At 72.9% G+C, this 56,739-nt stretch carries 52 protein-coding genes and 3 pseudogenes (2 of these 55 cut by a window edge); 36 read left to right on the top strand and 19 right to left on the bottom strand.

Going from position 1 to position 56,739, the window contains the following annotated elements:
• Window positions 1-111: the 5' end (the start) of a hypothetical protein gene (locus tag OO52_RS07085; protein ID WP_030642079.1), read on the bottom strand. The gene continues 1,467 nt to the left of window position 1, outside the view; the window shows 111 of its 1,578 coding nt (coding positions 1-111); its start codon is at window positions 109-111; its stop codon lies beyond the left edge, outside the window.
• A 233-nt stretch (window positions 112-344) separates the two neighbouring features.
• Here OO52_RS07085 and hisD point away from each other — a divergent pair, with 233 nt between their 5' ends.
• The 10 genes from hisD to OO52_RS07135 all read left to right on the top strand — a co-directional run bounded on the left by hisD (window position 345) and on the right by OO52_RS07135 (window position 8,044).
• Complete coding sequence (hisD, locus tag OO52_RS07090; RefSeq protein WP_030642081.1) at window positions 345-1,670, top strand: histidinol dehydrogenase; 1,326 nt, start codon at window positions 345-347, stop codon at window positions 1,668-1,670.
• Complete coding sequence (locus OO52_RS07095) at window positions 1,667-2,782, top strand: histidinol-phosphate transaminase (protein WP_030642082.1); 1,116 nt, start codon at window positions 1,667-1,669, stop codon at window positions 2,780-2,782. The genes hisD and OO52_RS07095 overlap by 4 nt, the downstream gene beginning before the upstream one ends.
• A complete protein-coding gene (hisB, locus tag OO52_RS07100) occupies window positions 2,779-3,372 on the top strand; it encodes an imidazoleglycerol-phosphate dehydratase HisB (RefSeq protein ID WP_030605410.1) in 594 nt (197 codons plus the stop codon). The genes OO52_RS07095 and hisB overlap by 4 nt, the downstream gene beginning before the upstream one ends.
• 3 nt (window positions 3,373-3,375) lie before the next feature.
• Window positions 3,376-3,540 (top strand): hypothetical protein, encoded by a 165-nt coding sequence (locus OO52_RS51390; protein ID WP_014672133.1) that lies wholly within the window; start codon window positions 3,376-3,378, stop codon window positions 3,538-3,540.
• Entirely contained in the window at window positions 3,531-4,187 is a 657-nt protein-coding gene (gene hisH / locus OO52_RS07110) for an imidazole glycerol phosphate synthase subunit HisH (protein ID WP_078629998.1), read from the top strand. The genes OO52_RS51390 and hisH overlap by 10 nt, the downstream gene beginning before the upstream one ends.
• 3 nt (window positions 4,188-4,190) lie before the next feature.
• Window positions 4,191-4,916 carry a bifunctional 1-(5-phosphoribosyl)-5-((5-phosphoribosylamino)methylideneamino)imidazole-4-carboxamide isomerase/phosphoribosylanthranilate isomerase PriA gene (priA, locus tag OO52_RS07115; protein ID WP_030642095.1) on the top strand — a complete coding sequence of 242 codons (726 nt, stop codon included), beginning with the start codon at window positions 4,191-4,193 and terminating at the stop codon, window positions 4,914-4,916.
• Window positions 4,913-5,302: a RidA family protein gene (locus tag OO52_RS07120; RefSeq protein WP_030642097.1), complete on the top strand. Its 390-nt coding sequence runs from the start codon at window positions 4,913-4,915 to the stop codon at window positions 5,300-5,302. Before priA ends, OO52_RS07120 begins: the two co-directional genes overlap by 4 nt.
• A gap of 23 nt (window positions 5,303-5,325) precedes the next feature.
• Window positions 5,326-6,081 carry an imidazole glycerol phosphate synthase subunit HisF gene (hisF, locus tag OO52_RS07125; protein ID WP_030642099.1) on the top strand — a complete coding sequence of 252 codons (756 nt, stop codon included), beginning with the start codon at window positions 5,326-5,328 and terminating at the stop codon, window positions 6,079-6,081.
• A gap of 114 nt (window positions 6,082-6,195) precedes the next feature.
• Window positions 6,196-6,783 (top strand): ArsR/SmtB family transcription factor, encoded by a 588-nt coding sequence (locus OO52_RS07130; RefSeq protein ID WP_030642101.1) that lies wholly within the window; start codon window positions 6,196-6,198, stop codon window positions 6,781-6,783.
• Window positions 6,784-6,805: 22 nt separating this feature from the next.
• Entirely contained in the window at window positions 6,806-8,044 is a 1,239-nt protein-coding gene (locus OO52_RS07135) for an MFS transporter (protein ID WP_030642103.1), read from the top strand.
• Window positions 8,045-8,051: 7 nt separating this feature from the next.
• Here the strand turns inward: OO52_RS07135 and OO52_RS07140 are convergent, their stop codons facing one another.
• Both OO52_RS07140 and OO52_RS07145 read right to left on the bottom strand, forming a co-directional pair.
• Window positions 8,052-8,450 carry a VOC family protein gene (locus tag OO52_RS07140; RefSeq protein WP_030642105.1) on the bottom strand — a complete coding sequence of 133 codons (399 nt, stop codon included), beginning with the start codon at window positions 8,448-8,450 and terminating at the stop codon, window positions 8,052-8,054.
• Between the two features lie 12 nt (window positions 8,451-8,462).
• Window positions 8,463-9,098, bottom strand: coding sequence for a TIGR03085 family metal-binding protein (locus OO52_RS07145; protein WP_030642107.1), 636 nt, complete (start codon window positions 9,096-9,098; stop codon window positions 8,463-8,465).
• A 140-nt stretch (window positions 9,099-9,238) separates the two neighbouring features.
• Between OO52_RS07145 and hisI the strand changes: the two genes are divergently transcribed.
• The 11 genes from hisI to lgt all read left to right on the top strand — a co-directional run bounded on the left by hisI (window position 9,239) and on the right by lgt (window position 18,113).
• A complete protein-coding gene (gene hisI / locus OO52_RS07150) occupies window positions 9,239-9,640 on the top strand; it encodes a phosphoribosyl-AMP cyclohydrolase (protein WP_030642109.1) in 402 nt (133 codons plus the stop codon).
• An 11-nt stretch (window positions 9,641-9,651) separates the two neighbouring features.
• The gene (locus OO52_RS07155) at window positions 9,652-11,130 is read left to right on the top strand and encodes an anthranilate synthase component I (protein ID WP_030642111.1); all 1,479 of its coding nucleotides are present in this window, start codon (window positions 9,652-9,654) and stop codon (window positions 11,128-11,130) included.
• Between the two features lie 52 nt (window positions 11,131-11,182).
• Window positions 11,183-11,821, top strand: coding sequence for a TIGR02234 family membrane protein (locus OO52_RS07160; RefSeq protein WP_030642112.1), 639 nt, complete (start codon window positions 11,183-11,185; stop codon window positions 11,819-11,821).
• A 160-nt stretch (window positions 11,822-11,981) separates the two neighbouring features.
• Entirely contained in the window at window positions 11,982-12,242 is a 261-nt protein-coding gene (locus OO52_RS07165) for an HGxxPAAW family protein (protein ID WP_030642114.1), read from the top strand.
• A 179-nt stretch (window positions 12,243-12,421) separates the two neighbouring features.
• Window positions 12,422-12,826: a DUF2752 domain-containing protein gene (locus OO52_RS07170; protein ID WP_234317311.1), complete on the top strand. Its 405-nt coding sequence runs from the start codon at window positions 12,422-12,424 to the stop codon at window positions 12,824-12,826.
• A 134-nt stretch (window positions 12,827-12,960) separates the two neighbouring features.
• The gene (gene trpC / locus OO52_RS07175) at window positions 12,961-13,770 is read left to right on the top strand and encodes an indole-3-glycerol phosphate synthase TrpC (protein WP_030642119.1); all 810 of its coding nucleotides are present in this window, start codon (window positions 12,961-12,963) and stop codon (window positions 13,768-13,770) included.
• A gap of 19 nt (window positions 13,771-13,789) precedes the next feature.
• Window positions 13,790-13,978, top strand: coding sequence for a tryptophan biosynthesis modulator TrpM (trpM, locus tag OO52_RS46945; protein WP_078629997.1), 189 nt, complete (start codon window positions 13,790-13,792; stop codon window positions 13,976-13,978).
• Window positions 13,979-14,093: 115 nt separating this feature from the next.
• Complete coding sequence (trpB, locus tag OO52_RS07180; RefSeq protein WP_030642121.1) at window positions 14,094-15,377, top strand: tryptophan synthase subunit beta; 1,284 nt, start codon at window positions 14,094-14,096, stop codon at window positions 15,375-15,377.
• Complete coding sequence (gene trpA / locus OO52_RS07185; RefSeq protein ID WP_030642123.1) at window positions 15,374-16,210, top strand: tryptophan synthase subunit alpha; 837 nt, start codon at window positions 15,374-15,376, stop codon at window positions 16,208-16,210. Before trpB ends, trpA begins: the two co-directional genes overlap by 4 nt.
• 111 nt (window positions 16,211-16,321) lie before the next feature.
• Complete coding sequence (locus OO52_RS07190) at window positions 16,322-17,095, top strand: DsbA family protein (protein WP_030642125.1); 774 nt, start codon at window positions 16,322-16,324, stop codon at window positions 17,093-17,095.
• A gap of 85 nt (window positions 17,096-17,180) precedes the next feature.
• On the top strand, window positions 17,181-18,113 hold the full coding sequence (gene lgt, locus OO52_RS07195; protein ID WP_030642127.1) for a prolipoprotein diacylglyceryl transferase: 933 nt from the start codon (window positions 17,181-17,183) through the stop codon (window positions 18,111-18,113).
• Window positions 18,114-18,178: 65 nt separating this feature from the next.
• Here the strand turns inward: lgt and OO52_RS07200 are convergent, their stop codons facing one another.
• From OO52_RS07200 to OO52_RS07230, 7 genes and pseudogenes are all read right to left on the bottom strand, one after another.
• Window positions 18,179-18,991, bottom strand: a complete 813-nt coding sequence (locus tag OO52_RS07200) for an HpcH/HpaI aldolase/citrate lyase family protein (protein WP_030642128.1) — start codon at window positions 18,989-18,991, stop codon at window positions 18,179-18,181.
• On the bottom strand, window positions 18,988-20,220 hold the full coding sequence (locus OO52_RS07205; protein ID WP_234329069.1) for a CaiB/BaiF CoA transferase family protein: 1,233 nt from the start codon (window positions 20,218-20,220) through the stop codon (window positions 18,988-18,990). Before OO52_RS07205 ends, OO52_RS07200 begins: the two co-directional genes overlap by 4 nt.
• On the bottom strand, window positions 20,217-21,110 hold the full coding sequence (gene rbsK, locus OO52_RS07210) for a ribokinase (RefSeq protein WP_030642133.1): 894 nt from the start codon (window positions 21,108-21,110) through the stop codon (window positions 20,217-20,219). Before rbsK ends, OO52_RS07205 begins: the two co-directional genes overlap by 4 nt.
• Window positions 21,107-22,468 (bottom strand): ADP-ribosylglycohydrolase family protein, encoded by a 1,362-nt coding sequence (locus tag OO52_RS07215; protein ID WP_030642135.1) that lies wholly within the window; start codon window positions 22,466-22,468, stop codon window positions 21,107-21,109. Before OO52_RS07215 ends, rbsK begins: the two co-directional genes overlap by 4 nt.
• Entirely contained in the window at window positions 22,456-23,640 is a 1,185-nt protein-coding gene (locus OO52_RS07220; protein WP_030642137.1) for an ADP-ribosylglycohydrolase family protein, read from the bottom strand. Before OO52_RS07220 ends, OO52_RS07215 begins: the two co-directional genes overlap by 13 nt.
• A gap of 8 nt (window positions 23,641-23,648) precedes the next feature.
• Complete coding sequence (locus tag OO52_RS07225; protein ID WP_030642139.1) at window positions 23,649-24,767, bottom strand: ADP-ribosylglycohydrolase family protein; 1,119 nt, start codon at window positions 24,765-24,767, stop codon at window positions 23,649-23,651.
• A gap of 493 nt (window positions 24,768-25,260) precedes the next feature.
• Window positions 25,261-26,263: pseudogene (locus OO52_RS07230) on the bottom strand (ADP-ribosylglycohydrolase family protein); the annotation flags it as partial.
• 264 nt (window positions 26,264-26,527) lie between these two features.
• On the opposite strand from OO52_RS07230, the gene OO52_RS07235 reads away from it, so the two are divergent.
• The 4 genes from OO52_RS07235 (at window position 26,528) to OO52_RS07250 (ending at window position 34,716) form a co-directional block, all read left to right on the top strand.
• Window positions 26,528-27,259 carry a VIT1/CCC1 transporter family protein gene (locus OO52_RS07235; RefSeq protein ID WP_030642142.1) on the top strand — a complete coding sequence of 244 codons (732 nt, stop codon included), beginning with the start codon at window positions 26,528-26,530 and terminating at the stop codon, window positions 27,257-27,259.
• Window positions 27,260-27,736: 477 nt separating this feature from the next.
• A complete protein-coding gene (gene gltB, locus OO52_RS07240) occupies window positions 27,737-32,335 on the top strand; it encodes a glutamate synthase large subunit (protein WP_199819924.1) in 4,599 nt (1,532 codons plus the stop codon).
• Window positions 32,328-33,791 (top strand): glutamate synthase subunit beta, encoded by a 1,464-nt coding sequence (locus OO52_RS07245; RefSeq protein ID WP_030642146.1) that lies wholly within the window; start codon window positions 32,328-32,330, stop codon window positions 33,789-33,791. Before gltB ends, OO52_RS07245 begins: the two co-directional genes overlap by 8 nt.
• A 163-nt stretch (window positions 33,792-33,954) precedes the next feature.
• Entirely contained in the window at window positions 33,955-34,716 is a 762-nt protein-coding gene (locus OO52_RS07250) for a vWA domain-containing protein (protein ID WP_030937327.1), read from the top strand.
• Here OO52_RS07250 and OO52_RS07255 read toward each other — a convergent pair.
• Together OO52_RS07255 and OO52_RS07260 are read right to left on the bottom strand one after the other, a co-directional pair.
• Window positions 34,713-35,567, bottom strand: a pseudogene (locus OO52_RS07255) (acyl-CoA dehydrogenase family protein); the annotation flags it as partial. The gene OO52_RS07250 and the pseudogene OO52_RS07255 overlap by 4 nt on opposite strands.
• Window positions 35,568-35,569: 2 nt before the next feature.
• A pseudogene (locus OO52_RS07260) lies at window positions 35,570-36,685 on the bottom strand (acyl-CoA dehydrogenase family protein); the annotation flags it as partial.
• Window positions 36,686-36,751: 66 nt separating this feature from the next.
• Here OO52_RS07260 and OO52_RS07265 point away from each other — a divergent pair.
• From OO52_RS07265 to OO52_RS07275, 3 genes are read left to right on the top strand one after another with little or no spacing between them, the layout of a single operon-like run.
• Window positions 36,752-37,534: an SDR family oxidoreductase gene (locus tag OO52_RS07265; RefSeq protein WP_030642152.1), complete on the top strand. Its 783-nt coding sequence runs from the start codon at window positions 36,752-36,754 to the stop codon at window positions 37,532-37,534.
• Window positions 37,535-37,559: 25 nt separating this feature from the next.
• Complete coding sequence (locus tag OO52_RS07270) at window positions 37,560-38,171, top strand: TetR/AcrR family transcriptional regulator (protein ID WP_030642154.1); 612 nt, start codon at window positions 37,560-37,562, stop codon at window positions 38,169-38,171.
• 25 nt (window positions 38,172-38,196) lie between these two features.
• Window positions 38,197-39,354 (top strand): acetyl-CoA C-acetyltransferase, encoded by a 1,158-nt coding sequence (locus tag OO52_RS07275; RefSeq protein WP_030642156.1) that lies wholly within the window; start codon window positions 38,197-38,199, stop codon window positions 39,352-39,354.
• A 175-nt stretch (window positions 39,355-39,529) separates the two neighbouring features.
• Here OO52_RS07275 and OO52_RS07280 read toward each other — a convergent pair whose 3' ends face one another.
• From OO52_RS07280 to OO52_RS07295, 4 genes are read right to left on the bottom strand one after another with little or no spacing between them, the layout of a single operon-like run.
• Entirely contained in the window at window positions 39,530-40,588 is a 1,059-nt protein-coding gene (locus OO52_RS07280; protein WP_030642158.1) for an NAD(P)H-dependent flavin oxidoreductase, read from the bottom strand.
• Window positions 40,588-41,328 (bottom strand): CoA-transferase subunit beta, encoded by a 741-nt coding sequence (locus tag OO52_RS07285; protein WP_037628786.1) that lies wholly within the window; start codon window positions 41,326-41,328, stop codon window positions 40,588-40,590. The genes OO52_RS07280 and OO52_RS07285 overlap by 1 nt, the downstream gene beginning before the upstream one ends.
• Window positions 41,325-42,176 carry a CoA transferase subunit A gene (locus tag OO52_RS07290; protein ID WP_030642160.1) on the bottom strand — a complete coding sequence of 284 codons (852 nt, stop codon included), beginning with the start codon at window positions 42,174-42,176 and terminating at the stop codon, window positions 41,325-41,327. The genes OO52_RS07285 and OO52_RS07290 overlap by 4 nt, the downstream gene beginning before the upstream one ends.
• The gene (locus OO52_RS07295; RefSeq protein WP_030642162.1) at window positions 42,177-42,938 is read right to left on the bottom strand and encodes an enoyl-CoA hydratase family protein; all 762 of its coding nucleotides are present in this window, start codon (window positions 42,936-42,938) and stop codon (window positions 42,177-42,179) included.
• Window positions 42,939-43,128: 190 nt separating this feature from the next.
• Between OO52_RS07295 and OO52_RS07300 the strand changes: the two genes are divergently transcribed.
• Both OO52_RS07300 and OO52_RS07305 read left to right on the top strand, forming a co-directional pair.
• Window positions 43,129-43,893 carry an SDR family oxidoreductase gene (locus OO52_RS07300; protein ID WP_030937324.1) on the top strand — a complete coding sequence of 255 codons (765 nt, stop codon included), beginning with the start codon at window positions 43,129-43,131 and terminating at the stop codon, window positions 43,891-43,893.
• Window positions 43,890-44,795 carry an SDR family oxidoreductase gene (locus tag OO52_RS07305; RefSeq protein ID WP_030642166.1) on the top strand — a complete coding sequence of 302 codons (906 nt, stop codon included), beginning with the start codon at window positions 43,890-43,892 and terminating at the stop codon, window positions 44,793-44,795. The genes OO52_RS07300 and OO52_RS07305 overlap by 4 nt, the downstream gene beginning before the upstream one ends.
• A 54-nt stretch (window positions 44,796-44,849) precedes the next feature.
• Here OO52_RS07305 and OO52_RS07310 read toward each other — a convergent pair whose 3' ends face one another.
• Entirely contained in the window at window positions 44,850-45,341 is a 492-nt protein-coding gene (locus OO52_RS07310; RefSeq protein WP_030642168.1) for a MarR family winged helix-turn-helix transcriptional regulator, read from the bottom strand.
• A 115-nt stretch (window positions 45,342-45,456) separates the two neighbouring features.
• Between OO52_RS07310 and OO52_RS07315 the strand changes: the two genes are divergently transcribed.
• The gene (locus OO52_RS07315; RefSeq protein WP_030642169.1) at window positions 45,457-46,896 is read left to right on the top strand and encodes an MFS transporter; all 1,440 of its coding nucleotides are present in this window, start codon (window positions 45,457-45,459) and stop codon (window positions 46,894-46,896) included.
• Window positions 46,897-46,943: 47 nt separating this feature from the next.
• On the opposite strand, the gene OO52_RS07320 is transcribed toward OO52_RS07315, so the two are convergent.
• The gene (locus tag OO52_RS07320) at window positions 46,944-47,825 is read right to left on the bottom strand and encodes a hypothetical protein (protein ID WP_030642171.1); all 882 of its coding nucleotides are present in this window, start codon (window positions 47,823-47,825) and stop codon (window positions 46,944-46,946) included.
• A 241-nt stretch (window positions 47,826-48,066) separates the two neighbouring features.
• On the bottom strand, window positions 48,067-49,824 hold the full coding sequence (locus tag OO52_RS07325) for a glycoside hydrolase family 35 protein (RefSeq protein ID WP_030642174.1): 1,758 nt from the start codon (window positions 49,822-49,824) through the stop codon (window positions 48,067-48,069).
• Between the two features lie 152 nt (window positions 49,825-49,976).
• Between OO52_RS07325 and OO52_RS07330 the strand changes: the two genes are divergently transcribed.
• The 5 genes from OO52_RS07330 to OO52_RS07350 all read left to right on the top strand — a co-directional run.
• A complete protein-coding gene (locus tag OO52_RS07330) occupies window positions 49,977-50,867 on the top strand; it encodes a helix-turn-helix domain-containing protein (protein WP_030642176.1) in 891 nt (296 codons plus the stop codon).
• Between the two features lie 34 nt (window positions 50,868-50,901).
• Window positions 50,902-51,252, top strand: coding sequence for a chorismate mutase (locus OO52_RS07335; RefSeq protein WP_030642178.1), 351 nt, complete (start codon window positions 50,902-50,904; stop codon window positions 51,250-51,252).
• A gap of 127 nt (window positions 51,253-51,379) precedes the next feature.
• Window positions 51,380-53,872, top strand: a complete 2,493-nt coding sequence (gene pepN / locus OO52_RS07340) for an aminopeptidase N (protein WP_030642180.1) — start codon at window positions 51,380-51,382, stop codon at window positions 53,870-53,872.
• Between the two features lie 541 nt (window positions 53,873-54,413).
• Window positions 54,414-55,778: a pyridoxal phosphate-dependent decarboxylase family protein gene (locus tag OO52_RS07345; RefSeq protein ID WP_030642183.1), complete on the top strand. Its 1,365-nt coding sequence runs from the start codon at window positions 54,414-54,416 to the stop codon at window positions 55,776-55,778.
• Window positions 55,775-56,739: the 5' portion of a lysine N(6)-hydroxylase/L-ornithine N(5)-oxygenase family protein gene (locus tag OO52_RS07350; RefSeq protein ID WP_030642185.1), read on the top strand. It continues 448 nt past the right edge of the window; the window shows 965 of its 1,413 coding nt (coding positions 1-965); the start codon lies at window positions 55,775-55,777; its stop codon lies off the right edge, out of view. Before OO52_RS07345 ends, OO52_RS07350 begins: the two co-directional genes overlap by 4 nt.

Below are 56,739 nucleotides of genomic sequence, written 5' to 3' on the forward strand. Positions count from 1 at the left end.
GCTGCTCAGGTCGTACACGCTGCCGTTGCGGAAGGCCTGCCACATGCCCGCCTCGGTCGCGGTCAGGTCGTCCGGCAGGTCCCCCGTGCGGATGCCGGCACCCTCGCTCACCGTTCTCCTCTTCCGGTTCGCTGGTTTTCGTACAGCCGTTCATGCCCTGTGTGACCGCCCGGACACCACCCGTGAAGGTGATCTTCCGGGTTCCGGCCACCCTCTGTACCAGCCATTGGCGCACGTATGTACCAGCCATTGGCCCACATCTGTACCAGTCATTGGTCCATGTTCTGTATCAGCCATTGATACGCGCGGACGGCTCCCGACGGCGGTCTGAGAGAATTGGGACTGTGATTTCCCGAATCGATCTGCGCGGCGACGCCCTTCCCGAGGGCCCCGCCCTGCGCGACCTGCTGCCCCGAGCCGACTTCGACGTTCAGGCCGCCCTGGAGAAGGTGCGCCCGATCTGCGAGGCCGTGCATCATCGTGGCGACGCGGCGCTGATCGACTTCGCCGAGAAGTTCGACGGAGTACGGCTGGAAACCGTCCGTGTCCCTGCCCAGGCGCTCGCCGACGCGCTCGCCGGCCTCGACCCGGCCGTGCGCGCCGCCCTGGAGGAGTCCATCCGCCGCGCCCGGCTGGTCCACCGCGAGCAGCGCCGTACGACCCACACCACGCAGGTCGTGCCCGGCGGCTCGGTGACCGAGAAGTGGGTTCCGGTCGAGCGTGTCGGGCTGTACGCGCCCGGCGGCCGCTCGGTCTACCCGTCCTCCGTGGTGATGAACGTGGTGCCCGCCCAGGAGGCCGGCGTCGAGTCCATCGCACTCGCCTCACCGGCCCAGGCCGAGTTCGGCGGGCTGCCGCACCCGACGATCCTCGCCGCCTGCGCCCTGCTCGGCGTGGACGAGGTGTACGCGGCCGGCGGCGCCACCGCCGTCGCGATGTTCGCGTACGGCACGGAGTCCTGCCCGCCCGCCAACATGGTCACCGGGCCCGGCAACATCTGGGTCGCCGCCGCCAAGCGCTACTTCACCGGCAAGATCGGCATCGACGCCGAGGCCGGTCCGACCGAGATCGCGATCCTCGCGGACGCCGGCGCCGACCCGGTTCACGTCGCCTCCGACCTGATCAGCCAGGCCGAGCACGACCCGCTGGCGGCGGCCGTGCTGGTCACCGACTCCGTCGAGCTGGCGGACGCGGTCGAGAAGGAGCTGGAGCCGCAGGTCGCGGCCACCAAGCACGTCGAGGACCGGATCGTGCCCGCGCTGAAGGGCAAGCAGTCCGCCATCGTGCTGGTCGACGGCATCGACGAGGGCCTGCGGGTCGTCGACGCGTACGGCGCCGAGCACCTGGAGATCCAGACCGCCGACGCCGCGGCGGTGGCCGACCGGGTCCGCAACGCCGGCGCGATCTTCATCGGCCCCTGGGCCCCCGTCTCGCTCGGCGACTACGCGGCGGGGTCCAACCACGTGCTGCCCACCGGCGGCTGCGCCTGCCACTCCTCGGGCCTGTCCGTCCAGTCCTTCCTCCGGGGCATCCACATCGTGGACTACACGAGGGACGCGCTCGCCGAGGTCGCCCACCACGTGGTGACACTGGCGGAGGCCGAGGACCTGCCGGCGCACGGCGCGGCCGTCAAGGCCAGGTTCGGCTGGAAGGTACCCGAGAGCAAGTGAGCGACGTGCGGATCGACGATCTCCCCGTACGGGACGAGCTGCGAGGCAAGTCCCCTTACGGCGCGCCCCAGTTGGACGTACCCGTACGGCTGAACACCAACGAGAACCCCTACCCGCTGCCCGAGCCGCTGGTCGAGCGGATCGCGGAGCGGGTGCGGGAGGCCGCCCGTGGCCTGAACCGCTACCCCGACCGGGACGCCGTTCAGCTGCGCACCGAGCTGGCCAAGTACCTCACCAGGACCGGCAAGTACCCGCTCGGCGTCGAGAACGTGTGGGCCGCCAACGGCTCCAACGAGGTCATCCAGCAGCTGCTGCAGACCTTCGGCGGACCGGGCCGTACGGCGATCGGCTTCGAGCCGTCGTACTCGATGCACGCGCTCATCGCGCGCGGGACCGGCACCGGCTGGATCTCCGGCCCGCGAAGCGAGGACTTCACGATCGACCTCGCCGCCGCCCAGAGCGCCATCGCCGAGCACAAGCCGGACGTCGTCTTCATCACCACCCCCAACAACCCCACCGGCAACGCGGTCCCGCCGGAGACGGTCCTCGCCCTGTACGAGGCGGCGCAGGCGGCCAAGCCGTCCATGGTCGTCGTGGACGAGGCGTACATCGAGTTCAGCCACGGCGACTCGCTGCTGCCGCTGCTGGAGGGTCGCCCGCACCTGGTGGTCTCCCGGACGATGTCCAAGGCGTTCGGCGCGGCCGGCCTGCGCCTCGGCTACCTGGCCGCGCACCCGGCCGTCGTGGACGCCGTCCAGCTCGTCCGGCTGCCGTACCACCTGTCGGCGATCACCCAGGCGACCGCCCTGGCCGCGCTGGAGCACACCGACACGCTGCTCGGGTACGTCGAGCAGCTCAAGGCCGAGCGGGACCGGCTGGTCGCCGAGCTGCGCGCGATCGGCTACGAGGTCATCGAGTCCGACGCGAACTTCGTGCAGTTCGGCCGGTTCGCCAGCGCCCACGAGGCCTGGCGGAAGATCCTCGACCGGGGCGTGCTGGTCCGGGACAACGGCGTACCGGGATGGCTGCGGGTGTCCGCCGGCACCCCGGAGGAGAACGACGCGTTCCTCGACGCGGTCCGTGAGTTGAAGAAGGAGCAGGGTTTTTCATGAGCCGCACAGGACGCGTGGAGCGCACCACCAAGGAGACGTCGGTGCTGGTCGAGATAGACCTCGACGGCACCGGCCGGACCGACATCGCCACCGGCGTCGGCTTCTACGACCACATGCTCGACCAGCTCGGCCGCCACGGTCTGTTCGACCTGACCGTCAAGACCGACGGCGACCTGCACATCGACTCCCACCACACCATCGAGGACACCGCCCTCGCGCTCGGCGCCGCCTTCAAGCAGGCCCTCGGCGACAAGGTGGGCATCTACCGCTTCGGCAACTGCACGGTCCCGCTGGACGAGTCCCTCGCCCAGGTCACCGTCGACCTGTCCGGCCGCCCGTACCTCGTGCACACCGAGCCCGAGAACATGGCGCCGATGATCGGCGAGTACGACACGACGATGACCCGGCACATCCTGGAGTCCTTCGTCGCCCAGGCGCAGATCGCGCTGCACGTGCACGTTCCGTACGGGCGCAACGCGCACCACATCGTGGAGTGCCAGTTCAAGGCGCTGGCCCGGGCGCTGCGTTACGCCTCCGAGCGCGACCCGCGCGCGGCCGGCATCCTCCCGTCGACGAAGGGCGCGCTGTAACCCATGACCGGTCTGTCGACCCTCCTGATCGTCGTCGGCCTCTTCCTGGTCGGCGGCATCATCTCCTTCGTCAAGCAGAAGATGCCCACCAGCCTGATCGTGCTGCTCTCGATCGGCGCGGGCCTGTGCCTGGTGGCGGGCGTCATGCGGCTGGAGGTGTGGAATTGAGCACCACGTCCGGGAAGAAGAAGGTCGTCGTCTTCGACTACGGCTTCGGCAACGTCCGCTCCGCCGAGCGGGCCCTCGCGCGCGTGGGCGCCGACGTCGAGATAACGCGCGACTTCGACAAGGCGATGAACGCCGACGGCCTGCTCGTGCCGGGCGTCGGCGCCTTCGCCGCCTGCATGCAGGGCCTGCGCGCCGCCCGGGGCGACTGGGTCGTGGACCGTCGGCTGTCCGGCGGGCGCCCGGTCATGGGCATCTGCGTGGGCATGCAGATCCTCTTCGCGCGCGGCATCGAGCACGGCGTGGAGGCCGAGGGCCTGGACGAGTGGCCGGGCACGGTCGCACCGCTCCAGGCCGACGTCGTGCCGCACATGGGCTGGAACACCGTGGACGCCCCGGCGGACTCGGAGCTGTTCGCCGGCCTGGACGCCGACGCGCGTTTCTACTTCGTGCACTCCTACGCCGTCCACGACTGGGCCCTGGAGAGCCACAACCCGGTGATCGAGGCCCCCAAGGTCACCTGGTCGACGCACGGCAAGCCGTTCGTGGCCGCCGTGGAGAACGGCGCCCTGTGGGCCACCCAGTTCCACCCCGAGAAGTCCGGCGACGCCGGCGCCCAGCTCCTCACCAACTGGATCGGAACCCTGTAGACCATGGCCAAGCTCGAACTCCTCCCCGCCGTCGACGTCCGCGACGGCCAGGCCGTCCGCCTCGTGCACGGCGAGTCCGGGACCGAGACCTCCTACGGCTCCCCGCTGGAGGCCGCTCTCGCCTGGCAGCGGTCCGGCGCCGAGTGGCTGCACCTGGTCGACCTGGACGCCGCGTTCGGCACCGGGGACAACCGCGCCCTGATCGCCGAGGTCGCGGGGGCGATGGACATCAAGGTGGAGCTGTCCGGCGGCATCCGCGACGACGACACCCTCGCCGCCGCCCTCGCCACCGGCTGCACCCGGGTGAACCTCGGCACGGCCGCCCTGGAGACCCCGGAGTGGGTCGCCAAGGTCATCGCCGAGCACGGCGACAAGATCGCCGTCGGCCTGGACGTGCGCGGCACCACCCTGCGCGGCCGGGGCTGGACCCGCGACGGCGGCGACCTCTACGAGACGCTGGAGCGCCTCGACAAGGAGGGCTGCGCCCGCTACGTCGTCACCGACATCGCCAAGGACGGCACCCTCCAGGGCCCCAACCTGGAGCTGCTGAAGAACGTGTGCGGCGCCACGGACCGCCCGGTCGTGGCCTCCGGCGGCGTGTCGTCGCTGGACGACCTCCGCGCCATCGCCGAACTGGTACCCCTCGGTGTCGAAGGCGCCATCGTAGGGAAGGCGCTGTACGCGAAGGCGTTCACCCTGGAAGAGGCCTTGGAGGCTGTGTCGTCATGACCGAAGCCGTGCGGCGCGTGCAGAGCGGAAGTCCCTGGGAAGAGAGTTTCGGATTCGCGCGCGCCGTCACGGCGGGTGACCGGGTGCTGGTGGGCGGCACGACGTCCTTCAAGGGCACCGTGCTCTACGGGGAGGGCGACCCGTACGAACAGGCCAAGGTGGCCTTCACCAGCGCCCTGGAGGCGATCGGTGAGTTCGGGCTCGGCATCGAGTCCGTGATCCGTACGCGGATGTACCTGACCCATGTGCGGGACGTGGACGCCGTCGGGCGGGCCCACCAGGAACTGTTCGACGCCGTCCGCCCGGTCTCGACCCTGCTGGTCGTGGCGGGCTTCGTCGACCCGCGCATCCTGGTCGAAGTAGAACTAGAAGCATTCAGAGGCTGAAGGCCCTAAGGAGCCGTGGATTCATGACCCTGGCGGTCCGAGTCATCCCCTGCCTGGACGTGGACAACGGCCGGGTCGTCAAGGGCGTCAACTTCCAGAACCTGCGCGACGCCGGCGACCCCGTCGAGATGGCCAAGGTGTACGACGCGGAGGGCGCCGACGAGCTGACGTTCCTCGACATCACCGCGTCCTCCGGCAACCGGGAGACGACGTACGACGTGGTGCGCCGCACCGCCGAGCAGGTGTTCATCCCGCTGACCGTCGGCGGCGGCGTCCGCACGGCCGAGGACGTGGACAAGCTGCTGCGGGCGGGCGCCGACAAGGTGGGCGTCAACACGGCGGCCATCGCGCGCCCCGACCTGATCCGCGAGATCGCCGAGCGGTTCGGCCGGCAGGTGCTGGTCCTCTCGGTGGACGCGCGACGCACGCCCGAGGGCACCTTCGAGGTCACCACCCACGGCGGCCGGCGCGGCACCGGCATCGACGCGGTGGAGTGGGCGCACCGGGCGGCGGAGCTGGGCGCGGGGGAGATCCTGCTGAACTCCATGGACGCGGACGGCACGAAGGACGGTTACGACCTGGAGATGATCGCGGCGGTGCGCAAGCACGTGACCGTCCCGGTGATCGCGTCCGGCGGTGCCGGCGAGCTGGCCCACTTCCCGCCGGCCATCGACGCGGGCGCGGACGCGGTCCTCGCGGCCTCGGTGTTCCACTTCGGCGACCTGCGGATCGGTCAGGTGAAGGAGACGTTGCGCGGGGCGGGGCACCCAGTGAGGTAGCCGTCGCTTCCGAGGCCCCGGCCAGGTGGCCGGGGCCTTTCTGTCGCCAGATGTGCAAGGAATATTGCGCAAAGCATATTGCGCAGTTTCTCTTTCCCATCTAGGTTCACTGTCATGGCACGCGAGGAGAACCGCCGGATCACGGACATCGGGACGCTCAAGGCGCTCGCCCATCCCCTGCGGATGAAGCTCTACCGGCTGCTGTTCGTCGCGGAGGTCGCCACCGCCTCACAGCTCGCCGAACAGGTGGACGAGGCCGTCTCCCTCGTCAGCTACCACCTGCGCAAGCTGGCCGAACACGGTCTCGTCGAGGAGGCCCAGCCGCGCAGCGCGGACGGGCGGGAGCGCTGGTGGCAGCCGGCGTCCGACGGCGTCACCATCCGCGACGAGGACTTCCGGGACGCCCCCGAGAAGGCGGCGGCGCACCTGGCGGCCTCGCGGATGTTCCTGGAGCAGCGCGCCGAGATGCACCGGAGGTACCTCGACGAACGCGCCCACTGGGGGCCGGAGTGGAACACGGCGGCCCACGACTCGGAGTCCCTGCTCCGGCTCACCGCCGGTGAACTCGCCGCGCTGAAGAAGGACCTGACCGACCTGCTCAAGCGGTACGACGAGCAGGGGCGGGCCCGTGAGGTCGCCGGCGACACCCAGGGGCGCGAGCACGTCGCGCTGCACGTGTACGGCTTCCCGTTCCGCGTCTGACGTCTGAGAGGACGGCCCTTACGTGACCGCCACGCTCGTACCGCCGGCCACCGCGCAGGCCCACCGCGACTCCAATGTGCTGCGCTGGCTCGGCGCCTACACCTCCTCGATGCTCGGCGACAGCGTCTACTACCTCGCCCTGTCCTGGGCCGCCGTCCAGGCCGGGAGCCCCACGCAGGCCGGGCTCGTGATGTCGGCCAGCGCACTGCCCAGGGCCGTGCTGATGCTCGGCGGGGGAGTGGTCGCCGACCGGTTCGGGCCGCGCCGGGTCGTCCTCGGCAGTGACGCCGTACGCTGTGCCGCCGCCCTCGCCGTGGCCGCCCTGCTGTTCCTCACCAGCCCCGGGCTGTGGCCGCTCGCCGTGCTGGCGCTGGTCTTCGGCACCGTCGACGCGGTGTTCATGCCCGCCGTGGGCGCCCTGCCGGCCCGCCTCACCGAGAAGGGCCAGCTCGCCCGGGTCCAGGGCATGCGCGGGCTCGCCATCCGCTTCGCGAGCGTCGTGGGCGCCCCGCTCGGCGGACTCGCCGTGGCCCTCGGCGGCGCCCCGGCCGCGTTCGCCCTCGCCGGGCTCCTCATCGCCGTATCGCTCCCCCTCCTGATGTCGGTGCGGGTGCGGGCGCTGCCGCAGGACGGCACGCCCGGTACGGCGGGCACCGCTTGGAGCGACCTGAGGGCCGGGCTGCGCTACATCCGGCGGCATCGGGTGCTCGCGCCGCTGATGGTCGCCATCACCCTCGGTGACCTCGGTTTCGTCGGGCCGTTGAACGTCGGGCTGACCCTGCTCGCCGACCGGCGCGGCTGGGGTGCCGCGGGCATGGGCTGGGTGCTCGCCGGGTTCGGGGCCGGCGCGGCAGCCGCCTCGTTGCTGCTGACCGTCCGGGGCCGGCTGCCGCGCGCCGGGCTGGTCGCCGGGTACGCCATCATCGCGGGCTGCGTGGCCATCGGCGCCCTCGCCTACGTGCCGGGCCTCGTCACCGCCGTCGCCACGGCCGTGCTCGTCGGCCTGCTCACCGGGCTCAGCGGCGCGATGTGCGGCGCCCTGCTCCAGACCCAGGCCGATCCGGCCTACCTCGGCCGGGTCACCTCCGTCTCCAGCCTGGTCAGCCTCGGCCTCACCCCGCTGAGCATGCCGTTCGCCGCCGCCGCGATCGGCACCTGGGGCCCCGGCCCGGTGTTCGTCGCCAGCGCGGTGGTCTGCGGGCTCGGCGGTGCCGTCGCCCTCGCCGTACCGGCCCTGCGCCGCGCCGAACTCCCGGGCTGACCGGCTTTCACTCCTTGGGCTGAACCAGCTGCACCAGATTGCCCACCGTGTCGTCGAACACCGCCGCGATCACCGGCCCCTGCTCCTGCGGCGGGTGCGTGAACCGGACGCCCAGGCCGCGCAGCCGGTCGTACTCCGCCCCCAGGTCGTCCACGGAGAAGACGATGCACGGCAGCCCCGCCTCGTACAGCGCCCTGCGGTACGGCTCCGCGATCGGGCCCTGGCCGGGCTCCAGCAGCAGCTGGAGATCCGGCTGGGCCCCCTCCCGGGCCCCGACCGTCACGAAGAGCGTGCCGTCGCCGAGGTCCATGTGCGTGCGGGTCTCGAAGCCGAGGACATCGGTGTAGAAGGCGTGCGCCGTCGCCACGTCGTCCACGTACACGCCGGTCATCGCCACCTTGATCACGGGCCGGCCCTCTCAGATGCCCAGTTGCCTGGTCTCGTTCAGCTTGGCGATCGCGTCCGTGTCGCCGTCCAGCTCGACCTCGGCCGCGCGCTGCCGGCCGTACGCGTACATCAGCAGCTCCGACGGCTCACCGGTCACCGTGACCACCGGCGTGCCCCGGTGCGCCACCGACGTCTGGCCGTTCGGGCGGCGCAGCACCAGACCCGTCGGAGCGCCCCGGCCCACCAGCCGCGCGGTGCGTTCGAGGCGGGACCACAGCGTGTCCTGGAAGACCGGGTCCAGCTCGCGCGGGCTCCAGTCCGGCTGGGCGCGGCGGACGTCCTCCGTGTGGACGTAGAACTCCACCACGTTGGCCGCCTCGTCGACCTGCTTGAGCTGGAAGGGTGAGAAGCGCGGCGGGCCGGTACGGATGAGCTGGACCAACTCCTCGTACGGCTTCGCCGTGTACTCGCCCATCACCTTCTCCAGACGCGGTGCGAGCTGCTTGATCAGCGTGCCCCCCGCCGCGTCCGGGCGGCGCTCGCGCACGATCACGTGCGCGGCCAGGTCCCGGGTCCGCCAGCCCTCGCAGAGGGTCTCGGCGTCGGGCCCGACGGTTTCCAAGAGGTCGGCGAGAAGAAGCCGTTCACGCTTGGCGAAGGTCGACATGCTGTCAGCCTACGACCGCGTCATCGGTCCGCCCACCCGGTCCCCCGGGGCACCACCCCGGATGGAGGCGCTCCGTGCCCCCGTGACCATTCCATGGACGCCGCGACCCGCTGTCGGTGCCGCGCGGCACAATGTGACCCATGACCAGTACGACCGGTGCCCCCCGGCCCAGCAGCCTCGACCCGGAGATCGCCGCGCGGCTCAAGCGCAGCGCCGACGGACTCGTCCCCGCCATCGCCCAGCAGTACGACACCGGCGAGGTGCTCATGCTCGGCTGGATGGACGACGAGGCGCTGCACCGGACGCTGACCACCGGCCGCTGCACCTACTGGTCACGCAGCCGCCAGGAGTACTGGGTCAAGGGCGACACCTCCGGTCACGTCCAGTGGGTGAAGTCGGTCGCGCTGGACTGCGACGCCGACACCCTGCTGGTCAAGGTCGACCAGGTCGGCGCCGCCTGCCACACCGGCGCCCGCACTTGCTTCGACGCGGACGTCCTGGCCGAGCACGCCGATTCCGGCGCACCCGGATCCGGTCAGTAAGGTCAGCGGCCATGGAACTGGAGACCTTCCGCAAGCTGGCCACCGACCGGCGTGTCATCCCGGTCACGCGCAAGCTGCTCGCCGACGGCGACACCCCGGTCGCGCTGTACCGCAAGCTCGCCGCCGAGCGCCCGGGCACCTTCCTGCTGGAGTCCGCGGAGAACGGCCGCTCCTGGTCCCGCTACTCCTTCGTCGGCGTCCGCAGCGCCGCCACGCTCACCGCGCGGGACGGACAGGCCCACTGGCTCGGCACCCCGCCCGTCGGCGTCCCCACCGACGGCGACCCCCTCGCGGCCCTGCGCGCCACCCTCCAGGCCCTGCACACCCCGCATCAGGAGGGCCTGCCGCCCTTCACCGGCGGCATGGTCGGCTACCTGGGCTACGACATCGTCCGCCGCCTGGAGAAGATCGGCCCCGGCGAGCGCGACGACCTGAAGCTGCCCGAGCTGACCCTGCTGCTCACCAGCGACCTCGCGGTGATGGACCACTGGGAGGGCTCGGTCCTGCTGATCGCCAACGCGATCAACCACAACGACCTCGACACCGGCGTCGACGAGGCGTACGCGGACGCCGTCGCCCGTCTCGACGCCATGGAGGCCGACCTCTCCCGCCCGGTCGCCCAGCCCCCGGCCCATCTGCCGCCCTCCGAGCTGCCCGAGTACACCGCCCGCTGGGGCGGTCCCGACTTCCAGCGGGCCGTCGAGGACGTCAAGGAACGCATCCGCGCGGGCGAGGCCTTCCAGGTCGTGCCCTCCCAGCGCTTCGAGACCCCGTGCACGGCGAGCGCCCTCGACGTCTACCGGGTCCTGCGTGCCACCAACCCCTCGCCGTACATGTACCTCTTCCGCTTCGACGGGTTCGACGTCGTCGGCTCCTCCCCCGAGGCGCTGGTGAAGGTCGAGGACGGACGCGCGATGGTCCATCCCATCGCCGGCACCCGGCACCGCGGGAGCACCCCGCAGGAGGACCAGGCCCTCGCCGAGGAACTCCTCGCCGACCCCAAGGAACGCGCCGAGCACCTGATGCTGGTCGACCTCGGCCGCAACGACCTCGGCCGGGTCTGCGAGCCCGGCTCGGTCGAGGTGGTCGACTTCATGTCCGTCGAGCGCTACTCGCACGTGATGCACATCGTCTCCACCGTCACCGGCAGGGTCGCCCCGGGCCGCACGGCCTTCGACGTGCTCACCGCCTGCTTCCCGGCCGGCACCCTCTCCGGCGCCCCCAAGCCCCGCGCGATGCAGATCATCGACGAACTGGAGCCGTCCCGGCGCGGCCTGTACGGCGGCTGCGTCGGCTATCTGGACTTCGCCGGCGACTCCGACACCGCGATCGCCATCCGTACGGCCCTGCTCCGGGACGGCACGGCCTACGTCCAGGCCGGCGCCGGCATCGTCGCCGACTCCGACCCGGTCGCGGAGGACCAGGAGTGCCGCAACAAGGCCGCGGCGGTGCTCCGCGCGGTGCACACCGCCAACCGGCTGGGCAAGTAGGGCGCTTCTCATACGAACCCCGGGTGACGGTGCGCCCGGGGTTCAGGCGATAGTGGAGTACGTGACTGCCGTACCTGACCCCCGTTCCCAAGCCGCCGCGTCCGCCCGGTCCGGCCGGCGGAGCCTCGCCGTGGCCCTCATGTGCGGTGCGCTCGGCGCGGCCGTGGCGCTGCTCGCGACCCGGCAGCGCTGGGCGGAGGGCACCGCGACGGTGGCCGGCGGCGCGTTCCCGCTGACCGCGAAGGGCAGCGACGTCACTGGCGTCCCCGCGGCCCTCGCCATAGTGGGCCTCGCCGCGCTCGTCGCCGTCTTCGCCGTTCGCAGGGCCGGCCGGTTCCTCGTCTCCGGGCTGCTCGCGCTGTCCGGCGCCGGGATCGCCGCCGCGGCCCTCGTCTCCGCCTCCGACAGCTCCGCGCTGGACGAGCAGGCCGCCAAGGCGAGCGGCGACACCTCCGCCACGGTCGACGCTCTCACCCACACCGGCTGGCCCTACGTCGCGGCCGCCGGCGGCGTGCTGCTCCTGCTCGCCGGACTGCTCGCCCTGCGCTACGGCCGACTGTGGCCCGCCATGTCCGGCCGCTACGAGCGCGGCACCGCCCGCCCGCGGCGCACGGCCCGGCCGGTCGACCCGGAGCGGCCCGAGGAGATCTGGAAGGCGCTGGACCGGGGCGAGGACCCGACCGGCGCCTGACCCACGGCGCTGCACCCGGCGTGTCGACCCGGCGTGTGAACCCGGAGTGTGGTGAAACAGACGCCACCCCCGCGTCGGGCGCGCGTGCGCGTACGGGACAATGGACGGCGAGCGTCCGGCTCGGTCAGTACGACACGTACACAGCAACGAGGAGCAAGTCATGGCGGGCAGCAGCCACGGTCACACCCCGGCCGCCTGGACCGGTGTCATCATCGCCTTCATCGGTTTCTGCGTCGCGGGCGCCTTCATGGTGATGGCCCAGCCCGTCGGCTTCTGGGCCGGCATGGCCCTCACGCTCCTCGGTGGTGTGGTCGGCGGCATCATGCGCGCGATGGGTCTGGGGCAGCCGAAGGAGTCCTCCCGTGCGCTGGTGCACACCGCGCCCGCGGCCAAGCGGGAGCCGGCGGCCGCCGAGAGCTGAGCCTCAGGATTCCGTCGAGGGGCGGTCCGGCATCCACGACGGTGCGGGCCGCCCTTCGCGTTGCCCGGCGGCACGACTGCCCGCAGCGGCAGTGGCGGCGTGCGGGGGACCGGGCGGGAGGGGAGAATTCCCGCGTGAGCGTCGAGAGCCGTGGGGTCCAGTTGCCTGTGCCTGTGCCTGTGCCTGTGCCTGTCTGGCGGCGGCTCGTCGTGCCGGCAGGGCTGTTCGCGGCCGTCGCCGGGGCCTTCGCCTACGTCGGGGTCGTCGATCCGGGTGAACCCGGGCACTACCCCGTCTGCCCCCTGTACCGGCTCACCGGTCTGTACTGCCCCGGCTGCGGCGGGCTGCGCAGCGCGCACGCCTTCGTGCACGGTGATCTCCTCGCCGCCCTGCGCGACAACGCGCCGGCCGTCGCCGGCTACGTGGGCTTCGCGGTGCTGTGGACCGTCTGGGTGGTCCGCGCGGCGCGCGGCAGGCCGCTGCGGATCGACCTCGGACCGGCACGGCTGTGGGCGGCCGGCGTCGTGCTGCTGGTGTTCACCGTCGTCCGGAACCTGCCCTTCGGTGGCTGGCTCCACCCTTGATCGAACAGCGAATGTCCAGGTAGTGGGACCGCCCTCCACCGGATGCGAGGCCTCGGCGGTCCTGCGGATACCATCGGTTTGACCACGGGTTTTCAGAACCTGAAGGAACCACCGTCTGGAAGGGGGCCGCTCGCGTGAGTGTGCTCGACGAGATCATCGACGGAGTCCGTGCCGACCTCGCGGAGCGGCAGGCACGCGTCACCCTCGACGAGCTCAAGGAGCGCGCGGCCAAGGCCCACGCCGCCAAGGACGGGGTGGCCGCGCTCAAGGGCGACGGCGTCAAGGTGATCTGCGAGGTGAAGCGGTCCAGCCCCTCGAAGGGCGCGCTGGCCGCGATCGCCGATCCCGCCGGACTCGCCGCGGACTACGAGGCGGGCGGTGCGGCCGTCATCTCCGTCCTCACCGAACAGCGCCGTTTCGGCGGCTCGCTCGCCGACCTGGAGGCGGTGCGCGCGCGGGTCGACATCCCCGTCCTGCGCAAGGACTTCATCGTCACGTCCTACCAGCTCTGGGAGGCCCGGGCGTACGGCGCCGACCTCGCGCTGCTGATCGTGGCCGCCCTGGACCAGCCGGCCCTGGAGTCGCTGATCGAGCGGGCGGTGTCCATCGGCCTGACCCCCCTCGTCGAGGTGCACGACGAGGACGAGGTCGAGCGGGCGGTGGACGCGGGCGCCAAGGTCATCGGCGTCAACGCGCGCAACCTGAAGACGCTGGAGGTCGACCGCGGCACGTTCGAGCGGGTCGCCCCGGAGATCCCGGACAACGTCGTGAAGGTCGCCGAGTCCGGCGTCCGCGGCCCGCACGACCTGATCGCGTACGCCAACGCCGGCGCCGACGCGGTGCTGGTCGGCGAGTCCCTGGTGACCGGCCGCGACCCCAAGGCGGCGGTGGCCGACCTGGTGGCGGCGGGCGAACACCCGGCACTGCGGCACGGGCGCGGCTGATCCCGCTAAGCTTGGGCCGATGACTCTCACCGTGACGACCGTGGACCGGCACGCGCGCCTGGCGCGCGGCTGCCGTCCGCGTGGCTGCCGCGCCCCCGCGCGGCGCGTGCACGGCCGTCGCGTCCGGTACGTCATCGGTGACGAGCCCGGGCAGGTCAACGGACGCCGATGGCAGCGCGCCCCGAAGGGGCGCGGGACACCTGTCTGACGTGCGGCTACCGCCGCGTGTGCGCGAGCGATCGCACGCGGCCCGAGGCCGTACGACTGGCCCCGCCCCCACGGCGACTCGTTTTTCTCCCGAGCACTCACCGTGAGGTTTCCGCATGCCCAGCGAGTTCTTCATCCCCGACCCCGTCGGCCAGGTGCCCAGCGCCGAGGGCTACTTCGGCGCTTTCGGCGGCAAGTTCATCCCGGAGGCCCTCGTCGCCGCCGTGGACGAGGTCGCCGTCGAGTACGAAAAGGCCAAGGGCGACCCCGAGTTCGCCCGCGAGCTCGACGACCTGCTCGTCAACTACACCGGTCGTCCGTCGGCGCTCACCGAGGTGCCCCGTTTCGCCGAACACGCCGGTGGCGCCCGCGTGTTCCTCAAGCGCGAGGACCTCAACCACACCGGCTCCCACAAGATCAACAACGTGCTCGGCCAGGCCCTGCTCACCAAGCGCATGGGCAAGACCCGGGTCATCGCCGAGACCGGCGCCGGCCAGCACGGTGTCGCGACGGCCACCGCCTGCGCGCTGTTCGGCCTCGACTGCACCATCTACATGGGCGAGGTCGACACCAAGCGCCAGGCCCTGAACGTGGCCCGCATGCGCATGCTCGGCGCCGAGGTCGTCGCCGTGAAGTCCGGCAGCCGCACCCTCAAGGACGCCATCAACGAGGCGTTCCGGGACTGGGTCGCCAACGTCGACCGCACCCACTACCTCTTCGGCACGGTCGCCGGCCCGCACCCGTTCCCGGCCATGGTCCGCGACTTCCACCGGGTGATCGGCGTGGAGGCACGGCGCCAGCTCCTGGAGCGCGCCGGCCGTCTCCCCGACGCCGCCGTCGCCTGTGTCGGCGGCGGCTCCAACGCCATCGGCCTCTTCCACGCCTTCATCCCCGACGAGGGCGTCCGCCTCATCGGCTGCGAGCCGGCCGGCCACGGCATCGAGACCGGCGAACACGCGGCCACCCTCACCGCCGGGGAGCCCGGCATCCTGCACGGCTCCCGGTCGTACGTCCTGCAGGACGAGGAGGGGCAGATCACCGAGCCGTACTCGATCTCGGCGGGCCTCGACTACCCGGGCATCGGCCCCGAGCACTCCTACCTCAAGGACTCCGGCCGCGGCGAGTACCGCGCGATCACCGACGACGCCGCCATGCAGGCCCTGCGCCTGCTGTCACGCACCGAGGGCATCATCCCGGCGATCGAGAGCGCCCACGCGCTGGCCGGCGCCCTGGAGGTCGGCAAGGAGCTGGGCAGGGACGGCCTGATCGTCGTCAACCTGTCCGGCCGCGGCGACAAGGACATGGACACCGCCGCCCGCTACTTCGGCCTCTACGACACCGACGCCGAGGTGGCCGCCAACGAAGCCGACACCGCCGAGATCGAGGGGGACGCCAAGTGAGCGGGGCCGCATTCACGGGCGGGAAGGCCCGGCTGCTGAGCGACACCCTCGCCGCCGCCAAGGCCGAGGGCCGCTCCGCGCTCATCGCCTACCTCCCGGCCGGCTTCCCCACCGTGGACGGCGGTATCGAGGCGATCAAGGCCGTCTTCGACGGCGGAGCCGACGTCGTGGAGGTCGGGCTGCCGCACAGCGACCCGGTGCTCGACGGCCCGGTCATCCAGACCGCCGACGACATCGCCCTGCGGGGCGGTGTGAAGATCGCCGACGTCATGCGCACGGTCCGGGAGGCCCACGAGGCCACCGGGAAGCCGGTGCTCGTCATGACGTACTGGAACCCCATCGACCGCTACGGCGTGGAGCGGTTCACCGCCGAACTGGCCGAGGCGGGCGGGGCGGGCTGCATCCTGCCCGACCTTCCGGTCCAGGAGTCGGAGCTGTGGCGGGAGCACGCCGAGAAGCACGGCCTCGCGACGGTCTTCGTGGTGGCGCCGAGCAGCAAGGACGAGCGGCTCGCCGAGATCACCGCGGCGGGCAGCGGCTTCGTCTACGCGGCCTCCCTCATGGGCGTCACCGGCACCCGGGAGTCCGTCGGCGCGCAGGCCCAGGACCTGGTCCGGCGCACCCGCGCCACCGACACCGGACTGCCCGTCTGCGTCGGGCTCGGCGTCTCCAACCGGGCGCAGGCCGCCGAGGTCGCCGGCTTCGCCGACGGTGTGATCGTCGGCTCGGCGTTCGTGAAGCGGATGCTGGACGCCCCCGACCACGCCTCCGGCATCGCGGCGGTCCGCGAGCTGGCCGGTGAGCTGGCGAAAGGCGTGCGCGGACAGGCGTGACGGACGGGCGTAACCGTCGGCGAATGTCCCGTATCGGATGATTCGGTCACTCGAACGGGTGGACCTCGGGCCGGGGAGGCGCGCTGCGCCTCCCCGGTTCGTTCTGGGGGTGTGAGCGAGAAGAACCGTGACGGAAAGCGCACCGCCCGGGAACGGCTGGCGGTCGAGCGCGAGAAGCAGAAGGCCGCGGAGAAGCGACGGCGCACGCTGATCGTGGGCGCGAGCGTCGTCTGCGTCCTGGGGCTGGCGGCGGTGATCGGCGTGGTCGCCGCGAACGCCGGCAAGCACAAGAGCAGCAGCGCGGGCCCGGCCGTGGCACCGTCGGGTGCGCAGGGCAAGGACGGCCTCGCGATCCCGGTCGGCAAGGACGGCGCCAAGTCGACGCTCACCATCTGGGAGGACTTCCGCTGCCCGGCCTGCCAGGCCTTCGAGGTGGCGTACCGGCCGACCCTCCACGAACTGACCGACGCCGGCAAGCTCAGAATCGAGTACCACCTCGTCCGGCTGATCGACGGCAACCTCGGCGGCACCGGCTCGCTGCGCGCCGCCAACGCCGCGGCCTGCGCCCAGGACGCCGGGAAGTTCCGCGACTACCACGACGTGCTGTACGCGAACCAGCCGAAGGAGACCGACGACGCCTTCGCGAACAACGACAAGCTGATCGAGCTGGCCGGCAAGGTGAAGGGCCTGGACACGCCCGCCTTCCGCAAGTGCGTCCAGGACGGCACGCACGACGGCTGGGTGGACAGGTCCAACCAGGCCTTCCGGTCCGGCGGCTTCACCGGCACGCCCACGGTGCTGCTCGGCGGCAAGAACATCTACCAGGACCAGACGATGACCCCTGCCAAGCTCAAGCAACTGGTGGAGGCCGCCGACCGAGGGTAAGCGTTTCTCACGCCCCCGTTATGGACCCGTAGCCGAGCTGCTTGCCGTCACCACGGCTCGGCACGGTAGCGTCGGACTTGCCATGATGAACCTTGCCTATATCCCCAGCCCGTCGCACGGGGTGTACTACCTCGGCCCCATCCCGCTGCGCGGCTACGCCTTCTGCATCATCATCGGCGTCTTCGTTGCCGTCTGGTTCGGCAACAAGCGCTGGATCGCCCGCGGCGGGCAGTCCGGCACGGTGGCCGACATCGCTGTCTGGGCCGTGCCGTTCGGCCTGATCGGCGGCCGGCTCTACCACGTGATCACGGACTACGAGCTGTACTTCAGCGAGGGCCGTGACTGGGTGGACGCCTTCAAGGTCTGGGAGGGCGGCCTGGGCATCTGGGGCGCCATCGCGCTCGGCGCGCTCGGCGCGTGGATCGGCGCGCGGCGCCGGGGCATCCCGATGCCCGCGTACGCCGACGCCGTCGCGCCCGGCATCGCGTTCGCACAGGCCATCGGCCGCTGGGGCAACTGGTTCAACCAGGAGCTGTACGGCCGCGAGACCCACCTCCCCTGGGCGCTGCACATCACCTCCTCCGAGGGCGGCCGGGTGCCGGGGTACTACCACCCGACGTTCCTCTACGAGTCGCTGTGGTGCATCGGCGTGGGCCTGCTGGTCATCTGGGCGGACCGCCGCTTCAAGCTGGGGCACGGCCGGGCGTTCGCCCTGTACGTCGCCGCGTACTGCGTGGGCCGGGGCTGGATCGAGTACATGCGGGTGGACGACGCCCACCACATCCTGGGCCTCCGCCTGAACGACTGGACCGCGCTGCTCGTCTTCCTGCTGGCGGTGGCGTACATCGTGGTGTCGTCGAAGAAGCGGCCCGGACGGGAAGCCGTGGTGGAGCCGGGGGTCTCCGACGGCCCGGCCGAGGACACGGGGCTTGAGGCCGACAGGGACACCGACGCCGACACCGACACGCACACCCACGCCGAGGGCGAGGAGAAGGCGGCGCCGGCCGAGAAGAGCTGACCCTTTCCGGTACGACACCGAGGGCGCCCGGAGTTCTTCCGGGCGCCCTCGGTGTGTCCGGAGGGTCAGCTCCGGGCGGCCAGCGACAGTGTCCGCCGCGCCATCGCCACCACCGCCGCGTCGATGAAACGGCCGTCGGGGAGGGCCTGGGCACCCTCGTTCGCAGAGGCCGCCTTGATGACCGTCTCCGCGTGTTCGATCTCGGCCTCCGTCGGCAGGTAGGCGCGCTCGATCACCGGCAGCTGACGGGGGTGGATCGCGGCGCGGCCCAGGAATCCGAGAGCGCGGCCGTGGGCGCAGGAGGCGGCCAGGCCGTCGAGGTCACGGATGTCCGGATGGACGGTCTGGGACGGCGGGGCGAGGCCCGCCGCACGGGCGGCGACGATCACCCGGGAGCGCGGCCAGTCAAGGCCCGCGTCGGCCCGTACCCCGAGGTCGGCGCGGAGGTCGGCCTCGCCCAGGGCGATGCCCCGCAGGGCGGGGTGGGCGGTGGCGATGGCGTAGGCGTGCTCGATGCCGAGGGCCGACTCCAGGAGCGCGTAGAGGGGGACGGGCGTGGCCACGGCGACCTGCCGTACCTCGCCCGGGGTCGTCACCTTCGGCAGCCGCAGGCCGGACAGGCCCGGCAGGCCGGCCAGGGCGTGCAGGTCGGCGGCGGCCCAGGGGCTGCCCAGGGCGTTGACGCGCACGTGCACCGGGACCGGCTGAGGCACCGTGAGGAGTTCCGCGGTGGCCGCGCGGGCGTACTCCTTGCGGTCCGGGGCGACCGCGTCCTCCAGGTCGATCACCACCACGTCGGCGCCCGCCACGAGGGCCTTGGCCACGACGTGCGGGCGGTCGCCGGGGACGTAGAGCCAGGTGAGCGGGAAGCGGGTCACAGGGCGCCCTCCGCGCGCAGCGCCGCGATGTCGGCCGGGGTGAGGCCGATCTCGGTGAGCACGGCGTCGGTGTCGGCGCCGTGCGGGCGGCCGGCCCAGCGGATCGCGCCGGGCGTGGCGGAGAGCCGGAAGAGGACGTTCTGCATGCGCAGCGGGCCCAGCTCCGGGTCGTCGACGGTGGTGACCGTGTCCAGGGCCTGGTACTGGGGGTCCGCCAGGACGTCCCGGACGTCCTGCACGGGGGCCACCGCGGCCTCCGCCTTCTCGAAGGCAGCGAGCACCTCGGCGCGGGTGCGCGTGGCGATCCAGGAGCCGACCGCCTCGTCCAGCACATCGGCGTGGGCTGCCCGGTCCGCGCCCGTGGCGAACCACGGCTCCTCGATCAGCTCCGGCCTGCCCACCAGCCGTAGCACGCGTTCGGCGACCGACTGGGCGGAGGTGGAGACGGCGACCCAGGTGCCGTCGGCGGTGCGGTAGGTGTTGCGCGGGGCGTTGTTCGCGGACCGGTTGCCTGTGCGTTCCTGGACGTAACCGAGCTGGTCGTACCAGGTGGTGTGGGGTCCGAGGACCGACAGGATCGGCTCGATGATCGCCATGTCGACCGTCTGTCCCACGCCGGTGCGCTCGCGTGCGGCCAGCGCCGCCAGCACGGCGTAGGCGGTGGCCAGGCCCGCGATCGAGTCGGCGAGACCGAAGGGCGGCAGCGTCGGGGGCGCGTCCGGTTCGCCGGTGACCGCGGCGAAGCCGCTCATCGCCTCGGCGAGGGTGCCGAAGCCGGGGCGGTGCGCGTACGGGCCGAACTGGCCGAACGCGGTGACCCGGGCGAGAACCAGCCGGGGGTTGGCCGCGGACAGCTCCGGCCAGCCGAGGTCCCATTTCTCCAGGGTCCCGGGGCGGAAGTTCTCGATCACCACGTCGGCGGTGGCGGCGAGCCGCAGCAGGGTGTCCCGGCCGCCGGGCGTGGACAGGTCGAGGGTGACGGTCCGCTTGTTGCGGCCGAGCACCTTCCACCACAGGCCGACGCCGTCCTTGGCCGGGCCGTGGCCCCGGGACGGGTCGGGCCGCCGGGGATGCTCCACCTTGATCACCTCGGCGCCGAAGTCACCGAGCAGCGTGGCGGCCATCGGCCCGGCGAAGAGGGTCGCGAGGTCCAGCACCCGCAGGCCGTCCAGTGCCGGGGACGTCCGTGCCGTCGTGGCGGTCGTAGGTGTCGTGCTCGTCGTGTTCATGCGGTGTACTGGGCCTCGATCTCCGGGCGGTACGGCATCGACGCCGACGCGCCTTCCCGCTGGACGGAGATCGCCGCCGCGGCCGCCGCCCAGGACAGGGCCTCGCGTACCGGTTTCTCCTCGGCGAGGGCCACCGCGAGCGTGCCGACGAACGTGTCGCCCGCGCCCGTGGAGTCCACGGCCCGCACGCGGGGCGCGGGGACCACGAGCGGTTCGGCGCCCCGCGTCACGTACAGGCAGCCCGTGGCGCCCAGGGTGACCACCACCTCCGGCACCAGGTCCAGCAGGGCGGCTGCCGCCTCGCGCGGGTCGGTGCGGCCGGTGAGGGTGACCGCCTCGTACTCGTTCGGCACCAACAGGTCGATCGTGGACAGGAGTTCGGGCGGCAACGGCTGGACCGGGGACGGGGTGAGGACCGTACGGACGCCGTGCCGGTGGGCCGCCTCCGCGCCCGCGACGACCGCCGCCAGCGGGATCTCCAGTTGCAGCAGCAGGGCGTCGGCGGTGGCGATCACCCCCTCGTCACCGGGGGAGAGGTGGTCGACCGTGCCGTTCGCGCCGGGGATGACGACGATCGCGTTGCCGCCCTCGTCGTCCACCACGATGTGCGCGGTGCCGGACGGGCCCTCGACCGTGCGCAGGAAGTCGGTGTCCACACCGGAGTGTTCGAGGGTGTCGCGCAACCGGGCACCGAAGGCGTCGTTGCCGACCGCGCCGATCATCGAGACGGTGGCGCCGGCGCGGGCCGCCGCGATCGCCTGGTTGGCGCCCTTGCCGCCGGGGATCGTACGGAACTCCCGTCCCGTCACGGTCTCCCCGCGCTGCGGGGCCTTGCCGACGTAGGTGACGAGATCCATGTTCGTGCTGCCGAGGACGGCGATGTGGGTCATGGTCGGGTCGCCTCCAGGTGGGTGAGGTGGGCGAGGGTGTCGAAGCCGGTGCCGTCGAAATCCGCGACGGTGGTGGCGAGCCGGTTCTTCAGCGGGGCCCGCCAGCGGTCGGGGAGCGCGTCGGGGGAGCCGGCGAGGAGGCCGGCGATGCTTCCGGCGGTGGCGCCGTTGGAATCGGTGTCCCAACCACCGGAAACGGCACGGCAGACGGACCCCGTGAAGTCGCCGTCGGCGTGGGTGAGGGCGGCGACGATCAGGGCGGTGTTGGGGAGGGCGTGGACCCAGTGGTGGGTGGGGCCGTAGACGGCGTGGAGTTCGTCCACGACGTCGTCGAAGTCGTCCGTGGAGGTGGCCAGTCGGACGGCGTGGTCGATCGCCTTCGCCAGACGGGAGCGGGCCGGGACCACCGCGCGGCCGGTGCGCAGACAGGCGTGGACGTCGTGCGTGCCGGTGGCGGCCGTGGCGATGGCGGCGGCCGTGAACATCGCCGCGTAGACACCGTTGGCGGTGTGGGTGAGGACCGCGTCGCGGTGGGCCTGTCCGGCGGCGGCGGCCGGGTCGCCGGGGTTGCTCCAGCCGTGCATGTCGGCGCGGATCAGCGCGCCGATCCACTCGCGGAACGGGTTGCGGTGGCGGGCCGTGTGCGGGGGTTCGATGCCGGTGAGGAGGTTGCGGTGGGCGACGCGCTCGGCGGTGAAGGTGCGGCCGGGCGGGAGTTCTTCGAGCCAGAGCCGGGCCACGTCGTCGGTGGTGAAGGTCCTGCCGTGGCGCTGGAGCAGGAGGAGGTTGAGCAGGGGGTAGTCGAGGTCGTCGTCCTCGGGCATGCCGTCGATGTTCTCGGCGAGCGAGGTGGCGGCCGAGCGGCGGTTCCAGGGGTGCGTGGCCAGGAGGTCGTCGGGGACTCCCCGGGCGGTGAACCAGGTGGCGAGGGGCCAGTTCCCGGTCGCCCGGGCGAGGGCGCGGATGCCGTCGAGCGGGAGTTTCTCGACCGGTTTGCCGAGGAGGCAGCCGATGGCCCGGCCGAGCCAGGCGGCCTCCAGGGCACGCGGGTCCGGTGCGGCGGCGGACCGTCCGGTGGGCCAGTCGGGGCACTGGGACATGATGCGGGCCAGGTCCGTCGGCTCGTCTTCGGCGAAGCGGCTGGGCAGGTCGGCGAGTTCGTCCAGCAGGTCCTCCGCCAGCAGGCGCAGATAGCGGGACACCCGGTGCGCGGACGCGCCCGCGCGCTCCGGGGCGTCCGGGCCGCCCGCCGCCCGCCAGCGCGCCTCGACCGCCTTCGGCTCGCGCCCGTCCAGGCGGGCCTGGCGCAGCTCGTGGCCCAGCAGGTCCTCCGGCTGGACCCAGGTCAGTCGGAGCACGGGCGGCCTCCGAGCGCGGTGAACGCCTCCTCGTGGGCGCGCCGGCGGCGGACGTCCCGGTCGAAGATCTCGCGCGCGACCTCGGTGAGCGTCCGGGCCGGCGCCCACAGGTCCAGGCGGCTGGCGTCGGCGACCGTCTTCGCCCACTCCTCGGGGACGGGTGAGCCGAGCGCGCCCGCGAGGGCACCGGCCATCGTCGCGATCGAGTCGCAGTCACGGCCGTAGTTGACCGAGCCGAGCACGGCCTGCCGGTAGTCACCGCCGGAGACGACCAGCATGCCCAGCGCCACCGGGAGTTCCTCGATGGAGTGCAGCCGCGAGGGGCGGCGGGCGGCGAGGGAGGGCGCGCGGTAGTCCGGGCCGACGGTGTCGTACGGCGCCACCGCCGCGCGCAGCGGACCGAGCGCCGACTCGAAGTCCCGGTGCCCGGCCGCTACTTCGCAGACCTTCTCGATCGCCGTACGGGTGCCGTCCTTGGCCAGGGACAGGCAGGCGCTCACCACCGAGTCGGCAGTCGCCCCCGGAGCGGTCGCGGCGGCCACCGCCGCGGCGAACACACCGGCCGCCTCACGGCCGTACGACGACTGGTGCGCGCCCGCGATGTCCAGCGCCTCGGCGTACGCGGCGGCCGGGTTGGCCGCGTTGACCAGGCCGACCGGGGCCATGTACATCGCGGCGCCGCAGTTGACGATGTTGCCGGTGCCCGCTTCCCGGGGGTCGGCGTGACCGTAGGCCAGCCGGGCCACCAGCCACTTCTCGGCGAGGAAGAGGCGGTGCAGCGGCAGGGCCTCCGCCTCCAGCTCGGGGATCCAGCGGGGGGTGGTCATCAGGTCCGGGACCAGGTGGTCGGCGATCGCGTACGCGTCCAGGTGGTCGCGGACGCGGTCGTAGACACGGACCAGCGCGTGTGTCATCAGGGTGTCGTCGGTGACGTGGCCGTCGCCCTTGTGGTACGGCGCGATGGGGCGGGCGGTGCGCCAGGCGTCACCGTGCCAGGGGCCGACGACACCGTGCACGCGACCGCCGTGCCGTTCGGTGATCTGGTCGGGGGAGTAGCCCTCGACCGGGCCGCCGAGGGCGTCACCGACGGCGGCTCCCACCAGGGCGGCGGCGACGCGGTCGGCGAGACCGTTCGGGCTGGGGCCGCTGCTTTCTTCTTCTTTGGGCGTCATGCCCCGAATCATCCTCCTGGGCGGGCCGGTTGTGCGGCTTCCAGGAGTCCGGCGAGTTCCACCAGGTCGGTGCCGGTGAGGCGGGGCAGGGTGCAGCCGGGCAGGACGCGGCAGGCGTCCCGCCAGGTCTCGGGGACGGCCGCGCCGCCGCCGAGGGCGCCGGTGAGCGCGCCGGCGAGGGCGGGGGCGGAGTCGGCGACCCGCGACAGGCAGGCGGCGGCCGGCACGGCCTCGGCGATCCGGCCCCGGGCGGCGGTGGCCAGGGCGAGCGCGACGGGGACGGTCTCCGCGGCGGCGATGCCGTAGCTGTAGACGTGGTCGACGATCTGGTGTTCCAGGAGGGGCACGAGGGCGAAGGCGGACTCGCTGTCCTCGGCCAGGGCGAGGGCGTGGCGGGTGTTGCGGCCGATCTCGGTGTCCGCCGGGAGTTCGGCGAGCGCGGCGGTCACGCAGGCGTCGGTGTCCGCGTCGGCGAGGGCGAGGGAGAGGGCCGCCGCCATCGCCCGCGCACCGTGCACGCCGTCGCCGTCCTGGGTGTAGCGGGCGTCGAACTCGGCGAGCGCGGCGGCCTGTTCCGGATCACCGGGGTGGGCCACGGCGAGGACGCAGGCGCGGACGCAGGCCGCGTCGTCGAAGTAGTGCGGGTTGTCGTGGCCGGTGGCGGGCGGGCGCAGGCCGGTGGCGAGGTTGCCGAGGCCGGCGCGGACGGAGATGCGGGCGCGCAGCGGCAGTACGGCGGACTCGACCTCCGGGGCGCGGTCCGCCGCGGCGGCGACCTCGGAGGCCACGGCGGTCCAGGTGAGGTCGATGGCGGCGCGCATACGGCGGGCCCGGCTGAGGTCGCCCAGGACGTCGTCGTCGCCGGCGCGCAGGACCGCCTCCGCGGCGAACGCCGCCCACTCGGCGTCGTCGGAGGGGCCGAGGCGGAGGGGCTCGGGGGACTGGTTGAGGGCGATCGGCACCGGGAGGGTGGTGGTGGCGTTCTGCTCGGCGAAGGTGTCCAGTTCCCGGGTGAGACGACGGGTCCACTCGGGCATGCGGGCGGCGCGGTGCCGGGCGGCGGGCCAGCCGGCGGCGTCTCCGGCGGCCAGGCCGAGGAGGAGGCCCTCGATACGGCGCGCAGTCATGGCCGCCCCTCGCCGTCCGGTCGCCCGGTGAGGGGGCTTCGCCGGATGGCCCCTCGCCCCTCGCCGTCCGGTCGCCCGGCATGCCCGGCCCCCACCAGGGGGCTCCGCCCGCCGGCCGGTCGCCCCGCCTTGCCGTCCCCCACCAAGGGGCTCCGCCCGCCGGACCCCCGATCCCCCGCCCACCCACCACCCGACTCGGTCGACTGGGTGGTGAGGGGCCGGGATGGGAGGAGTTCGGTCGGCTGGATGGTGGGGGGTGGGGGTGGGAGGAGTTCGGTCGGCTGGGTCGCTGGGGCAGAGGGTGGGAGGAGTTCGGCCGGGAGTGGCCGCACCACACTCTCGACTGCCACCCGCGCCGCCTCCGCCACGGCCCCCGGCAGCACCGCGGCCAACGTCACCGGCGGCTCAGCGGCGATCAGCTCCCTCTTCTCCGCCGCCCCAGCCGTGATCACCTCCCGCTTCTCCACCGCCCCGGTCTCCACCCCTCCCGTGCTCCCTTCCGCCGCCGTCACCAGGAGTTCCGCGATCTCCCGTACGTGGTGGCCGGCGATGGACGGCAGGCAGCGACCCCGGGCCGGGCCGATCGCCGCGGACCAGTGGGGCGGGATCGCCGAGAGGCCCTGGGTCGCGCCGGAGAGGGCGCCCGCCACCGCCGCCGTCGTGTCCGCGTCGCGGCCCATGTTGACGGCCGTCAGGACCGCCTCCCGGAAGTCGCCGTCGGCCGCCGCGTACGCGCCGAAGGCGAGGGCGACCGCTTCCGGGGCCAGGTCGGTCCAGGGGTAGCCGCCGATGACGACCGCGGAGCGGACCGCGCGTTCGCCGCGATGCGCCACCGCCACCGCGCGCCGCAGGGAGCGAGCCGTCCAGGAGTCGTCCGGGATCACCGCGAGCGCGGAGGCGATCACCACCGGGACCGCAGCGCCGGTCATCGCCGCCGCCACACCCGCCGCGACCGCCTGGCCGCCGTAGATGCCCTCGCCCTCGTGACTGACGGAACCGTCGATGGCCACCAGCCGGGCCGCTTCGGCGGGTCGCCCGGCGGCGAAGACCCCGAAGGGTGCCGCCCGCATCGCCAGCCCGTCGCTCCAGGCGTGCCGGTGCTGGGCCGAGATGGGGGCGGCCAGACCACGGCGGAGGTTCTCCAGCGTGCCGCGCTCGCTGAAGCCGGCGCCGCGGAAGGGCCCCTCGGCCCGGTCGGCGATCCACTCGTGCCAGGCCGCCTCGACGTGCTCCGGGGTGAGCGCCGAGCCGTGCTGGGCCAGCAGCAGACCGGAGAAGATCGCGTACTCGGTGTCGTCCGTGCCGGACGGCTGCTCGCTGACGTATCCGGTGATCCGGCCCCAGCGGGCGCGGATCTCGGAGGGCCTGAGGTTCTCCGCCGGTGCGCCCAGCGCGTCCCCGACGGCCAGGCCGAGCAGCGCGCCCCGGGCCCGCTCACGGAGTCCGGGGGCTTCACCGGGCGCCGGGGCCGGGGGAGTGCAGGCGGTCGATGCCATGGGCGGCCTCCTTCGGCGGGGTCGCGCGGGGACCCTTTGCGGATGTGTCCCACGGGAGGCGGCCGCGTGAGCCGACGGTGGGGCTCTGTCACCCGGTCGGCATCTGAGCTGATATTCGCACATCTGAGCACTTAAGGAAGAACCCGCAGGTTAGCCGAGCCTTTCCTTGCTGGCGCGGGCGAAATGATGAGCGTAAGTTCTGTGTTGTCGAAAAGTAGAACTCGTCCAAAGTTAGCTTTGGCTTAGCTTCCTTGGGGGGCCCGGATGGCCATCATCGAAACCGAGGCCGCGCTGCACGAGGCGCACCGTGACAACCACACGCACCGCGATGTGAACGGCGGATGGCTGCGGCCCGCCGTCTTCGGCGCCATGGACGGTCTCGTCTCCAACCTCGCCCTGATGACGGGCGTGGCCGGCGGGGCCGTGAGCCAGCACACCATCGTCATCACCGGCCTCGCGGGGCTCGCCGCCGGCGCCTTCTCCATGGCGGCCGGCGAGTACACGTCCGTTGCCTCCCAGCGGGAACTGGTCGAGGCGGAACTCGACGTCGAGCGCCGCGAGCTGCGCAGGCATCCGCAGGACGAGGAGGACGAGCTGGCCGCGCTGTACGTGGCCCGCGGGGTCGAGCCGGCACTGGCCCGGCAGGTCGCCCGGCAGCTCTCCAAGGATCCGGAGCAGGCGCTGGAGATCCACGCCCGCGAGGAGCTGGGCATCGACCCCGGCGATCTGCCCTCGCCGCTGGTCGCCGCCGTCTCGTCCTTCGGGTCGTTCGCGCTCGGTGCCCTGCTGCCCGTGCTGCCGTACCTGCTCGGCGCGACCGTGCTGTGGCCCGCCGTCCTGCTCGCTCTCGTCGGGCTCTTCGCGTGTGGTGCCGTCGTGGCCAGGGTGACCGCGCGCAGTTGGTGGTTCAGTGGTCTGCGGCAGCTCGCGCTCGGCGGTGCGGCGGCCGGTGTGACGTACGCCCTGGGCAGCCTGTTCGGAACGGCCGTAGGATAGAGCGACCGGTACGTATGCGATGGGCCGCATAAGTAACCGTTACTCGTGGGTTTCGAGTCGTTTACCAGCGGGCATGAGCCGTACGCGCTGTGGGCAATGACGCCTGCCGCACCCCCGCGGGGTGGGCGATGACGCTCGCCCCGGACCCCCTTCGGGCCGCCGGACGCCGATCCGACCGATCTTGTCCGCGACGGTCCCCCACAAAACGTCGGCCGCCACCGCGCGGCCCCCGCCGTCACCGCACGGCACCGCCGTCCTCGGACGGCACGGCGCCGCCATCGCACGGCACCCCGCCGCGTCCGCGCGGCACCTCCGCCGCGACCGCGGCGTCCGCATGTTGGAACGGTGTTTCCGGTTCCCGAGAACCGCTCCATCATGTAACCTGCACGAAATTTTGATCTCATCGCAGATCTCGCAGAGGGCCAACGTCGTCCCTCGGCACTTGCCACATGCCACATGACGACGACGGGAGAGCCGATGCGTACGCCGCGCCAGCCGTCCCAGCATTCCGCGAATGGCCAGAACTGGTCGTTCATGGATGCTCGCCCTGCTGCGCAGGGTATGTACGACCCCCGCAACGAACACGACGCGTGCGGCGTCGGTTTCGTCGCCACCCTCACCGGCGAGGCGTCCCACACCCTGGTCGAGCAGGCCCTCACCGTCCTGCGCAACCTGGAGCACCGTGGTGCCACCGGCTCCGAGCCCGACTCCGGCGACGGCGCGGGCATCCTCTCGCAGGTGCCGGATGCCTTCCTCCGCGAAGTGGCCGGTTTCGACCTTCCCGCGGCCGGCTCCTATGCCGTAGGCATCGCCTTCCTCCCGGAGGACGGGACCGAGGACGCCGTCTCACGGATCGAGACGATCGCCGCCGACGAGGGGCTGACCGTCCTCGGCTGGCGTGAGGTCCCGGTCGCGCCCGAGCTGCTCGGCGCCACCGCCCGCTCCACCATGCCGGCGTTCCGGCAGATCTTCGTCACCGACGGCGCCAGCGAGGGCATCGCGCTGGACCGCAAGGCCTTCGTGCTGCGCAAGCGCGCCGAGCGCGAGGCCGGGGTCTACTTCCCGTCCCTGTCCGCCCGGACGATCGTCTACAAGGGCATGCTGACCACCGGCCAGCTCGAGCCCTTCTTCCCGGACCTGTCCGACCGCCGCTTCGCCTCCGCGATCGCGCTCGTGCACTCCCGGTTCTCCACGAACACCTTCCCGTCGTGGCCGCTCGCGCACCCGTACCGCTTCGTCGCGCACAACGGTGAGATCAACACCGTCAAGGGCAACCGCAACTGGATGCGCGCCCGCGAGTCCCAGCTCGTCTCCGACCTGTTCGGTTCCGACGGGAAGGCCATCGAGCGCATCTTCCCGGTCTGCACGCCGGACGCCTCCGACTCCGCCTCCTTCGACGAGGTCCTGGAGCTGCTGCACCTCGGCGGCCGTTCGCTGCCGCACTCCGTGCTGATGATGATCCCGGAGGCGTGGGAGAACCACGACTCCATGGACCCGGCCCGGCGCGCCTTCTACCAGTTCCACTCCACGATGATGGAGCCCTGGGACGGCCCGGCCTGCGTCACCTTCACCGACGGCACCCAGGTCGGCGCCGTGCTCGACCGCAACGGTCTGCGCCCCGGCCGCTACTGGGTCACCGACGAGGGTCTCGTCGTCCTCGGCTCCGAGGTCGGCGTCCTCGACATCGACCCGGCCAAGGTCGTCCGCAAGGGCCGCCTCCAGCCCGGCAAGATGTTCCTCGTCGACACCGTCGAGCACCGCATCATCGAGGACGACGAGATCAAGGCGTCCCTCGCCGCGGAGAAGCCGTACGCCGAGTGGCTGGAAGCCGGCGAGATCGAGCTGGTCGACCTGCCCGAGCGCGAGCACATCGTCCACACCCACGCCTCGGTCACCCGCCGCCAGCAGACCTTCGGCTACACCGAGGAGGAGCTGCGCGTCATCCTCGCCCCGATGGCCCGCACCGGCGCCGAGCCGATCGGCTCCATGGGCACGGACTCGCCGATCGCGGCCCTGTCCGAGCGCCCGCGGCTGCTCTTCGACTACTTCACCCAGCTGTTCGCGCAGGTCACCAACCCGCCGCTGGACGCGATCCGCGAGGAGCTGGTCACCTCCCTGCGCTCGTCGCTGGGCCCCGAGGGCAATCTGCTGGAGCCGACGGCAGCCTCCTGCCGCTCGGTCACCCTGCCCTTCCCGGTGATCGACAACGACGAGCTGGCCAAGCTCATCCACATCAACGCCGACGGCGACATGCCCGGCTTCAAGGCCGCCACGCTGTCCGGCCTGTACCGGGTCTCCGGCGGCGGTGAGGCCCTCGCCGCCCGCATCGAGGAGATCTGCGCCGAGGCCGACGCGGCGATCGAGAACGGCGCCCGCCTGATCGTCCTGTCCGACCGGCACTCCGACGCCGAGCACGCGCCGATCCCGTCGCTGCTGCTCACCGCGGCCGTCCACCACCACCTCATCCGCACCAAGCAGCGCACCCAGGTGGGCTTGCTGGTCGAGGCCGGCGACGTCCGCGAGGTCCACCACGTCGCCCTGCTCATCGGCTACGGCGCCGCCGCCGTCAACCCGTACCTGGCGATGGAGTCGGTGGAGGACCTGCTGCGCGCGGGCACCTTCATCAACGGCATCGAGCCCGAGCAGGCCATCAAGAACCTGATCTACGCCCTCGGCAAGGGCGTCCTGAAGGTCATGTCCAAGATGGGCATCTCCACCGTCGCCTCCTACCGCGGCGCCCAGGTCTTCGAGGCCGTCGGCCTGGACGAGACCTTCGTGGAGAAGTACTTCAACGGCACCGCCACCAAGATCGGCGGCGTCGGCATCGACGTCATCGCCCAGGAGGTCGCCGCCCGCCACGCCAAGGCCTACCCGGCCTCCGGCATCGCCCCGGCGCACCGCGCGCTGGAGATCGGCGGCGAGTACCAGTGGCGCCGCGAGGGCGAGCCGCACCTGTTCGACCCGGAGACGGTCTTCCGCCTCCAGCACTCCACGCGCACCGGCCGGTACGACATCTTCAAGAAGTACACCGAGCGCGTGAACGAGCAGTCCGAGCGCCTGATGACGCTGCGCGGCCTGTTCGGCTTCAAGTCCGACCGGCAGCCGATCCCGGTCGAGGAGGTCGAGCCGGTCTCCGAGATCGTCAAGCGGTTCTCGACGGGCGCGATGTCGTACGGCTCCATCTCCAAGGAGGCGCACGAGACCCTCGCCATCGCCATGAACCAGTTGGGCGGCAAGTCCAACACCGGTGAGGGCGGCGAGGACCCGGAGCGCCTGTACGACCCGGCTCGGCGCAGCGCCATCAAGCAGGTCGCCTCCGGCCGCTTCGGCGTGACCTCCGAGTACCTGGTCAACGCGGACGACATCCAGATCAAGATGGCCCAGGGCGCCAAGCCCGGCGAGGGCGGCCAGCTGCCCGGCCACAAGGTCTACCCGTGGGTCGCCAAGACGCGTCACTCGACGCCGGGCGTCGGCCTGATCTCCCCGCCGCCGCACCACGACATCTACTCCATCGAGGACCTGGCCCAGCTGATCCACGACCTGAAGAACGCGAACCCGCAGGCGCGGATCCACGTGAAGCTGGTCTCCGAGGTCGGTGTCGGCACGGTCGCGGCCGGTGTGTCCAAGGCGCACGCGGACGTCGTGCTCATCTCCGGTCACGACGGTGGTACGGGTGCCTCCCCGCTGACGTCGCTGAAGCACGCGGGCGGCCCCTGGGAGCTGGGCCTCGCCGAGACCCAGCAGACCCTGCTGCTCAACGGCCTGCGCGACCGCATCGTCGTCCAGACCGACGGCCAGCTCAAGACCGGCCGCGACGTGATCATCGCCGCGCTGCTCGGCGCCGAGGAGTTCGGTTTCGCGACCGCTCCGCTCGTCGTCTCCGGCTGCGTGATGATGCGCGTCTGCCACCTGGACACCTGTCCGGTCGGCATCGCCACCCAGAACCCGACCCTGCGCGACCGCTTCGCCGGCAAGGCCGAGTACGTCGTGAACTTCTTCCAGTTCATCGCCGAGGAGGTCCGCGAGCTCCTCGCCGAGCTGGGCTTCCGCTCCATCGAGGAGGCCGTCGGCCACGCCGAGGTGCTGGACGTCGAGCGCGCGGTCGACCACTGGAAGGCGCAGGGCCTGGACCTGGAGCCGCTCTTCCACGTGCCGGACCTGCCCGAGGGCGCCGTCCGCCACCGGCTGATCGCCCAGGACCACGGCCTGGAGAAGGCCCTGGACAACGAGCTGATCAAGCTCGCCGCCGACGCGCTGGCCGCGAACGACGCGACCGAGGCGCAGCCGGTGCGTGCCCAGGTCGCCATCCGCAACATCAACCGCACGGTCGGCACCATGCTCGGCCACGAGGTGACGAAGAAGTTCGGTGGCGCGGGCCTGCCCGACGACACCATCGACATCACCTTCACCGGCTCGGCCGGCCAGTCCTTCGGCGCCTTCCTGCCGCGCGGTGTCACGCTCCGCCTGGAGGGCGACGCCAACGACTACGTCGGCAAGGGCCTGTCCGGCGGCCGGATCATCGTCCGCCCGGACCGGGCGGCCGACCACCTCGCCGAGTACTCGACCATCGCGGGCAACACCATCGCCTACGGCGCCACCGGCGGCGAGCTGTTCCTGCGCGGCCGTACCGGTGAGCGGTTCTGCGTCCGCAACTCCGGCGCGCTGGTCGTCTCCGAGGGCGTGGGCGACCACGGCTGCGAGTACATGACCGGCGGTCACGCGGTCGTCCTCGGCCCGACCGGCCGCAACTTCGCCGCGGGCATGTCCGGCGGTGTCGCCTACGTCATCGACCTCGACCGCGACAACGTCAACGCCGGCAACGCCGGGTCCGTCGAGGCGCTGGACGACACCGACAAGCAGTGGCTGCACGACGTGGTGCGCCGTCACGCCGAGGAGACCGGCTCGACGGTCGCCGAGAAGCTGCTCGCCGACTGGGACACGGCCGCGGAGCGGTTCAGCAAGATCATCCCCAGCACGTACAAGTCAGTGCTCGCCGCCAAGGACGCCGCCGAGCGAGCCGGTCTCACCGAGACCGAGATCACCGAGAAGATGATGGAGGCGGCGATCAATGGCTGACCCCAAGGGCTTCCTGAACCACGGCCGTGAGGTCGCCAAGACCCGCCCCGTCGACGAGCGGGTCAAGGACTGGAACGAGGTCTACGTCCCCGGCTCCCTGCTGCCGATCATCAGCAAGCAGGCCAGCCGCTGCATGGACTGCGGCATCCCGTTCTGCCACAACGGCTGTCCGCTGGGGAACCTGATCCCCGAGTGGAACGACTACGCCTACCGCGAGGACTGGGCGGCCGCCCAGGAGCGGCTGCACGCGACCAACAACTTCCCGGAGTTCACCGGTCGCCTCTGCCCGGCCCCCTGCGAGTCGGCGTGCGTGCTGGGCATCAACCAGCCGCCGGTCACCATCAAGAACGTCGAGGTCTCGATCATCGACAAGGCGTGGGAGACCGGGGACGTCGCCCCGCAGATCCCCGAGCGCCTGTCCGGCAAGACGGTCGCGGTCATCGGCTCCGGCCCGGCGGGCCTCGCCGCCGCCCAGCAGCTGACCCGGGCCGGCCACACCGTCGCCGTCTACGAGCGCGCGGACCGCGTCGGAGGCCTCCTGCGGTACGGCATCCCCGAGTTCAAGATGGAGAAGCGGCACATCAACCGCCGTATCGAGCAGATGCGCGCGGAGGGCACCCGGTTCCGCACCGGCATCGAGATCGGCCGCGACCTCAAGGCGACCGACCTGAAGAAGCGGTACGACGCCGTCGTCCTGGCCGTCGGCGCGACGACCGCCCGTGACCTGCCGGTGCCCGGCCGCGAGCTCAAGGGCATCTACCAGGCCATGGAGTACCTGCCGCTGGCCAACAAGGTGCAGGAGGGCGACTACGTCACCCCGCCGGTCTCGGCCGAGGGCAAGCACGTCATCGTGATCGGCGGCGGCGACACCGGCGCGGACTGCGTGGGCACCGCCCACCGGCAGGGCGCGGCCTCCGTCACCCAGCTGGAGATCATGCCCCGCCCGAACGACGAGCGGCACCCGACGAACCAGCCCTGGCCGACCTTCCCGATGCTCTACAAGGTCACCTCGGCCCACGAGGAGGGCGGCGAGCGGGTCTACTCCGTCTCCACCACCCACTTCGAGGGCGACGAGGACGGCAACGTGCAGTGGCTGCACCTCACCGAGGTGGAGTTCATCGACGGCAAGCTCACCCAGAAGCCCGGCACCGAGCGCAAGATCCCGGCCCAGCTGGTGACGCTCGCGATGGGCTTCACCGGCACCGACCGGGAGAACGGCCTGGTGGAGCAGTTCGGCCTGGAGCTCGACGAACGCGGTAACATCGCCCGCGACGCCGACTTCCAGACCAACGTGCCGGGTGTGTTCGTCGCCGGTGACGCCGGCCGCGGCCAGTCCCTCATCGTGTGGGCGATCGCGGAGGGCCGCTCGGCCGCCCGCGGAGTCGACCGCTTCCTGACCGGAGCCAGCGACCTGCCGGCCCCGATCCGCCCGACGGACCGCGCCCTGGCGGTCTGACGCGCACGACGGACCCCGGGTCCGTCGAAGACGTCCCGTACAAAGGCGTACGGAACATGAACGGCGCCTGCCCGCCTGTCCCCGACCGGACGACTGGGCAGGCGTCGTCGCATGTACGTCGTACGGGTACGCTCGGGCGCCGGAACAGCCGAGGGGGGAGACCATGGCCGCGATCAGTCTGCGCAAGGTGGAGGAGACCGCGCCCGCGCTGGTCGGCGCCTACCGGTCGGCGGGGGTGTCGCTGCGCAAGCACGGCCTGGACGGGCTGCGGGCGGCCGTCTACCTCGTGGTCGACCACTCGGGCTCGATGAGGCCGTACTACCAGGACGGCAGCGTGCAGGCGCTCGCCGACCGCGTGCTGGGCCTGTCCGCGCACCTGGACGACGACGGCCGGGTGCCCGTCGTGTTCTTCTCCACGGACGTCGACGCGGTCACCGACATCGCCCTCGCCGGACACGAGGGTCGCATCGAGCGGATCGTGGCCGGGCTCGGCCACATGGGCAAGACCAGCTACCACCTGGCGATGGACGCCGTCATCGACCACTACCTGGACAGCGGCGCCACCGCCCCCGCCCTCGTCGTCTTCCAGACCGACGGCGGCCCGATCAACAAGCTCGCCGCCGAACGCTATCTCTGCAAGGCCGCTCGACTCCCGCTGTTCTGGCAGTTCGTCGGCTTCGGCGACCCGGGCAGCCGGCAGTTCGAGTTCCTGCGCAAGCTGGACGAACTGGCGGTCCCCGGCAAGCGGATCGTGGACAACGCCGGCTTCTTCCACGCCGGCCAGGACCCGCGCCGGGTCTCCGACGCCGAACTGTACGACCGTCTCGTCGGCGAGTTCCCGAGGTGGCTCACGGCCGCGCGCGCGGCGGGCGTCGTACGGCCGGACCGGGACACGGCCCCGCGCCGATCCACCACCCTCCCCTAGAGCCCGTCCGCGAGCACCAGGTCCCGGCACTCCTCGGGCGTCCCCCACGCCGAGCGCAGAGCCCGGGCCTTGGTCAGCCACAGGGACAGGTCGTACTCCGCCGTGTACCCGATCGCGCCGTGCAGGTGCAGCGCCGTACGAGCCGTCCGGTACGCCGCCTCGCACGCCGTGAGCTTGGCGGCGGCCACCTCGGCCGGACGCAGGGACACCGCCGCGCCGAACAGCAGCGGGCGGGCGAACTCCAGGGCGGTCTTCGCGTCGGCCAGGCGGTGTTTGACGGCCTGGAAGGAGCCGACGGGGACACCGAACTGGGTGCGCTGCTGCACGTAGGCCACGGTCCGGTCGAGCAGGGCGAGGCCGACGCCGAGGGCCTGGGCGGCGGTGGCCAGGCGGGCCCAGACGAGCGCTCGGTCGTACGGCGCGCCGGGAGTGAGGAGTTCACCGGCGGGGGAGAGCCGGGTCAGCCGGCGGGCCGGGTCCAGGGAGCGGCGCACGGGGCCGGGAGCGGCCGTGGACAGGTACAGGCCGTCGGCGGCCGGGGCCAGGCGGAGGGACGCGGCGTCGCCGTCGAGGGCGTAGCCGGTGGGCGCCGCCACGGTCGCCACGTCCGTCCCGGCCGCGAGCCCGGGCAGGAAACGCCCGGCCAGCGGGGGCTCGCCGAGGAGTACGGCCGCCGCGACCGTCTCCGCGAGCGGACCGGGTACGGCGTGACGGCCCAACTCCACGAACGCCACGGACAGTTCCACCGGGCGCGGCCCCAGCCCGCCGTACTCCTCCGGCACCGCCAGGCCGAACACCCCCACCTCGGCGATCCGCGACCACAGCGCGCGCCCGCGCGTGTGGTCGCCCCGGCAAGCAGCCGCTCGGCGACGATGTCCCGCTGGATCTCGTTCGTGCCCGCGTAGACCGGCCCCGCCAGGGAGAAGACGTACCCCTCGGACCAGGCGCCGTCCGCCAGTTCGCCCTCCGCGCCCAGCAGATCGAGCGCCGTCTCGTGCAGGGCGAGGTCCAGCTCGGACCAGAACACCTTGTTCATGCTGGACTCCGGCCCGAGCCGGGCGCCGTCCAGGACCCGGGAGGCGGCGGCGTAGGTGAACAACTGGTAGGCGCGGGCCGCGACCAGGGCGTCGGCCACCCGGGCGCGGGCGTGCCCGGGCGAGCCCTGGGCCCGCCACAGGTCGCGCAGCCGGGCGGCGGAGGCGAGGAAGCGGCCCGGGGAGCGCAGGGTGAGTCCGCGTTCGTCGCCCGCCGTGGACATCGCGATCCGCCAGCCCTGGCCCGGCTCGCCGATCACGTCTTCGTCCGGGACGAACACGTCGTCCAGGAACAGCTCCGCGAAGGCCGGCTTGCCGTCCAGGCGGCCGATCGGGCGGACGGTGACGCCGGGGGCCCGCAGGTCGAACATCAGGTAAGTGAGCCCCTCGTGCCGCCGGGGAGCGTCCGGATCGCTGCGGAAGAGGCCGAAGGCCCGGTCCGCGAACGCGGCCCGCGAGGACCAGGTCTTCTGCCCGCGCAAGCGCCAGCCGCCGTCCACCCGCACCGCCCGTGAGCTGAGCGCGGCGAGGTCCGAGCCCGCCTCCGGCTCCGACCAGGCCTGCGCCCAGACCACCTCACCGGTGGCCATCGGCGGCAGCACACGCGCGCGTTGCTCCTCCGTGCCGTACGCGAAGAGGGTCGGCGCGAGCAGGCTGACGCCGTTCTGGCCGACCCGGCCGGGCGCGCCCGCCGCCCAGTACTCCTCCTCGAACGCCAGCCACGCGAAGGTGGTGGCCGCACGGCCGCCGTACCGCTCCGGCCACGACACCACCGACCAGCGGCCCGCGGCCAGTTCGGCCTCCCACGCGCGGTGGGCCGCGAAGCCCTCCTCCGTCTCCAGGGACGGCAGCGGCGTACGCGGCACGTGCGCCGCCAGCCAGGACCGGGCCGCGGCGCGGAACTCCTCGTCGGCCGGAGAGTGCGTCAGGTCCACGGTCGCCGCCTTCCTTCCGCGCCGGTCACCTTCCCTAACAAGTGTTTGGTAGGTTAGCGTGACCCCATGACAGGCGTCGAGAGCCCGGCCTACGTCCCCGGGCACGGACTGCTGCGCGGGCGCACCGCCGTCATCACCGCGGCGGCCGGCACCGGCATCGGCGGAGCCACCGCGCGCCGCTTCCTGGAGGAGGGCGCCCGGGTGTTGATCAGCGACGCCCACCCGCGCCGGCTGAAGGAGCACGAGGCCGCGCTGGGCCGGGAGTTCCCCGGCGCGGTCGCTGCGGTGCCGTGCGACGTCACCGACGAGACCCAGGTGCGGGCCATGTTCGACGCGGCCGTCGCCGCGCACGGACGGCTGGACGTCGTCGTCAACAACGCCGGGCTCGGCGGCACTTCGGCCCTCGTCGACATGACCGACGACCAGTGGAACCGGGTCCTGGACGTCACCCTGAACGGCACCTTCCGCTGCACCCGGGCCGCCCTGCGCGCCATGCGTGACGGCGGCGGGGTGATCGTCAACAACGCCTCCGTCGTCGGCTGGCGCGCCCAGGCCGGACAGGCCCACTACGCCGCCGCCAAGGCCGGTGTGATGGCACTGACCCGCTGCGCGGCCGTCGAGGCCGCCGCGTACGGCGTGCGGGTCAACGCGGTCGCCCCCAGCCTCGCCATGCACCCCCACCTGGAGAAGGTTACCTCCGCCGAACTGCTCGCCGAGCTGACCCGACGGGAGGCCTTCGGCCGGTACGCGCAGCCCTGGGAGGTGGCCAACGTGATCGTCTTCCTCGCCTCCGGCTACTCCTCCTACCTGACCGGCGAGGTCGTCGCCGTCAGCAGCCAGCACCCCTGACGGGCGGGCAGACCACAATGGGTGCGTGCCGACCAAGAAGAAGCCCCAGGTGACCGCGGCAGCGGCCCGGCGCGGAGAGCTCCTGAGCACCGCAGCCGAGGTCTTCGCCGAGCACGGCTACAACGCCACCACCGTCCGCAGGATCGCCGACCACGCCGGGATGCTCGCGGGCAGCCTCTACTACCACTTCGACTCCAAGGAGTCGATGCTCGAGGAGATCCTGCGGACCTTCCTCGACGAGCTCTGGGACGGCTACGACACCGTCCTCGCCTCCGGACTCGGGCCCCGCGAGACGCTGGAGGCGCTGGTCACCGAGTCCTTCCGGGAGATCGACCGGCACCGAGCGGCCGTCGCGATCTACCAGAAGGAGAGCAAACAACTCGTCGCCCAGGACCGGTTCGCCTTCCTCGCCGAGTCCCAGCGCCGGTTCGAGAACGCCTGGCTCAGCACGCTGGAACGCGGGGTCGCCGGGCGGGTCTTCCGCGCGGACCTCGACGTCCGGCTCACCTACCGGTTCGTCCGCGACACCGTGTGGGTCGCCGCCTCCTGGTACCGGCCCGGCGGCAAGCACAGCCCCGAGGAGATCGCCCGCCAGTACCTGTCGATGGTCCTGGACGGGATCGCCGTACGCGAATAGCACCTTTCCTACAGAGGGAGTTGCCATGGCCGAGGCCTACATCGTCGAAGCGGTCCACACACCGGTCGGGCGGCGCGGGGGAGGACTCGGCGCGGTCCACCCGGCCGACCTGGGCGCGCGGGTGCTCACCGCGCTGGTGGAGCGCTCCGGGATCGACCCGGCCGCCGTGGACGACGTGGTCTTCGGCTGTCTGGACACGGTCGGACCGCAGGCCGGCGACATCGCCCGCACCTGCTGGCTGGCCGCGGGCCTCCCCGAAGAGGTGCCCGGCGTCACCGTCGACCGGCAGTGCGGCTCCTCCCAGCAGGCCGTCCACTTCGCCGCGCAGGCCGTGCTCTCCGGCACCCAGGACCTGGTGGTCGCCGGCGGGGTGCAGAACATGTCCCAGGTCCCCATCGCCTTCGCCTCCCGGCAGGCCGCCGTCCCCCTCGGCCTGACCGAGGGCCCCTTCCTCGGCAGCACCGGCTGGCGCGCCCGCTACGGCGACCGGCCCGTCAACCAGTTCGCCGGCGCCGAGATGATCGCCGCCCAGTGGGGCATCGACCGCGAACAGCAGGAGGAGTTCGCCCTGCGCTCGCACCGGCGCGCGATCTGGGCCATCGACACCGGCCGCTTCACCCGCGAGACCGTCCCCTGCGGCCAGGTCACCGTGGACGAGGGCCCCCGCCGGGACACCTCCCCGGAGAAGATGGCCGCCCTGCGCCCCGTCCTCGACGGCGGCACGGTCACCGCCGCCTGCTCCTCCCAGGTCTCCGACGGGGCCGCGGCCCTGCTGCTCGCCTCCGAACGGGCCGTACGCGACCACGGACTGCGCCCGCGCGCCCGCGTCCACCACCTCTCCGCACGCGGCGAGGACCCCATCCGCATGCTCACCGCGCCCATCCCGGCCACCGCGCACGCCCTGAAGAAGACCGGTCTGACCCTCGACGACATCGACCTCGTGGAGATCAACGAGGCCTTCGCGCCGGTCGTCCTCGCCTGGCTGAAGGAGACCGGAGCCGACCCCGGCAAGGTCAACGTCAACGGCGGCGCCATCGCCCTCGGCCACCCCCTCGGCGCGACCGGCGCCCGGCTGATGACGACCCTCCTGCACGAACTGGAACGCACTGGCGGCCGCTACGGCCTCCAGACCATGTGCGAGGGCGGCGGCCAGGCCAACGTGACGATCATCGAACGGCTGTGACGCTGCGGTGGGGCGGCGCCGGGTGAGCTTCGGCGTACGGCTGTGCCGGGGCCGGAGCCGGAGCCGGAGCCGGAGTCGGGGCCGGGGCCGGGAAGGGGGTGGCGCCGGGGTGGCGGCCGGGTCGAGCTCAGCGAACGCTCGTGACGCCACGGCGGGACGGTGCGACACGTGACCGTCACCGGTCCGCTCTCAACTCCGTCAGTCCGGCCAGCACCTCCTCCGCCTCCTTCATGATCCGCTCCACCAGTTCCGCGCACGACGGCAGGTCGTCGATCACCCCGGCGACCTGTCCCGCCGCCATCACCCCCAGATCCGTACGGCCGTCCACCATCGCCGACTTCAGCAGCATCGGCGTGTTCGCGGCCAGCAGCACCTGACCCCAGGACAGCTCCTTGCCGTGCCGGAGGGCGAGGCCGTCGCGGACCAACTGCCGCCAGGTGAGCCCCGACAGCCGCCGGAAGCCGGCCGCCCGCCGTGCCGCGTGCGCGAAGCCGCGTATCCGGCCCGACCGCTCCAGCGCCGCCACCAGGTCGGTGCGCAGCATCCGGTGCGGCAGTCCGTCCACCGCCCGGGTCACCGTGACGTCCCGGACCGTCGCCGCCAAGTACCTGGCCTTCACCACGTCCGGCACCGTCGAGTCGGACGTCAGCAGGAACCGTGTGCCCATCGCCACCCCGGCCGCCCCGTACGCCAGCGCCGCCACCAGCCCCCGCCCGTCGAAGAAGCCGCCGGCCGCCACGACCGGTATCCGCACGGCGTCCACCACCTGCGGCAGCAGCACGCTCGTCGCCACCTCGCCGGTGTGCCCCCCGCCCTCGCCGCCCTGCACGAGCACCGCGTCCGCGCCCCAGGCCGCCACCTTCTCGGCGTGCCGCCGGGCACCGACGGACGGGATCACCACCACGCCCGCCGCCTTCAGCTCGGCGATCAGCTCGGCGGAGGGGGCCAGGGCGAAGGAGGCCACCCGGACGCCCTCCTCCAGCAGGATCCGCACCCGGTCCGGCGCGTCGCCCGCGTCGGCCCGGAGGTTCACCCCGAACGGCGCGTCCGTACGGGACCGCACCTCCCGTATCGCCTCCCGCAGCCGGTCGAGCGGCATCGTGGCGGAGGCCAGGATGCCGAGCGCGCCGGCGTTCGCCGCCGCCGAGACCAGACGCGGCCCGGCCACCCACCCCATCCCCGTCTGCACGACCGGATGGCGGACCCCGACCAGCCGGGTGAGCGCGGTCTCCATCAGCTCCCCGTCCCTTCCGGCACCTCGCGCGCGCGTGCCCCCGCCGGGTCCAGCACCTCACGGATCAGCCGCGCCTCCTCCGCCTCGGGCTCCCGGGTGAACGGCACGTCGTCCGCCACGGCCAGCGGGAACCCGGTCGCCTCCCGCACCCGCTCCACGCTCACCCCCGGGTGCACCGAGACCAGACGCATCGAGTGGTCGGGCGTGGCGAAGTCGAAGACGCCGAGGTCGGTGACGACCCGCGCGAGGTGATGGAAGCGGGCCGCGCCGCCCAGCCCGGCCGCCCGGTCGTACCCCACCCCGCACACCATGTCCACGCGCTCCACGAACACCCGCCGGGAGTGTCTGGGCACCCAGTAACTCGTCGGATTGTTCAGCGTGTTGAGCGGCGCGCCGCGCACTCCGAGGAGCTGTCTGCGGGGGTGCGCCCAGTCGCCCACGCAGGAGATGTTCTGGTTGCCGTACCGGTCGAGCTGGCTCGCGCCCATCATCACGTGCCGCCGGCCGCCCGCCACCAGCTCCAGGTGCTGCCGGTAGGGCAGCCAGCCCTCCGGTGTGCCGTCCGGGCGGACCAGCAGGGCCTCGCCGTCGGTCAGCAGCAGGTCCGGTGCGAAGGTGAGCCGGGCCAGCCGCGCGCCCAGCGACGGGATCGGACCCATCGGGCTCGCCAGGACCTCCCCGGCGCCCCGCCAGGCCTCGGCGCAGGCGATCACGCAGTACTCGGCACGGGTGGCACTCACCGCTCCTCCTCCTTCCGCCAGCCCCGGACCGCCGCCCGGTAGGCGGCCTCGTCCGCGCCGAGGAACCGTGCGGCGAACTCCGGCCAGGGCGTGGTCGCGTACCGCCGCTGGAACTCCTCGTCCCTGCCGTACTCCGGTGCGCAGGAGGTGAAGTGCGCGCCGTTCGGCGCCTCCACCACACCGGTCACCGCCAGCCGCTTGAGCAGCAGCGACTGCGGGGCCGCCACCTTGGCCAACTCGGCCGTGTCCACGATCCGTTCGCAGGAGACGTAGGCCGCGTCCGCCGCCTCGCAGAACAGGTCGTCGAAGTACGGGTCCGGGCCGAGGTACTGTCCGTTGCCCAGCCGGTCGGCGCGGTTGACGTGCACCAGGGCCGCGTCCAGCCGCAGCGCGGGCATGGCCACGAGCGTCTCCCCGTCCGCGTACGGAGACGTCACCGTCCTGAGGTCCGGGTCGACCCGCATGACGTCCGAGCCGAGTCCCGCCCGCACCGGCAGGAACGGCAGACGCTGCGCCGCAGCCCGCAGCCCGCACTGGAACATCCCCTCGTCGACCTCCCTCAGCGCGAAGCCGCCGCGCTCGCGCGCCGCCCGGTAGTGCGGTTCCAGCGGGATGGAGTCCAGGGTGACGAAGGCGGTGACCAGCTTGCGGATCCGGCCGGCGGCGGCCAGCATGCCGACGTCCGGGCCGCCGTACGAGACGACCGTCAGATCGCCGATGTCCGACCGCAGCAGCGCCCGGACCAGCGCCATCGGCTTGCGGCGGGAACCCCAGCCGCCGATGCCGAGGGTCATGCCGCTCGCCAGCCGGGAGACCACCTCCTCGGCGGTCATCGTCTTGTCGCCCATCTACACCCCCTTCTTCCCGGAGTCCCCGGACTTTCCGAACGTGTCGCGGACCCGGTCGGCCAGGCCGCTGAGGTTGGCCTCGAACGTGAAGCCCTGTTCGAAGCGGTAGCTGCGGCGCACGTCGACCGGATCGATGCCGTTGATGGCCGCCTTGGCCATGCGCAGCAGCCGTCCGTCCTTGCCGGCGATCTCCCGGGCCGGCTCCAGCGCGGCCCCCGCCAGTTCCGCGCGCGGCACCACCCGCCAGACCGAGCCATGTCCGTGCAGTTCGGCGGCGCTCGCCGTGCGCCCGGTGTAGTACAGGGCGCGCATCAGGTGCTGTGGGACCAGCCGGGCCAGATGGGTCGCCGCGCCCAGGGCACCCCGGTCCAGCTCGGGCAGCCCGAAGACGGCGTCCTCGCTCGCCACCACCGCGTCCGCGGTGCCGACCAGGCCGATCCCACCGCCCAGGCAGAAGCCCTGCACCGCCGCGACGACCGGTGTCTCGCACTCGTAGACCGCCGCGAAGGCCTCCGCGCAGCCCTGGTTCGCGCCGATCAACGCCTCCTGCCCTGCCGCCTGTATCTCCTTGATGTCCACGCCCGCGTTGAACCCCCGCCCCTCGGCGGTCAGGACCACGCACCGGATCTCCGGGTCCCGGCCGGCCGCGCGCACGGCACCGGCCAGGTCGAACCAGCCGCGCACCGGCAGCGCGTTGACCGGCGGGTAGTCGACGGTGACTACGGAAATCCCCTTTTCCGGGGACGAACGGGAGACACCCATGGGCGCATCAGCTACCTTTCCACCAAACATTTGTTAGGTACGAGGCTTCGAAGCTAGCAGTGGTCACGGACAAGCGGGAGGCCCTGTGGACAACCGCGCTGCTGTGGACAACGGCCCTGTGGACAACGGTTCTGCAGGCGACGCCCCTGTAGGTAACGGTCGTCCAGGCGACGGCTCTGAGCGCACCTCACTGCGCGACAGCACCGTGGTGGTCACCGGCGGCACCCGGGGGGTGGGCACGGGGATCGCCCGGGCCTTCGCCGAGGCGGGCGCCCGGGTGCTGGCCTGCGCCCGCAGACCGCCCGAACAGCCCTGCGACGGGGTCGAGTTCGTACCCCTCGACCTGCGCGACCCGCCCGCCGTCCGGGCCTTCTTCGCCGGACTGCCCCGGCTGGACGTGCTCGTCAACAACGCCGGCGGCACCCCGTACCGGCACCTGGCCGACGCCGACGCCGAACGGCACGCCAAGGTCATCGAGCTGAACCTGGTCACCCCGCTGACCGCGTCCCTCGCCGCCTACGACCACCTCAGGCGCGCCAGGGGCTCCATCGTGATGGTCGGCAGCGTCAGCGGGAACCGGCCCTCGCCGGGCTCCGCCGCCTACGGCGCGGCCAAGGCCGGGCTCGCGAACCTGGCCGCCTCCATGGCCGTGGAGTGGGCGCCGGAGATCCGCGTCAACACCCTGGTCGTCGGCATGGTCCACACCGACCTTGCCCCGCTGCACTACGGCGGCCCCGACGGCGTCGCCGCCGTCTCGCGCACCGTCCCGCTGGGCCGGCTGGCCCTCCCCGCCGACGTCGGTGCCGCCGCCGTCTTCCTCGCCTCCGACGCCGCCGCCTACATCAGCGGGGCGAGCCTGCATGTGCACGGCGGCGGGGAACGGCCGGCCTTCCTGGAACGCCGCCGCCCCTCATGTCCCCGACGCGTCGATCCAAGGGAAAGAGAGCTGAGATGAGCGGAATCTGTGCGGACCGGGTCGTCGTCGTCACCGGGGCGGGCCGGGGGCTCGGCCGCGCCCACGCCCTGGCGTTCGCCGCCGAGGGCGCCCGGGTCGTCGTCAACGATCTGGGTGTCGCCCTCGACGGCGCCCCGGACGCCGGGCGGCCGGCGGGCGCCGTCGTGGCCGAGATCCGGGCGGCGGGCGGTGACGCGGTCGCCCACGGCGCCGACATCGCCACCGGTGAGGGCGCGGCCGGCCTGATCCGCACGGCCGTCGAGACGTACGGCCGGCTCGACACGCTCGTCAGCAACGCCGGTTTCCTGCGCGACCGGATGCTGGTCAACCTCGGCGAGGACGACTGGGACGCCGTGATCCGCGTCCATCTCAAGGGCCACTTCCTGCCGTTGAGGCACGCGGCCGCGCACTGGCGGGCCGAGACCAAGGCCGGGCGGACCCCGGTGGCCCGGGTCGTGCACACCGGCAGCGGGGCCGGCCTGCTGGGCTCGGTCGGGCAGGGCAACTACAGCGCCGCCAAGGCCGGGATCGTCGGGCTCACCCTGGTCGCGGCGGCCGAACTGGCCCGCTACGGCGTCCAGGTCAACGCCGTGGCACCGGCCGCCCGCACCCGCATGACGGAACGTGCCTTCGCCGCGACCATGGCGGCCCCGGCCGCCGGTTTCGACGCCATGGCCCCCGAGAACGTCTCCCCGCTCGTCGTCTGGCTCGGCTCGGCCGGGAGCGCGGGTGTGACCGGCCGCGTGTTCGAGACCGAGGGCGGTCGGATCACCGTCATGGAGGGCTGGCGCCCCGGCCCCACCGCCGACAAGGGTGCGCGCTGGACACCGGCGGAGGCGGGGGAGGCGGCTCGGAAGCTGCTGGCGGAGGCGGAGCCGCCGGGGCGGGTGTACGGGGCGTAGGGGCCCCGCCCGCGCCTCCCACCCGGTGGCGTGCGGGCCGGGCGGCGCGACGGCCTACGAGCCGGGCCGCGCGACGGCCTGTGAGCTGAGCCGCGCCGCCGCCTCCCGCTGCCGCTCCGCCATCACCGTCAGGAAGCGCACCACCGTCTCCAGCTCCTCCGTGCTGAACTCCTCGCACGCCGCCACGATGTCGCGCGCCCAGTCCTCGAAGAAGACGGCGAGTTCGCCGATCTTCTCCTGGTTCAGTTCGACCAGCACCCGGCGCTTGTCCGTCGGGTGGGCGACCCGCCGGGCGAAGCCCTTGGTCTCCAGGCGGTCGACGAGGCCGGTGACGGATGCGGGGGCCAGACCGGTCAGCCGGGCCAGGTCCTTCGCGGTGAGCGGGCCGTGCCGCTCCAGCAGATCGAGGGTCTTCTCCTCCGTGGCGTTCAGGCCCTGCTTCGCGGCGATCGCCGAATGAAACATCACGGTGACGCCGCTGTGGACGCGGCCCACCTCCATCAGGCGCCGGAGCGTCTCGTCCCGCTTCTCGTCTCCCTCGGTCATGGACTCAGACTAGCAAGTAGTTCGTTCGGTCGAACTAAGTACTTGCGGGGGCAGGCGTATCGGTGCAACTCTTTCGTTCGGCCGAACGAAATAACCCGAGCCGAGGGGGACACCCATGTCCACGACCGCCACCGCACACCCGCCGACCGCCGCGGAACCCCACCCTCGCCGCTGGGCCGCCGCCGTCGTGATGATGATCGCGGCCCTGATGGACCTGCTGGACACCACGATCGTCAACGTCGCGGTCCCGTCCATCAGCCGCGACCTGCACGCCTCGGCGAGCGACTTGCAATGGGTCGTCTCCGCCTACCTGCTGGGCTTCGCGGCGGCCCTGATCGTCTCCGGCCACCTCGGTGACCGCGTCGGCCGCCGGCCGCTCTTCCTCGCCGGTACGGCGGGCTTCGGGCTGGCGAGCCTGGCGTGCGGCATCGCCCAGTCACCGGGGCAGCTGATCGCCGCCCGGGCCGTCCAAGGCGTCCTGGCGGCCGTGCTCGTGCCGCAGGTGATCGGCTCGTTCCGCACCCTGTTCCACGGCAAGGAGCGCGGGGCCGCCTTCGGAATGTACGGCGCCGTAGCCGGCTTCGCCTCGGCCGTCGGGCTGCTGCTCGGCGGGGTGCTCACCGACGCCGATCTGTTCGGCTGGGGGTGGCGCTCGGTGTTCCTGGTCAACGTGCCGGTCGCGGTGGCGACGTTCGTGGGCGGGCTCGTCCTGGTGCCGACCACACGCGAACGGTCGGCGGGGCGGCCGGACGCCCTCGGCAGTCTCCTCCTGGCCGGCGGACTGGTCGCGATCGTGCTGCCGCTGGTGCAGGGCCGGGAGAACGGCTGGCCGCTGTGGGGCTGGATCTGCCTCGCGGCGGGCGCGGCGACCGTGGCCGGGCTCGGCGTGTACGAGGCCCGGCGGCACCGGCCGGGCACGGTGCCGCTGCTGCCCGCGCGCGCGTTCGCTCTCCCCGCGTTCTCCGTGGGCGTGCTCGTCCAGCTGCTCTTCTCCCTCGGCATGCAGGGCTTCTTCCTGGTCTTCGCGGTCTGGCTGCAGGGCGGCGAGGGGTACACCCCGCTCCAGGCCGGGGTGGTCACCGTCGCGTTCTCGGCCGGCGGGTTCCTGACCGCGCCCGTCGCGGACGGGCTCGCCGTGAAGTACGGGCGGCTGGTGCTCGGCGCCGGGGCGCTGCTGATGGCCGGTGGGTTCGGCTGGGTGTGGGCCGCGATCGACGACGCGCCGGCGGTCCACGCGGGCGCGTGGCCGCTGGTACCGGGGCTGGTGCTCGCTGGGGCCGGGCTCGGGTTCCTGGTGGTGCCCTTGGTGAACGTGGTGCTGTCGGCGGTGCCGGGGGAGCTGGCCGGGGGAGCGTCCGGGATCTTCTCCACGGCTCAGCAGTTCGGGGGCGCGCTGGGGGCGGCCGTGATCGGCACGGTGTTCTTCGGAGCCGTGGGGGAGGGGTTCGGCGGGGCGCTCGACGGGGCGATGCCGTGGGTCGTCGGGATGTTCGTGGGGTGCGGCGTGCTGTGCGCGGCGCTTCCGCGGCGGGCGGTGTCGGAACACGCGGGCTGACAGGGCGTTCATGGGGCAAAGGGGTACGGCGGTGAAGGGCGCTGAAGCTACGTGTCGCACTCCAGCACCGTCCGGCACAACCCGCACCGCGCCCGTACCCGCCCCCGCACCGGCACCCTGATCCGTTGGTGGCAGGTCGGACACGGGAAGGTCACCCCGAGGTGGCCGCCGCTGTCGGGGGCGAAGGAGTACGGGGCCGTCGGCGGGGCGCCGGAGACGTGCCGGCGGTCGTGGGCGTAGCGGCGGCGGCCCGCCCAGCCGGCCCCGGTCAGCGGCGGCTGCTGCTCGTCCTGGCGGGCCCGGGCCATCCCCTTGACGTAGGCGGTGTAGGCCTGGGGGCTGGTGAACCACACCGACGGGTCCTCCTGGAACAGCAGGGCCCGCTTGGCCAGGACGTAACCGAACTCCTCCGGGGTGAGATAGCCGAGTTTCTGCGACGAGACCCCGTCCTCCCGGTAGGCGTCCAGCAGCAGCCAGCCCGCGCCGAGGTAGGTCGTCGCCGTGTCCGTCAGGATCTCGTTCTCCGCCGTGGTGGGGAAGGCGAGATCCAGGCGGTGCAGGTAGACGTGCGCCACCTCGTGGGCGAGCGCGGCGCCGATGTCCCTGCGGTGGGTGCGGAACCGGTCGTTCAGCTCGACGAAGTACTCGGGGCCCGCCGCCAGTTCGACGTTCGCCGCGTGGGTCATCTCCCGGAAGCCGACGATCAGCCGCGCGTCCGGCAGCCGGAAGTGCCGCACGATCTCCCGGGCCACGCGCTGCGCACCCAGATGCAGGTCGTCGGTGTCGCAGAAGGCCACGTCGGCCGGGGCCACGCTGGCCGAGAACGTCTCGATGGTGTCGCGGGACAGGCGCCGGTACAGCGCGGTGATGGCGGCCCGCACCGTCTCCAGGTGCGGGTAGCCGTGCTGGACCGGTCCGCCGTTCGCCACGTCGGCACCCCCTGAAGACGCCGGAACTCCTCATCCACTGTAGGCGGGACGGCAGCGCGGGAAGGGCGCCGTCGGGTCGCTCGCCATGCGGACGGCAGGGGGGAAGGGGCCCCAGCGGGGCCCCGGGCGGCAGGTGGTAAGGGTGTCGTTGGGCGAGCCGTCACCGGGCGGCAGGTGGCAAGGGCGGGGTTGGACGGCCGGCACCCGAGCGCCAGGCAGGAAGGCCCCGTGGGCGTCGGCGTCATACGGGCAGCAGCCGTAGCGTCGGCCCGTCCGGTGCGCCCCCCTCCAGTTCCAGCAGCCAGACCTCGTTCTCGCCCTCCCGCAGCACCGGCCCCGGCACGTACAGCGACCGCTGCGGGCCCACAGCCCAGTAACGCCCCAGGTTGAAACCGTTGACCCAGACGAAGCCGCGCGTCCGGCCCGGCAGCTCCAGCCGGGCGTCCCCGGCCCCGCGGACCGTGACCGTGCCCCGGTACAGCCCCGGCGCCCCCTCCCCGGGCACCGCGCCGAAGGGCACCGTGCCCACCCCGTCGGCGAACGCGTCCAGATCCAGCCCACGCGCGCGTACCCCGTGCAGATACTGCCGCTCGTGCAGGATCCCGCCGGTGACGCCCTTCGCCTCGCCGAGCCGGGGCCCGTAGTTCACCCGCCCCAGCGACTCCACCCACAGCTCCACGCGCGCGGGGCCCGCGACCGGCTCCCTCAGCCGCGGCTCCTCCTCCGTGAGCACCCCGGCCCGCTCCCCGTCGACGTACACCACCGCCAGATCCCGCAGCCCGCGCACGGACAGCGGGTACGGCTGCCGGGGGCCGGGCACGTCCACCGTGTAGCGCACGAGGCCCCGGGTGATCCCCAGCTCCTCGAACGTGGGCGGCACGGAACCGGCCGTCTCCGGACCGCCCAGCGCCTCCAGGACGTCGGCCAGGGGTGCCCAGCCGGTGAGCGCCGCCTCGGCCGGGGCAGCCAGCGCGGCAGGCCGCGCGGGCGGGTCGGGCAGCGGGCCGGTCCGGTAGGCGGCCAGCACCTCGCGGAAGCGCCAGAACTTCTCCGTGGGGCGGCCGTACTCGTCCACCGGCGCGTCGTAGTCGTACGAGGTCACATCCGGCTCCAGCGGACCCTCGTGCGACTCGCCGCCGCCCCGGTTGGCGCCCGCCCAGCCCCCGAAGCTCGTGCCGCCGTGCGCCATGTACAGGTTCACCGAAGCCCCGCACTCCAGGATCTCCCGCAGCGCCTCGGCGGCCTCGGCCGGATCCCGTACGGCGTGCCCGCCGGCCCAGTGGTCGAACCAGCCGCACCAGAACTCCATGCACATCAGCGGGCCCCCGGGGCGGTGGCGGCGCAGCGTCCCGAAGGCCTCGCGCGCGTGGGAGCCGAAGTTCACCGTGGCGAGCACCCCGGGCAGCGAACCCCCGGTCAGCATGTGGTCCTCGGGGCCGTCCGAGGTGAACAGCGGAACGCCGATGCCCTCGGCGCGCAGCAGGCCGGCCAGCTCCTCCAGATGGCCGGTGTCACTGCCGTAGCTGCCGTACTCGTTCTCCACCTGGACCATGATCACCGGGCCGCCGCGGCCGATCTGGCGGGGCACGATCTCGGGCAGCAGCCGGTGGAACCAGTTCCGGACGTGGGCCGTGTACCGCTCGTCACGCGTACGCGCGCGCGTGCCCGGCTCGCCCGTCAGCCACGCCGGCAGCCCGCCGTTCTCCCACTCGGCGCAGATGTAGGGCCCCGGCCGCACGATCGCCCACAGGCCCGCCTCGCGGACCGCGTCCAGGAACCGGCCGACCGCCCGCACGTCCCGGAAGGTGCCCGGACGCGGCTCGTGCAGGTTCCACGGGACGTAGGTCTCCACGCAGTTCAGGCCCATCGCCCGCAGCATCGCCAGCCGGTGCCCCCACTGGCCCTCGTGCACCCGGAAGTAGTGCAGCGCCCCGGACAGCAGCCGCACCGGCCGCCCGTCCAGCAGGAACTCCGACTCCCCGACCGCGAACCCGCTCATGCGCCGTCCCCCACCCTGATCTCGTCCATCGGCCCTCAGCCTCACCCCCTACCGGCGACCGGCACCATGGACGAAGATCGCCACTGCTTGGACAAAAGGAGGACCGGCGCCACTCGGACAGGGACGCGCCGCGCGGCACGCCGGGAGGAGCGATGTACCAGACCTGGATGCGGTTCTTCAGCCCCGGCCCCGCCCACCACCGCCTCGGCCTGGCCTGCCTCGGCGTCGGCCTCCAGCACGGCGCGCTGCCCACGGTCGGCCCGCGCACCCTCGACCACCACGTCGCCGTGGTGATCAGCGCCGGCGGCGGCTGGTACCGCGGCACCGACGGCCGCCGTACGACCGTCACCGCGCCCGCGCTGCTGTGGCTCACCCCCGGCGTGCCCCACCACTACGCGCCCGACCCGGACACCGGCTGGGACGAGGGCTTCGTCGACTTCACCGGACCCGCCACGACCGCCTACCGCGACCTCGGCTACATCGAACCCGACCGCCCCGTCGTCCCGCTCTCCGACGCCACCGGACCCCGCGCGGTCATCGCCCGCGTCGCCCGGGCCGCCCGCCGCGGCAACCCCCTGCTGGAGGTGGAGACCGGCGCCGCCGTCCACGAACTCCTCGTCGCGCTGCGCCGCGCCCGCGCCGACCTCGCCCCCGACGGCGACCAGGTGCTGGCGGCCCTGGCCCGCGACGCCTGCACGCCGATGAGCGTCGCCGACCACGCCGCCCGGCACGGGATGACCCCCGCCGAACTGCGCGACGCGGTCCGCCGGGCGGCCGGGCGCACCCCGAAGGACTACCTGCTCGGCATCCGGCTCGGCCGGGCCAAGGAACTCCTCGCCACGACCGAGCTGCCCGTCGCGGGCGTCGCCCGCCGCGTCGGCTACGACGACCCCGCCTACTTCTCCCGGCTGTTCACCCGGCGCGTGGGCCTCGCCCCCGTCCGGTTCCGCGCCCAGCAGGGCCGTACCGTCCCCGGCGGCTGGAGCGACCGCGTCCCCGACCCCGGCGATCCGCCGATGATCCACTCCCCGGACACCCCGTAGGGCCTAGCCCGAGAAACGCATAGGGTGAGCCCCCATGACCACCAGCAACACCGGGACCGGTGCCGACGACCCCCAGGTCCGCCAGGAACTGGAGCGGCTGCGCGACAGCATCGACAACATCGACGCGGCCGTCGTCCACATGCTCGCCGAGCGCTTCAAGTGCACCCAGCAGGTCGGCCGGCTCAAGGCGCTGCACCAGCTGCCGCCCGCCGACCCCGCCCGCGAGGCCCGGCAGATCGAACGGCTGCGCAGCCTCGCCGAGAACGCCAAGCTCGACCCGGCGTTCGCCGAGAAGTTCCTGAACTTCATCATCGCCGAGGTGATCCGGCACCACGAAAGCATCGCCGAGGACACCCACAACGGACAGCCGGCGCACGAGGACTGAGCAGGGCCCTGACCGGGGGCCCGCAGGGGTTCGGCCGGCCGAGCGAGCACGGGGGCGCGCAGCGGACAAAAGCCGTGTACCGATCCGCCCCTGTGCGCTGTAGGCCGCATCAGGCAGCATGTCCTGCATGTCCGTACTCACGCGCGACGAAGCGCAGCTCCGAGCACAGTTCCTCGACGTCCACCGGTACACGGTCGAACTGGACCTCACCACCGGTGACGAGACCTTCGACTCCCGTACCGCCATCCGGTTCACGGCGCGGTCCGACGGGGACACGTTCGTCGAGCTGAAGCCCGCCGAGCTGCGCAGTGTCACGCTCGACGGACAGCCGCTCGACCCGGAGTCCCTGTGCGAGGACCGGCTGCCGCTGAAGAACCTCACCGCCGGCGAGCACGAGCTGCGCGTCGACGCGGTCATGCGCTACTCCCGCACCGGCGAGGGCATGCACCGCTTCACCGATCCCAGCGACGGCGAGACGTACGTCTACACGCAGATGTTCCTGGACGACGTCCAGCGCGTCTTCGCCGCCTTCGACCAGCCCGACCTGAAGGCCGTCTTCGAGGTCTCGGTCAAGGCCCCCGAGGGCTGGAGCGTCCTCGCCAACGGCGTCACCGAGCACCGCGGCGACGGCCTCTGGCAGGCCACGCCCACCCCGCCGGTCTCCACCTACCTCGTCGCCGTCGCCGCCGGCCCCTGGCACTCGGTGCGCACCGAGCACCGCGGACTGCCCTTCGGCATCCACTGCCGCCGCTCCCTCGCACCCCACCTCGACACCGACGCCGACGAGATCCTCGACGTCACGCGCGCGTGCTTCGACCGCTACCACGAGAAGTTCGAGGAGCCCTACCCCTTCGACTCCTACGACCAGGCCTTCGTCCCCGAGTTCAACGCGGGCGCCATGGAGAACCCGGGCCTGGTCACCTTCCGCGACGACTTCGTCTACCGCTCCGCCGTCACCGACACCGAGCGGCAGACCCGCGCCATGGTCATCGCCCACGAGATGGCCCACATGTGGTTCGGCGACCTCGTCACCCTCAAGTGGTGGGACGACATCTGGCTGAACGAGTCCTTCGCCGAGTACATGGGCTACCAGACCACCGCCGAGGCCACCCGCTTCACCGACCCCTGGACCGAGTTCGCCGTCACCCGCAAGTCCTGGGGCTACGACGCCGACCAGCGGCCCACCACCCACCCGGTCGCCCCCGAGAACGTCGACGACACCGCCTCCGCCCTGCTCAACTTCGACGGCATCTCCTACGCCAAGGGCGCCTCCGCACTGCGCCAGCTCGCCGTCTGGCTCGGCGAGAAGGACTTCCTCGCCGGCATCAACGCCCACTTCGCGCGGCACAAGTTCGGCAACGCCACCCTCGCCGACTTCATCGACTCCCTCGCCTCCGCCACCGACCGCGACGTGCACGCCTGGGCCGACAGCTGGCTGCGCACCACCGGCGTCGACAAGCTCACCCCGCAGATCGCCGCCGCCGGCGGCACCTGCGCGCTGACCGCCGACCGCGCGGGCAGCCGCCCGCACCGCCTCAGCGCCGGCCTGTACGACCACGACGTCGCCGAGGAGGGCCGGCTGCTGCTGCGCGAGCGCATCGACCTCGACGTCCCGCAGACCGCGCCGCAGCCCATCGGCAAGCGCCCCGCACTGGTCCTCCTCAACGACGGCGACCTCACCTACGCCAAGATCCGCTTCGACACCGCCTCCTTCGAGACGCTCCGCACCAGCCTGTCCGGCCTCCCCGACCCGCTCACCCGCGCGGTCGTCTGGAACGCCCTCAGGGACGCCGTCCGCGACGGCGAACTCGCGCCCACCGCCTACCTGGAGACGGCCCGCGCCCACCTGCCCCGCGAGACCGACCTGGCCGTCGCCGAGGGCGTCCTCGCCTTCGCCGCCGGCCAGCTCGCCGACCAGTACCTGACGCCGGAGGAGCGCCCGGCCGCCCTGGCCACCCTCACCTCGCTCTGCCGCGACCTGCTGCGACGCACCGAGGACGGCGACCACCCCGGCCTGCGGCTGATCGCCGTACGGCACCTGATCGACGTCGCCGCCCACCCGGAGACCGTCGCCGCCTGGCTCGCCGACGGCACGGTGCCCGGCGGACCGGAACTCGACCCCGAACTGCGCTGGCGCATCCTCGCCCGGCTCGCCGTGCTCGGCGCCACCGACGAGGACGCCATCGCCGCCGAGCTGGCGCGCGACCCGAGCGCCACCGGACAGGAGGGCGCCGCCCGCTGCCGCGCCGCCCTGCCCGACCCGGAGGCCAAGCGCGCCGCCTGGGAGGCGATGTTCGCCGGCGACGACCTGTCCAACTACCTCTTCACGGCCACCGCCCAGGGCTTCTGGCAGCCCGAACAGGCCGAGCTGGTACGGGAGTACGTGCCGCGCTTCTACGCGGACGCGGTCGCCGTCGCCGCCCGCCGCGGCCCCGCCATCGCCGTCGCCGCCGGCCGCTGGTGCTTCCCCGCCCACGCCGTCGACGCCGAGAACCTGCGCCTCGGCGAGGCCTGCCTGCGCGACGCCGACATCACCCCGGCCCTGCGCCGCACCCTCGCCGACCGGCTGGACGACCTGTCCCGCGCCCTGAAGGCGCGCGGCGAGGAGCGGGCGGAGTAGAGGAGAGCAGGCCGGAACAGGTCGGCGTGGGTCCGACGACGCGGGACGCGGCCGGTCCCTGCCGGTGACACGGGGGACCGCCCGCCGTTCCCGGGCCCGGACGGCCAGGGACCGACGAAGCCCACGAAAGGCGCCGTGATCGCCAGACCGGCGAGCCCTCGCCGACCGTCTCCCCACCAAGGTCGTGCGGTCCCACCCCGACGACCCCGCAGCCCTGTTCGCCGGCGCGCACCACGGCGATCAGCGAAACGCTCGGCGGGAAGCTGACGCTCGCGGAGAACGCCCGGCCGACCGCCCGGCCGACCGCCCGGCCGAGGCGGCCCCGTGCGGAGAAGCTCGCCACGCCAGGAGCCCGGCTGCGCCAACGCCTCCAAGGGGTACGGCAGTACACACTTTCGGGTTCCGTTCGCCCGGCTTCCGGGACACAGGGCCCTCTTCCGGTACAAGCTGGAACTCCACCCACACGCCGGAAGCCCCGGGCCCTGGATGCCCGCCGGACGTTCCCCTGCCCGGAGGAGGGCCCATGAGCGCAGGAGAGCCCATGAGCCTGCCGCCCCTCGCCTCCGGCCCCGCCGGCCCCGACGCCCTGCGGCCCCTCCTCGACACCGTGCTCGACGCCCTCGCGGCCGGCCGAGACGAACGCGGCGGACCGCTGCCCGCCGGCGGACCGGACGCCGTCGCCGCACGCGTCGCCGACGCCCTCGGGGACGTCCTGCCCGACACCGGCGACCCGGACGCCCTGCGCGCCCTCGTGCACGCCCTCGCCGCGGGCGCCGCCGACCCCGCCGACCCGCTGTGCGCGGCCCACTTGCACTGCCCTCCGCTCGCCGTGGCCACCGCCGCCGACCTCGCCGCCAGCGCCCTCAACCCCTCCCTGGACTCCTGGGACCAGGCCCCGGCCGCCTCCGCCCTGGAAGCCGCCGTCACCCGCACCCTCGCCCGCACGGCCGGGCTCGCCGACGCCCTCGTCACCACCGGCGGCACCGAGTCCAACCAGCTCGCCCTGCTGCTCGCCCGCGAGGCACACGACGGCGTCCGCCTCGTGTGCGGCGCCAACGCCCACCACTCACTGCCCCGCGCCGCCTGGCTGCTCGGCCTGCCCGACCCGGTCGTCATCCCGACACCCAACGGCACCCTCGACCCGGCCGCCCTCCACGAGACCCTCACCGCGCTGCCCGGCCCCCCGCTCGTCGCCGCCACCGCCGGCACCACCGACGCCGGCCTCATCGACCCACTGCCCGAGATCGCCGGCCTGTGCACCGCCCACGGCGCCCGGCTGCACATCGACGCGGCCTACGGCGGCGGCCTCCTGTTCAGCGACCGGCACCGCGACAAACTCGCCGGACTCGAAGCCGCCCACACCGTCACCCTCGACCTGCACAAACTCGGCTGGCAACCGGTCGCCGCCGGACTCCTCGCCGTCGCCCGCCCCCACGAACTCACCGCACTCCAGCAGCGCGCCGACTACCTGAACGCCGACGACGACACCGAGGCCGGACTCCCCGACCTGCTCGGCCGCTCCCCGCGCACCAGCCGCCGCCCCGACATCCTCAAGATCGCCGTCACCCTGAAGGCACTGGGCCGCGGCGGGCTCGGCGCCCTGGTCGACCAGGTCTGCGCCCGAGCCCGCGAGCTCGCCACGCTGATCCGCGAGCACCCCGGCTTCGAGCTGTACGACCGACCCGTCATCAGCACCGTCCTGTTCCGGCCCGCCGAGGCCGACGACGACACCGTGGCCACCGTACGCCGACGGCTGCTGCACGAGGGCCGGGCCGTCCTCGGCCGCGCCCGACTCGACGGCCGGCTCTGGCTCAAGGCCACCGTCCTCAACCCCCACACCCGGCCGGACGACCTGGCCCACCTGCTCAAACTCGTCGAACTCGCCGAAAGAAGCTTCCCCGGATGACCCACCCCCCACGCCAAGAGCCCGCCTCCCCTCGCGACCTGGTCGGCATCGGCATCGGCCCCTGCAACCTCTCCCTCGCCGCGCTCGCCCAGCCGCTCGCCGAACTCGACGCCGTCTTCTACGAACAGCGCCCCGACTTCGACTGGCACCCCGGCCTGCTCATCGACGGCGCCACCGTCCAAGTGCCCTTCCTCGCCGACCTGGTGACCCTCGCCGACCCCACCAGCCCCTGGAGCTTCCTCAACTACCTCAAGACCCGCGAGCGGCTCTTCCCCTTCTACTTCGCCGAGCACTTCCACATCCGACGCGCCGAGTACGACGCTTACGGCCGCTGGGTCGCCGGACAACTACCCGGGCTGCGCTTCCGCCACCAGGTCGACGGGGTCCGCTGGAACTTGGAACGGGACGTCTTCGAGGTCGACTTCACCCAGCTCGACGCCGACGGCGAGGCCGAGGCCCTCGGCCGTACCTACGCCCGCAACGTCGTCCTCGGCATCGGCACCGCCCCCTACGTGCCCGACCCCCTCAGGCCCCTGGTGGACGCGCCCGGCGTGCCCGTCGTCCACGCCGCCGACTACCTCGACCACCGCGACAGCATCCTCGCCGCCGGGCACGTCACCGTCGTCGGCTCCGGACAGTCCGGCGCCGAGGTCTTCCTGGACCTGCTCCGGCACCGCCCGGCCGGCCAGGAGAAGCTGCACTGGATCGGCCGTACCGAGGCGTTCGCGCCCATGGAGTACTCCAAGCTCGGCCTGGAACACTTCACACCCGACTACACGCGCTACTTCCACGCCCTCGCCGAGCCCGTCCGCGACCGGCTGGTCGCCGCCCAGTGGCAGCTCCACAAGGGCATCGACGCCGGCACCCTCGCCGCCATCCACGACGAGCTGTACCGGCGCACCCTGCACGGCGGCTGGCCCGACACCGTCCTCACCCCCGGCGTCCGCGTCCGCACCGCCGG

It is taken from the genome of Streptomyces flaveolus (genome assembly GCF_000716535.1).
In the GTDB taxonomy this organism is placed as follows: domain Bacteria; phylum Actinomycetota; class Actinomycetes; order Streptomycetales; family Streptomycetaceae; genus Streptomyces; species Streptomyces flaveolus_A.

Bases quoted from the DNA above. Each gene is read 5' to 3' on its own strand.
- OO52_RS07275 (WP_030642156.1), top strand. From the start codon at position 38,197: ATGGCCGAGGCCTACATCGTCGAAGCGGTCCACACACCGGTCGGGCGG.
- OO52_RS07335 (WP_030642178.1), top strand. From the start codon at position 50,902: ATGACCACCAGCAACACCGGGACCGGTGCCGACGACCCCCAGGTCCGC.
- OO52_RS07205 (WP_234329069.1), bottom strand. From the start codon at position 20,220: ATGAACACGACGAGCACGACACCTACGACCGCCACGACGGCACGGACG.
- OO52_RS51390 (WP_014672133.1), top strand. From the start codon at position 3,376: ATGACCGGTCTGTCGACCCTCCTGATCGTCGTCGGCCTCTTCCTGGTC.
- OO52_RS07310 (WP_030642168.1), bottom strand. From the start codon at position 45,341: ATGACCGAGGGAGACGAGAAGCGGGACGAGACGCTCCGGCGCCTGATG.
- OO52_RS07330 (WP_030642176.1), top strand. From the start codon at position 49,977: ATGTACCAGACCTGGATGCGGTTCTTCAGCCCCGGCCCCGCCCACCAC.
- OO52_RS07290 (WP_030642160.1), bottom strand. From the start codon at position 42,176: ATGGGCGACAAGACGATGACCGCCGAGGAGGTGGTCTCCCGGCTGGCG.
- OO52_RS07265 (WP_030642152.1), top strand. From the start codon at position 36,752: ATGACAGGCGTCGAGAGCCCGGCCTACGTCCCCGGGCACGGACTGCTG.
- OO52_RS07325 (WP_030642174.1), bottom strand. From the start codon at position 49,824: ATGAGCGGGTTCGCGGTCGGGGAGTCGGAGTTCCTGCTGGACGGGCGG.
- priA (WP_030642095.1), top strand. From the start codon at position 4,191: ATGGCCAAGCTCGAACTCCTCCCCGCCGTCGACGTCCGCGACGGCCAG.
- hisI (WP_030642109.1), top strand. From the start codon at position 9,239: ATGACCAGTACGACCGGTGCCCCCCGGCCCAGCAGCCTCGACCCGGAG.
- rbsK (WP_030642133.1), bottom strand. From the start codon at position 21,110: ATGACCCACATCGCCGTCCTCGGCAGCACGAACATGGATCTCGTCACC.
- trpB (WP_030642121.1), top strand. From the start codon at position 14,094: ATGCCCAGCGAGTTCTTCATCCCCGACCCCGTCGGCCAGGTGCCCAGC.
- hisB (WP_030605410.1), top strand. From the start codon at position 2,779: ATGAGCCGCACAGGACGCGTGGAGCGCACCACCAAGGAGACGTCGGTG.
- OO52_RS07305 (WP_030642166.1), top strand. From the start codon at position 43,890: ATGAGCGGAATCTGTGCGGACCGGGTCGTCGTCGTCACCGGGGCGGGC.
- OO52_RS07220 (WP_030642137.1), bottom strand. From the start codon at position 23,640: ATGACGCCCAAAGAAGAAGAAAGCAGCGGCCCCAGCCCGAACGGTCTC.
- OO52_RS07295 (WP_030642162.1), bottom strand. From the start codon at position 42,938: ATGGGTGTCTCCCGTTCGTCCCCGGAAAAGGGGATTTCCGTAGTCACC.
- hisF (WP_030642099.1), top strand. From the start codon at position 5,326: ATGACCCTGGCGGTCCGAGTCATCCCCTGCCTGGACGTGGACAACGGC.
- OO52_RS07225 (WP_030642139.1), bottom strand. From the start codon at position 24,767: ATGACTGCGCGCCGTATCGAGGGCCTCCTCCTCGGCCTGGCCGCCGGA.
- OO52_RS07145 (WP_030642107.1), bottom strand. From the start codon at position 9,098: ATGTCGACCTTCGCCAAGCGTGAACGGCTTCTTCTCGCCGACCTCTTG.
- pepN (WP_030642180.1), top strand. From the start codon at position 51,380: ATGTCCGTACTCACGCGCGACGAAGCGCAGCTCCGAGCACAGTTCCTC.
- OO52_RS07245 (WP_030642146.1), top strand. From the start codon at position 32,328: ATGGCTGACCCCAAGGGCTTCCTGAACCACGGCCGTGAGGTCGCCAAG.
- OO52_RS07280 (WP_030642158.1), bottom strand. From the start codon at position 40,588: ATGGAGACCGCGCTCACCCGGCTGGTCGGGGTCCGCCATCCGGTCGTG.
- trpM (WP_078629997.1), top strand. From the start codon at position 13,790: ATGACTCTCACCGTGACGACCGTGGACCGGCACGCGCGCCTGGCGCGC.
- lgt (WP_030642127.1), top strand. From the start codon at position 17,181: ATGAACCTTGCCTATATCCCCAGCCCGTCGCACGGGGTGTACTACCTC.
- gltB (WP_199819924.1), top strand. From the start codon at position 27,737: ATGCGTACGCCGCGCCAGCCGTCCCAGCATTCCGCGAATGGCCAGAAC.
- OO52_RS07315 (WP_030642169.1), top strand. From the start codon at position 45,457: ATGTCCACGACCGCCACCGCACACCCGCCGACCGCCGCGGAACCCCAC.
- OO52_RS07250 (WP_030937327.1), top strand. From the start codon at position 33,955: ATGGCCGCGATCAGTCTGCGCAAGGTGGAGGAGACCGCGCCCGCGCTG.
- OO52_RS07130 (WP_030642101.1), top strand. From the start codon at position 6,196: ATGGCACGCGAGGAGAACCGCCGGATCACGGACATCGGGACGCTCAAG.
- OO52_RS07120 (WP_030642097.1), top strand. From the start codon at position 4,913: ATGACCGAAGCCGTGCGGCGCGTGCAGAGCGGAAGTCCCTGGGAAGAG.
- OO52_RS07235 (WP_030642142.1), top strand. From the start codon at position 26,528: ATGGCCATCATCGAAACCGAGGCCGCGCTGCACGAGGCGCACCGTGAC.
- OO52_RS07155 (WP_030642111.1), top strand. From the start codon at position 9,652: ATGGAACTGGAGACCTTCCGCAAGCTGGCCACCGACCGGCGTGTCATC.
- OO52_RS07165 (WP_030642114.1), top strand. From the start codon at position 11,982: ATGGCGGGCAGCAGCCACGGTCACACCCCGGCCGCCTGGACCGGTGTC.
- OO52_RS07345 (WP_030642183.1), top strand. From the start codon at position 54,414: ATGAGCCTGCCGCCCCTCGCCTCCGGCCCCGCCGGCCCCGACGCCCTG.